The organism is Limimaricola sp. G21655-S1 (assembly GCF_027213785.1).
Taxonomy (GTDB): domain Bacteria; phylum Pseudomonadota; class Alphaproteobacteria; order Rhodobacterales; family Rhodobacteraceae; genus Limimaricola.
Map to the genome: position 1 here is coordinate 56,110 of NZ_JAPWGO010000009.1, position 55,394 is coordinate 111,503.

General features: G+C 69.5%; 55 protein-coding genes and 1 tRNA gene (1 of these 56 running past the window's edge). 26 read left to right on the forward strand and 30 right to left on the reverse strand.

The window, feature by feature from the left end:
• Both grxC and O4G76_RS10610 read right to left on the reverse strand, forming a co-directional pair.
• Positions 1–191, reverse strand: partial view of a glutaredoxin 3 gene (gene grxC, locus O4G76_RS10605; RefSeq protein ID WP_085895239.1) — the 5' portion only. Its footprint begins 79 nt before the window's first position; 191 of the gene's 270 nt are visible here — the first part of the coding sequence; it begins with the start codon at positions 189–191; its stop codon lies off the left edge, out of view.
• A gap of 36 nt (positions 192–227) precedes the next feature.
• Positions 228–938, reverse strand: coding sequence for a ComF family protein (locus O4G76_RS10610; protein WP_269397304.1), 711 nt, complete (start codon positions 936–938; stop codon positions 228–230).
• Positions 939–966: 28 nt separating this feature from the next.
• On the opposite strand from O4G76_RS10610, the gene O4G76_RS10615 reads away from it, so the two are divergent.
• Complete coding sequence (locus O4G76_RS10615) at positions 967–1,794, forward strand: methyltransferase domain-containing protein (RefSeq protein WP_269397305.1); 828 nt, start codon at positions 967–969, stop codon at positions 1,792–1,794.
• Between the two features lie 117 nt (positions 1,795–1,911).
• Complete coding sequence (gene hemH / locus O4G76_RS10620) at positions 1,912–2,961, forward strand: ferrochelatase (RefSeq protein ID WP_269397306.1); 1,050 nt, start codon at positions 1,912–1,914, stop codon at positions 2,959–2,961.
• A 54-nt stretch (positions 2,962–3,015) separates the two neighbouring features.
• Here hemH and O4G76_RS10625 read toward each other — a convergent pair whose 3' ends face one another.
• Positions 3,016–3,615, reverse strand: a complete 600-nt coding sequence (locus O4G76_RS10625; protein ID WP_269397307.1) for a L,D-transpeptidase — start codon at positions 3,613–3,615, stop codon at positions 3,016–3,018.
• Positions 3,616–3,779: 164 nt separating this feature from the next.
• Between O4G76_RS10625 and O4G76_RS10630 the strand changes: the two genes are divergently transcribed.
• Positions 3,780–4,289 (forward strand): CAP domain-containing protein, encoded by a 510-nt coding sequence (locus O4G76_RS10630; protein ID WP_269397308.1) that lies wholly within the window; start codon positions 3,780–3,782, stop codon positions 4,287–4,289.
• Between the two features lie 73 nt (positions 4,290–4,362).
• Here O4G76_RS10630 and O4G76_RS10635 read toward each other — a convergent pair whose 3' ends face one another.
• From O4G76_RS10635 to O4G76_RS10665, 7 genes are all read right to left on the reverse strand, one after another.
• Entirely contained in the window at positions 4,363–4,857 is a 495-nt protein-coding gene (locus O4G76_RS10635; RefSeq protein WP_269397309.1) for a murein L,D-transpeptidase family protein, read from the reverse strand.
• Between the two features lie 87 nt (positions 4,858–4,944).
• Positions 4,945–6,195: a class I SAM-dependent RNA methyltransferase gene (locus tag O4G76_RS10640; protein WP_269397310.1), complete on the reverse strand. Its 1,251-nt coding sequence runs from the start codon at positions 6,193–6,195 to the stop codon at positions 4,945–4,947.
• Between the two features lie 11 nt (positions 6,196–6,206).
• Positions 6,207–8,039, reverse strand: a complete 1,833-nt coding sequence (locus O4G76_RS10645; RefSeq protein ID WP_269397311.1) for an ABC transporter ATP-binding protein — start codon at positions 8,037–8,039, stop codon at positions 6,207–6,209.
• Positions 8,036–9,901, reverse strand: a complete 1,866-nt coding sequence (locus O4G76_RS10650) for an ABC transporter ATP-binding protein (RefSeq protein ID WP_269397312.1) — start codon at positions 9,899–9,901, stop codon at positions 8,036–8,038. The genes O4G76_RS10645 and O4G76_RS10650 overlap by 4 nt, the downstream gene beginning before the upstream one ends.
• A gap of 81 nt (positions 9,902–9,982) precedes the next feature.
• The gene (locus O4G76_RS10655) at positions 9,983–11,140 is read right to left on the reverse strand and encodes a CCA tRNA nucleotidyltransferase (RefSeq protein ID WP_269397313.1); all 1,158 of its coding nucleotides are present in this window, start codon (positions 11,138–11,140) and stop codon (positions 9,983–9,985) included.
• Complete coding sequence (locus O4G76_RS10660) at positions 11,137–11,745, reverse strand: CoA pyrophosphatase (protein ID WP_269397314.1); 609 nt, start codon at positions 11,743–11,745, stop codon at positions 11,137–11,139. The genes O4G76_RS10655 and O4G76_RS10660 overlap by 4 nt, the downstream gene beginning before the upstream one ends.
• On the reverse strand, positions 11,732–12,766 hold the full coding sequence (locus O4G76_RS10665) for an Hsp33 family molecular chaperone HslO (protein WP_269397315.1): 1,035 nt from the start codon (positions 12,764–12,766) through the stop codon (positions 11,732–11,734). The genes O4G76_RS10660 and O4G76_RS10665 overlap by 14 nt, the downstream gene beginning before the upstream one ends.
• Before the next feature lie 70 nt (positions 12,767–12,836).
• On the opposite strand from O4G76_RS10665, the gene O4G76_RS10670 reads away from it, so the two are divergent.
• The 3 genes from O4G76_RS10670 to msrA all read left to right on the forward strand — a co-directional run bounded on the left by O4G76_RS10670 (position 12,837) and on the right by msrA (position 15,397).
• Positions 12,837–13,304, forward strand: coding sequence for an NUDIX hydrolase (locus O4G76_RS10670; protein ID WP_269397316.1), 468 nt, complete (start codon positions 12,837–12,839; stop codon positions 13,302–13,304).
• A gap of 63 nt (positions 13,305–13,367) precedes the next feature.
• Positions 13,368–14,594 carry an argininosuccinate synthase gene (locus O4G76_RS10675; RefSeq protein ID WP_269397317.1) on the forward strand — a complete coding sequence of 409 codons (1,227 nt, stop codon included), beginning with the start codon at positions 13,368–13,370 and terminating at the stop codon, positions 14,592–14,594.
• A gap of 161 nt (positions 14,595–14,755) precedes the next feature.
• Positions 14,756–15,397 carry a peptide-methionine (S)-S-oxide reductase MsrA gene (msrA, locus tag O4G76_RS10680; protein ID WP_269397318.1) on the forward strand — a complete coding sequence of 214 codons (642 nt, stop codon included), beginning with the start codon at positions 14,756–14,758 and terminating at the stop codon, positions 15,395–15,397.
• 5 nt (positions 15,398–15,402) lie between these two features.
• Here the strand turns inward: msrA and O4G76_RS10685 are convergent, their stop codons facing one another.
• Genes O4G76_RS10685 through O4G76_RS10695 form a run of 3 tightly spaced genes read right to left on the reverse strand, consistent with a single transcriptional unit; the run spans position 15,403 to position 17,998 of the window.
• Complete coding sequence (locus tag O4G76_RS10685; RefSeq protein WP_269397411.1) at positions 15,403–15,966, reverse strand: HD family hydrolase; 564 nt, start codon at positions 15,964–15,966, stop codon at positions 15,403–15,405.
• 32 nt (positions 15,967–15,998) lie between these two features.
• Positions 15,999–17,039, reverse strand: a complete 1,041-nt coding sequence (locus tag O4G76_RS10690) for a glycosyltransferase (protein WP_269397319.1) — start codon at positions 17,037–17,039, stop codon at positions 15,999–16,001.
• Positions 17,036–17,998, reverse strand: a complete 963-nt coding sequence (locus O4G76_RS10695; RefSeq protein WP_269397320.1) for a glycosyltransferase family 8 protein — start codon at positions 17,996–17,998, stop codon at positions 17,036–17,038. The genes O4G76_RS10690 and O4G76_RS10695 overlap by 4 nt, the downstream gene beginning before the upstream one ends.
• A 136-nt stretch (positions 17,999–18,134) precedes the next feature.
• Between O4G76_RS10695 and ahcY the strand changes: the two genes are divergently transcribed.
• Positions 18,135–19,526: an adenosylhomocysteinase gene (gene ahcY, locus O4G76_RS10700; RefSeq protein ID WP_269397321.1), complete on the forward strand. Its 1,392-nt coding sequence runs from the start codon at positions 18,135–18,137 to the stop codon at positions 19,524–19,526.
• Between the two features lie 3 nt (positions 19,527–19,529).
• On the opposite strand, the gene O4G76_RS10705 is transcribed toward ahcY, so the two are convergent.
• From O4G76_RS10705 to tsaD, 6 genes are all read right to left on the reverse strand, one after another.
• Positions 19,530–20,267: a hypothetical protein gene (locus O4G76_RS10705; RefSeq protein WP_269397322.1), complete on the reverse strand. Its 738-nt coding sequence runs from the start codon at positions 20,265–20,267 to the stop codon at positions 19,530–19,532.
• Between the two features lie 239 nt (positions 20,268–20,506).
• The gene (locus O4G76_RS10710) at positions 20,507–20,902 is read right to left on the reverse strand and encodes a DUF1761 domain-containing protein (protein ID WP_269397323.1); all 396 of its coding nucleotides are present in this window, start codon (positions 20,900–20,902) and stop codon (positions 20,507–20,509) included.
• A 51-nt stretch (positions 20,903–20,953) separates the two neighbouring features.
• Positions 20,954–21,379, reverse strand: a complete 426-nt coding sequence (locus tag O4G76_RS10715) for an EVE domain-containing protein (RefSeq protein WP_269397324.1) — start codon at positions 21,377–21,379, stop codon at positions 20,954–20,956.
• A complete protein-coding gene (locus tag O4G76_RS10720) occupies positions 21,379–21,651 on the reverse strand; it encodes a YciI family protein (protein ID WP_269397325.1) in 273 nt (90 codons plus the stop codon). Before O4G76_RS10720 ends, O4G76_RS10715 begins: the two co-directional genes overlap by 1 nt.
• Positions 21,648–22,616, reverse strand: coding sequence for an NAD(P)H-dependent glycerol-3-phosphate dehydrogenase (locus tag O4G76_RS10725; RefSeq protein ID WP_269397326.1), 969 nt, complete (start codon positions 22,614–22,616; stop codon positions 21,648–21,650). The genes O4G76_RS10720 and O4G76_RS10725 overlap by 4 nt, the downstream gene beginning before the upstream one ends.
• A gap of 10 nt (positions 22,617–22,626) precedes the next feature.
• On the reverse strand, positions 22,627–23,718 hold the full coding sequence (gene tsaD, locus O4G76_RS10730) for a tRNA (adenosine(37)-N6)-threonylcarbamoyltransferase complex transferase subunit TsaD (RefSeq protein WP_269397327.1): 1,092 nt from the start codon (positions 23,716–23,718) through the stop codon (positions 22,627–22,629).
• A gap of 85 nt (positions 23,719–23,803) precedes the next feature.
• Between tsaD and O4G76_RS10735 the strand changes: the two genes are divergently transcribed.
• The 5 genes from O4G76_RS10735 (at position 23,804) to O4G76_RS10755 (ending at position 29,383) form a co-directional block, all read left to right on the forward strand.
• Complete coding sequence (locus O4G76_RS10735; RefSeq protein WP_269397328.1) at positions 23,804–24,535, forward strand: uroporphyrinogen-III synthase; 732 nt, start codon at positions 23,804–23,806, stop codon at positions 24,533–24,535.
• Between the two features lie 86 nt (positions 24,536–24,621).
• Complete coding sequence (locus O4G76_RS10740; protein WP_269397329.1) at positions 24,622–26,106, forward strand: COG4223 family protein; 1,485 nt, start codon at positions 24,622–24,624, stop codon at positions 26,104–26,106.
• A 10-nt stretch (positions 26,107–26,116) separates the two neighbouring features.
• The gene (locus O4G76_RS10745) at positions 26,117–27,706 is read left to right on the forward strand and encodes a heme biosynthesis protein HemY (RefSeq protein WP_269397330.1); all 1,590 of its coding nucleotides are present in this window, start codon (positions 26,117–26,119) and stop codon (positions 27,704–27,706) included.
• 42 nt (positions 27,707–27,748) lie between these two features.
• Positions 27,749–27,824 (forward strand) — tRNA-Thr (locus tag O4G76_RS10750).
• A 428-nt stretch (positions 27,825–28,252) separates the two neighbouring features.
• Positions 28,253–29,383 (forward strand): hypothetical protein, encoded by a 1,131-nt coding sequence (locus O4G76_RS10755; RefSeq protein WP_269397331.1) that lies wholly within the window; start codon positions 28,253–28,255, stop codon positions 29,381–29,383.
• A gap of 380 nt (positions 29,384–29,763) precedes the next feature.
• On the opposite strand, the gene O4G76_RS10760 is transcribed toward O4G76_RS10755, so the two are convergent.
• Both O4G76_RS10760 and O4G76_RS10765 read right to left on the reverse strand, forming a co-directional pair.
• Positions 29,764–30,315, reverse strand: coding sequence for an ActR/PrrA/RegA family redox response regulator transcription factor (locus O4G76_RS10760; RefSeq protein WP_085895205.1), 552 nt, complete (start codon positions 30,313–30,315; stop codon positions 29,764–29,766).
• Positions 30,316–30,367: 52 nt separating this feature from the next.
• Positions 30,368–30,994 carry an SCO family protein gene (locus tag O4G76_RS10765; RefSeq protein WP_269397332.1) on the reverse strand — a complete coding sequence of 209 codons (627 nt, stop codon included), beginning with the start codon at positions 30,992–30,994 and terminating at the stop codon, positions 30,368–30,370.
• Positions 30,995–31,085: 91 nt separating this feature from the next.
• Here O4G76_RS10765 and regB point away from each other — a divergent pair, with 91 nt between their 5' ends.
• From regB to hslU, 10 genes are all read left to right on the forward strand, one after another.
• Positions 31,086–32,459, forward strand: a complete 1,374-nt coding sequence (gene regB / locus O4G76_RS10770) for a sensor histidine kinase RegB (RefSeq protein WP_269397333.1) — start codon at positions 31,086–31,088, stop codon at positions 32,457–32,459.
• Between the two features lie 117 nt (positions 32,460–32,576).
• A complete protein-coding gene (locus O4G76_RS10775; RefSeq protein ID WP_269397334.1) occupies positions 32,577–34,181 on the forward strand; it encodes a PAS-domain containing protein in 1,605 nt (534 codons plus the stop codon).
• Between the two features lie 47 nt (positions 34,182–34,228).
• A complete protein-coding gene (gene tsaE, locus O4G76_RS10780; protein WP_269397335.1) occupies positions 34,229–34,696 on the forward strand; it encodes a tRNA (adenosine(37)-N6)-threonylcarbamoyltransferase complex ATPase subunit type 1 TsaE in 468 nt (155 codons plus the stop codon).
• Positions 34,689–35,648, forward strand: a complete 960-nt coding sequence (locus O4G76_RS10785; protein ID WP_269397336.1) for an aminoglycoside phosphotransferase family protein — start codon at positions 34,689–34,691, stop codon at positions 35,646–35,648. The genes tsaE and O4G76_RS10785 overlap by 8 nt, the downstream gene beginning before the upstream one ends.
• A complete protein-coding gene (locus O4G76_RS10790) occupies positions 35,645–36,346 on the forward strand; it encodes a nucleotidyltransferase family protein (RefSeq protein ID WP_269397337.1) in 702 nt (233 codons plus the stop codon). Before O4G76_RS10785 ends, O4G76_RS10790 begins: the two co-directional genes overlap by 4 nt.
• The gene (addB, locus tag O4G76_RS10795) at positions 36,336–39,305 is read left to right on the forward strand and encodes a double-strand break repair protein AddB (RefSeq protein WP_269397338.1); all 2,970 of its coding nucleotides are present in this window, start codon (positions 36,336–36,338) and stop codon (positions 39,303–39,305) included. Before O4G76_RS10790 ends, addB begins: the two co-directional genes overlap by 11 nt.
• Complete coding sequence (addA, locus tag O4G76_RS10800) at positions 39,302–42,673, forward strand: double-strand break repair helicase AddA (protein WP_269397339.1); 3,372 nt, start codon at positions 39,302–39,304, stop codon at positions 42,671–42,673. The genes addB and addA overlap by 4 nt, the downstream gene beginning before the upstream one ends.
• 57 nt (positions 42,674–42,730) lie before the next feature.
• Positions 42,731–43,051, forward strand: a complete 321-nt coding sequence (gene trxA, locus O4G76_RS10805; RefSeq protein WP_085895197.1) for a thioredoxin — start codon at positions 42,731–42,733, stop codon at positions 43,049–43,051.
• 177 nt (positions 43,052–43,228) lie between these two features.
• The gene (hslV, locus tag O4G76_RS10810; protein WP_269397340.1) at positions 43,229–43,786 is read left to right on the forward strand and encodes an ATP-dependent protease subunit HslV; all 558 of its coding nucleotides are present in this window, start codon (positions 43,229–43,231) and stop codon (positions 43,784–43,786) included.
• A 66-nt stretch (positions 43,787–43,852) separates the two neighbouring features.
• Complete coding sequence (hslU, locus tag O4G76_RS10815; RefSeq protein ID WP_269397341.1) at positions 43,853–45,151, forward strand: ATP-dependent protease ATPase subunit HslU; 1,299 nt, start codon at positions 43,853–43,855, stop codon at positions 45,149–45,151.
• Here hslU and O4G76_RS10820 read toward each other — a convergent pair.
• Together O4G76_RS10820 and O4G76_RS10825 are read right to left on the reverse strand one after the other, a co-directional pair.
• A complete protein-coding gene (locus O4G76_RS10820) occupies positions 45,148–45,936 on the reverse strand; it encodes a metallophosphoesterase (RefSeq protein ID WP_269397342.1) in 789 nt (262 codons plus the stop codon). The two genes, hslU and O4G76_RS10820, sit on opposite strands and share 4 nt — an antisense overlap.
• The gene (locus O4G76_RS10825; protein ID WP_269397343.1) at positions 45,933–46,871 is read right to left on the reverse strand and encodes a diacylglycerol kinase family protein; all 939 of its coding nucleotides are present in this window, start codon (positions 46,869–46,871) and stop codon (positions 45,933–45,935) included. The genes O4G76_RS10820 and O4G76_RS10825 overlap by 4 nt, the downstream gene beginning before the upstream one ends.
• A 121-nt stretch (positions 46,872–46,992) precedes the next feature.
• Between O4G76_RS10825 and O4G76_RS10830 the strand changes: the two genes are divergently transcribed.
• Entirely contained in the window at positions 46,993–48,240 is a 1,248-nt protein-coding gene (locus O4G76_RS10830) for an MFS transporter (RefSeq protein ID WP_373568029.1), read from the forward strand.
• Here the strand turns inward: O4G76_RS10830 and O4G76_RS10835 are convergent.
• From O4G76_RS10835 to O4G76_RS10845, 3 genes are read right to left on the reverse strand one after another with little or no spacing between them, the layout of a single operon-like run.
• Positions 48,237–48,851 carry a Smr/MutS family protein gene (locus O4G76_RS10835; RefSeq protein WP_373568032.1) on the reverse strand — a complete coding sequence of 205 codons (615 nt, stop codon included), beginning with the start codon at positions 48,849–48,851 and terminating at the stop codon, positions 48,237–48,239. The genes O4G76_RS10830 and O4G76_RS10835 overlap by 4 nt on opposite strands.
• A 2-nt stretch (positions 48,852–48,853) precedes the next feature.
• On the reverse strand, positions 48,854–49,885 hold the full coding sequence (locus O4G76_RS10840; RefSeq protein ID WP_269397345.1) for a murein transglycosylase A: 1,032 nt from the start codon (positions 49,883–49,885) through the stop codon (positions 48,854–48,856).
• Positions 49,882–50,541 (reverse strand): Tim44/TimA family putative adaptor protein, encoded by a 660-nt coding sequence (locus tag O4G76_RS10845; protein WP_269397346.1) that lies wholly within the window; start codon positions 50,539–50,541, stop codon positions 49,882–49,884. Before O4G76_RS10845 ends, O4G76_RS10840 begins: the two co-directional genes overlap by 4 nt.
• Before the next feature lie 141 nt (positions 50,542–50,682).
• Between O4G76_RS10845 and O4G76_RS10850 the strand changes: the two genes are divergently transcribed.
• On the forward strand, positions 50,683–51,180 hold the full coding sequence (locus O4G76_RS10850; RefSeq protein ID WP_269397347.1) for an FxsA family protein: 498 nt from the start codon (positions 50,683–50,685) through the stop codon (positions 51,178–51,180).
• Positions 51,181–51,235: 55 nt separating this feature from the next.
• The gene (secB, locus tag O4G76_RS10855; RefSeq protein WP_085895187.1) at positions 51,236–51,781 is read left to right on the forward strand and encodes a protein-export chaperone SecB; all 546 of its coding nucleotides are present in this window, start codon (positions 51,236–51,238) and stop codon (positions 51,779–51,781) included.
• A 3-nt stretch (positions 51,782–51,784) separates the two neighbouring features.
• Here secB and dnaQ read toward each other — a convergent pair whose 3' ends face one another.
• The 4 genes from dnaQ to O4G76_RS10875 are packed head-to-tail and all read right to left on the reverse strand — an operon-like array spanning position 51,785 to position 54,480.
• Positions 51,785–52,471, reverse strand: a complete 687-nt coding sequence (dnaQ, locus tag O4G76_RS10860; RefSeq protein WP_269397348.1) for a DNA polymerase III subunit epsilon — start codon at positions 52,469–52,471, stop codon at positions 51,785–51,787.
• Complete coding sequence (gene coaE, locus O4G76_RS10865; protein ID WP_269397349.1) at positions 52,464–53,057, reverse strand: dephospho-CoA kinase; 594 nt, start codon at positions 53,055–53,057, stop codon at positions 52,464–52,466. Before coaE ends, dnaQ begins: the two co-directional genes overlap by 8 nt.
• On the reverse strand, positions 53,054–53,884 hold the full coding sequence (locus O4G76_RS10870) for a shikimate dehydrogenase (protein ID WP_269397350.1): 831 nt from the start codon (positions 53,882–53,884) through the stop codon (positions 53,054–53,056). Before O4G76_RS10870 ends, coaE begins: the two co-directional genes overlap by 4 nt.
• Positions 53,881–54,480, reverse strand: coding sequence for a nucleoside triphosphate pyrophosphatase (locus O4G76_RS10875; RefSeq protein ID WP_269397351.1), 600 nt, complete (start codon positions 54,478–54,480; stop codon positions 53,881–53,883). The genes O4G76_RS10870 and O4G76_RS10875 overlap by 4 nt, the downstream gene beginning before the upstream one ends.
• A gap of 417 nt (positions 54,481–54,897) precedes the next feature.
• On the opposite strand from O4G76_RS10875, the gene hemJ reads away from it, so the two are divergent.
• Positions 54,898–55,347, forward strand: a complete 450-nt coding sequence (gene hemJ / locus O4G76_RS10880) for a protoporphyrinogen oxidase HemJ (protein WP_269397352.1) — start codon at positions 54,898–54,900, stop codon at positions 55,345–55,347.
• The last annotated feature ends 47 nt before the right edge of the window (positions 55,348–55,394 follow it).

Consider the following 55,394-nt stretch of genomic DNA (forward strand, 5'->3'; position numbering starts at 1 on the left):
CCGATGAAGATCTGCGGCACGGTACGGCCGCCATTGGCACGCTGCACCATCTCGGCGCGGCGCTCGGGCTGAGCCACCACGTTGATTTCGGTATAGCTGACGCCCTTCTGGGCCAGCAGGCGCTTGGCGGCGTGGCAGTAGCCGCAGGTGGGCGAGGTGTAGATCTCGATCTGTGGGGTCGTCTCGGCCATTCGTGTTCTCCGGAAAACAAAGAGGTTTCCCATGATCTAGGCATCCGGAGCGGCGCGGGCCAGTGCGATCACGCAGATCTCTTTCGCCCCAGCGGCGCGGGCCGCGGCGGCGCAGGCCGCGAGCGTGGCGCCGGAGGTCAGCACGTCGTCGGCGATCAGAACCTCGCGCCCCGCCAGCCGCGCGCCGCGGCGCGGATGCGGCACGATCGCCCCGTCGAGCGTCGCGCGGCGGGCACGGGCATCGCCGGACAGGCTATCGGTCGCGCGGCGCCGCCACAGCGCGTCGGGGCAATAATCGAGCCGCAATTCCCGCGCGATGCGCGCGGCCAGCAGCGCCGACTGGTTGTAGCGGCGCTGCCAGAGCCGGCCGCGATGCAGCGGCACCGGCACCACCAGCATGCCGGGCCGCGCCAGATCCACCGCCGCGCGCGCCATCCAGCGCCCCAGAGGCCGCGCCAGATCGGTGCGGTCGCCATGCTTGAGCGCCAGCGCCAGCCGCCGCCCGCCATCGCGGTAGCGCAGCACCGCCCGCCCCGCGCGCCATGGCGGCGGGGTGACAAGGCAGGAATCGCAGCGCAGCCCCGGCTCCGCCTCGCCCGGCAGCGGCCGCGCGCAAAGATCGCAGAGCGCGCCACCGAGGAACGGCGTGTCGCGCCAGCAGGCCCCGCAAAGCCCGTGATCCGCCTCGGTCATTTCGCCGCAGCCCATGCAGACCGGAGGGTAGATCGCCCTCAACACGCTTTGCATTCCGGTGCCGCCCCCCTATCTGCGGCGGATGTCACAGACCCAGCGCCCCGCCCTGTTCGATCGCCCCGCCCTCGCGCTTCGCCGCGCCCGCGCCGCGCGTGCGCCGGCCCTGTTCCTGCAGGAGGCGGTGGCCGACGACGTCGAGGATAGGATCGCCGAGGTTAACCGCAGCTTTACCGACCCGGCGGTGGTGACGCCCTGGCCCGGTCTCTGGGCGCGGCGGCTGCCGGAGGCGAAGATCGTTCCCGATGCCGAGATCCTCGATCTCGCCCCCGGTACGCATGACCTGGTGATCCACGCGCTGGCGCTGCACTGGGCCGAGGACCCGATCGGCCAGCTGATCCAATGCGCCCGGGCACTGCGCCCGGACGGGCTCCTGATCGCGACGCTGTTCGGCGGAGAGACGCTGGCGGATCTGCGCGCGGCGCTGACCGCCGCCGAGACCGCCGTCACCGGCGGGCTGTCGCCCCGGGTCGCGCCGATGGGCGAGATCCGCGATCTCGGCGCGCTGCTGCAACGCGCCGGGCTGGCGCTGCCGGTGGCCGATGGCACGCCATTCGACGTCAGCTACGAAACCCCGTTCCACCTGATGCGCGATCTGCGGGCGATGGGCGAGACCAACGCGATGGCGGGCCGCCTGTGCCGTCCCACCCGCCGCGCCGTGATGGCCGAGGCGGCGCGGCTCTATGCCGAAAGCAACATGCGCCCCGATGGCCGGGTCGGCGCGCGTTTCGAGGTGATCACCCTGACGGGCTGGGCGCCGTCGGCGGACCAGCCGCAGCCGTTGCGCCGCGGCTCGGCGACGCATAGCCTCGAAGAGGCGCTGCGGCGCGCCCGCGACGAAAGCGCCGATTGACCCGATGGCCGCGGGACCCGATCCCTGCGGCCGAACCTGCCGGCAGCTTGTCGGGACCGCATTTCCGCTACCTTGCTTTGAAAACATTCATTAACGCCGCAGCCCCGAGGACAGACGATGCTCGACGCGACCCGACCGACCCACGCCCCCGCCGATCACCCGGCGCTGCCGAAATCCCGCGTCGGCATCCTCGTCGCCAATCTCGGCACCCCTGACGGCACCGATTACCGCTCGATGCGGCGCTACCTGTCCGAGTTCCTTTCCGACCGCCGTGTCGTCGATACCAACCCGTTGATCTGGCAGCCGATCCTGCAAGGCATCATCCTGTCGAAGCGGCCGCAGAAATCCGGCGCCGCCTACCGCTCGATCTGGAACGAGGAACTGAACGAGAGCCCGCTCCGGACCATCACCCGCGCCCAGACCGACGCGCTGCGCGCCCGCTTCGAGGCGGAGCATGGCGACGCGGTGCAGGTCGAGTTCTGCATGCGCTACGGCAATCCCTCGACCAAGTCGGTGGTGCGTCGCATGGTCGAGAACGGCTGCCGCAAGATCCTGTTCTTCCCGCTCTACCCGCAATATGCCGGTGCCACTTCCGCCACCGCCAACGACGCCTTCTTCAAGGCGCTCTCCAAGGAGAAGTGGCAGCCCACCGCGCGGGTGGTGGACCCCTATTTCGACCGGCCCGACTACATCGAGGCCCTGGCCAACTCGGTGCGCCGCGCGCATCCCACGCCTGAAAGCCGCCCCGAGGTGCTGGTCTGCTCCTATCACGGCCTGCCCAAGCGCTACCTGCTGGAGGGCGACCCCTATCACTGCCAGTGCCAGAAGACGACGCGGCTGCTGCGCGACGCGCTGGGCTGGGAGGACACGCGCGTCGTGACCACCTTCCAGTCGGTCTTCGGCCGCGAGGAATGGCTCAAGCCCTACACGGTCGAGGAGGTGGCGCGGCTCGCCAAGGACGAGGGCGTGCGGAAGATCTCGGTCTGTGCCCCGGCCTTCTCGGCCGACTGCATCGAGACGCTCGAAGAGATCAACGAGGAGATCCGCGAGAGCTTCGAGCATGCGGGCGGCGAAAGCTTTACCTACATCCCCTGCCTGAACGAGCACCCCGAGCATATCGACATGCTGGAGCGGGTGATCCGCGAGAACCTCTCCGGCTGGATCTGAGACACGAAAAAGGGGGCCGTGCGGCCCCCTTCCCGCATGCGCTGCGGCGCGATTTCAGATCAGCATGACCTGCGTGCCGATCTTCGACAGCGAGAACAGCTCGGCGATGTGCTCGTTGTAGAGACCGATGCAGCCATTCGAGGACCGGCGACCGATCTTGCGCGTGTCGTGGGTGCCGTGGATGCGGTAATACTGCCAGGTCAGCCACATCGCATGGGTCCCCAGCGGGCTGTCGGGACCGGCGGGGATGTATTCGGGCCATTCGGGGTTGCGCTGGCGCATCTCGGGCGTGGGACGCCAATCCGGGCCCTCGACCTTCTTGATGATCTCGGTGCGGCCGAGGCGGGTGAGATCGGGCGTCAGCGGCACCGAGCTCGGATAGAGCCGGTAGACGCTTTCGTCCTCGCTCCAGAAATGCACGGCCCGGCTCTGGGTATCGGCGAGGATCGCGCCGTTGCGCAGGTCGGAGAAATAGGGCCGCCAGTCGAGCGAGCGGAAGCTCGAGACGTTGCGGCTCACGGAGGACGAGATGTCGCCTTCGATCTCGGTCGAGCCCGACAGGGCGAGCGCGGGGCTGGCCAGCGCGGCCGCGCCCAGCGCGGCGGTTGCGGCGATGAAGCCGCGGCGGTTCAACGCTTTGGGGTCGTTACCCATGCGAATCTCCAGACAGGGGGTGACGTCACCGGAATCTGGTAGATCGCGATCTCGTGAGGCGCAATTCACGCAAACGTCAGGGTGGCGGGGCACCGCCGATCTCGTTTGATCTGTCGCTTCAACGCCGCTAATCAGGCGCCTGTTCTCGATCTCACAGGTGACGCATGCAGCGACGCGAGCTGATTCTCGGTCTTCTCCTCACCGGCCTTTCGGCCTGCGCCGCGCCCTCGGGCCGGATCGGTCCGGACGGGCTGCCGCTGCCGCAGGTCTACCGGATCAAGCCCGAGGACGAGGCGCAGATCCCCTACCGGATGCTCGATGGCGTCAACACGCTGCGCCGGGCGCGCGGCCTGTCGCAGCTGACACTCGACGCGCAGCTCAACGCCGCCGCCGCGACGCATTCGCGCGACATGAGCGTCCAGAACCGGCCCTGGCATTTCGGCTCGGACGGCTCCTCGCCGGTCGACCGGCTGCGCCGCGTCGGCTTTTCGGGGCGGCTCGTGGGCGAGGCGATCTCCGAGACCTACGAGACCGAGCTCGAGACCCTCGCCGCCTGGATGGAGGAGCCGGCGACGCGCGACGTGATCCTCGACCCCGCGGCGACGCGGATGGGCCTTGCCTGGTTCCAAGAACCGGCGGGCAAGATCTGGTGGACCATGGTGCTCGCGGCCTGAGCCCCGCCAAGGATCACGCATGAAAAAGGGGCGCCGCGGCGCCCCTTCGCATGTCGGGGATGCCGCTGTCGGCTCAGGCCTTGACGAAGACCGGCGTATAGTCGCCGACCATCGAGTAGATCTCCTCGACCTCGTTGTTCATCACCGCGATGCAGCCGGCGGTCCAGTCCTGCTTGTTCTCGAAGGCCCGGGGCGTGCCGTGGATGAAGATCTCGCCGCCCGGGCTCTTGCCATGCGCCTCGGCGAAGGCGCGGTCGCGGTCGTTCGGATAGGAGATCCCGACCGACAGGTGATAGGCGCTGTTGGGATTGCGGCGGTCGATGATATAGGCGCCCTCCGGCGTCTTGCCGTCGCCCTCGAACTGCTTGTGGCCCACCGGCGCGAAGCCGAGCTGGAACGGATAGGCCTTCAGCGCCTTGTTGCCATGCATGAGATAGAGCCTGCGCTGCGACTTGAAGGCCATGATCGAGGTCACTTGCGGCCCGTCATAGCTCAGCACCTTGCGGCCCGAGCACGCCGCGAGAAGCGCCGGCGCGGCGAGGAGGATCTTGCGTCTGTCGATGGTCATGCTGCCCACTGTCCCGGTCTGATGCCGTTTGATTGAAATTACCGGATTCGCGAATCCGCGCCTAGGGGGCAGCTTGAGGCGACATCCTTAGCGCCGCGTGAATCGTGTCGCCAACTCCACATGCGGCGACCAGCGGAACTGATCGACCACGGTGACCGGGCCCATCTCGAACCCGTTGTCGATCAGGGTCTTCGCATCGCGCGCGAAACTCGCGGGGCTGCAGGAGACCATCGCGATCACGTCGATCCGCGCGGCGGCAAGCTGCGCCACCTGCGCCTGCGCCCCGGCCCGCGGCGGGTCGATCACGGCGGCGTCGAATCGCGCCAGCTCGTCCGGCAGAAGGGGCCTGCGGAACAGGTCACGGGTCTCCGTGGTGACCCGCTTGAGGCCGGGCACGCCGCGCCAGCCCCGGTCGAGCGCGGCCAGCATCGCCGTCTCGCCCTCGACGGCGTGGATCTCGGCCGTTTCGGCCAGCGGCAGCGAGAAGGTGCCGCAACCGGCGAAGAGATCGACGATGCGCGGCGCCCCGGCCACCGCCTCCCGCACCGCCTCGAGCAGCGCCGCCTCGCCATGGGCGGTGGCCTGAAGGAAGGCACCGGGCGGCGGCACCACCCGGGCCCGGCCCATGCGCTGCACCGGCGGCTCCAGCTCGGCCACGATCTCGTCGGCCCAGACGAGCCGCGCCAGCCCGGCCTCGCGCGCGATCTCGGGCAGCGCGATGCGCAGCTCCTCGGTCAGCGGCTTGTCGGTGTCGATATGCAGATCGGGCCCGGCCTCGCTGTCGGTCACGGTGAGCCCGGCCTCGCCCTTGCGCGAGGCCGCGAGCGCGGCGATGCGCTCCAGGGCCGGGATCAGCCCGGTCAGCTGCGGCAGCATCAGCCGGCAGCCGGGCACCTCGATCACCGTGTCGGAGGCCCGGGCATGGAAGCCCACCAGAGCGCCCTTCTTGGTGCGTCGCCCGGCCAGCCGCGCCCGGCGCCGGCTGTCGGGCGGCGAGGTGAGCACCTCGGCGATTTCGCCCTCGATCCCCTGGGCGCGCAGGGCGGTGCGCACGATCTCGGCCTTCCACGACGCCACGAAGCCATCCGAAGCATGCTGCATCGCGCAGCCGCCGCAGGATCTGAAATGCCGACAGGGCGGCGCGACGCGCTCGGGCGAGGGGGTCACGATCTTCGGGCCATCGGCGGCCAGCGTCACCACCTCGCCGGGCAGCACGCGCGGCACCAGCGTGCCATCCGCAGCCCGTCCCATGCCATGATGCGTCACCGCCTCGATCGTCACCTCCCCCCGGGGCGCGGGATCGGGCTGCGGGGTCTTCGGCGGCAGGGTCTCGGTCATGGCGTCCTCTTCTACTCGGCGGCCTCCTGCCCGAGGAACCCGCCCGATTGGCGGGCCCAGTAGCGGGCATAGACCCCGTCTTGGGAAAGCAGCGCCTCATGCGTGCCCTCCTCGACGATGCGGCCGCCCTCCATGACCACGATCCGGTCCATGCGCGCAATGGTCGAAAGCCTGTGCGCGATGGCGATCACGGTCTTGCCCTGCATCGCCTGTTCGAGCGCCGCCTGAATCTGCGCCTCGACCTCGCTATCCAGCGCCGAAGTCGCTTCGTCCAGCACGAGGATCGGCGCGTCCTTGAGCATGGCGCGGGCGATGGCGATGCGCTGGCGCTGGCCGCCCGACAGTTTCACCCCGCGCTCGCCCAGATGCGCGTCGTAGCCGCGTCGGCCCTTGAGATCGGCGAGATCGGCGATGAAGCCATGCGCCTCGGCCCGCGCCGCCGCCGTCTCGACCGCCTGCTGCGGCGCATCGGGATAGCCGTAGCGGATGTTGTCGCGGGCCGAGCGGTTGAACATCGCGGTGTCCTGCGTGACCATGCCGATCTGCCGGCGCAGGCTTTCCTGCGTCACCGCGCTGATATCCTGCCCGTCGATGCTGATGCGGCCCTGTTCCACGTCATAGAGCCGCAAGAGCGCCGCCACGAGGGTCGATTTGCCCGCCCCCGAGGCGCCGACGATGCCGATCTTCTCGCCCGGGGCGATGTGCAGGTCGATGCCGCGCAACCCGCCGGCGCCGCCGCCATAGGTGAAGCTCACGCCATCGAAATCGACGCTGCCCTCGCGCACCTCCAACTCGCGCGCGCCGTCCCGGTCGGTCAGCCCATGCGCGGGCGAGAGCGTGTGGATCGCGTCCTCGACCTCGCCGAGGTTGGAATACATGCCCATCAGCGTGAAGCTGACCCAGCCGGTCATCTGCGCCAGCCGCAGCGAGATCGCCCCCGCCGCCGCGATGTCTCCGGCGCTGGCGCCGCCATTGGCCCAGAACACCAGCGTCGCGCCGGTGACGATCACCGGCAGCACGCCGGCCAGCGCCATCAACCAGAACCGGAACCCCGCCGAAACCACGCCGAAGCCCAGCGCCCGCTCGCGATACTCGTGCATCGCGCCGAGCGCGGCGCGATCCTCGTGGTCGGAATGGCCGAACAGCTTCACGGTCTTGATGTTGGTGATGGTATCGACCACCTGCCCGGTCACCATGGCACGCGCCGAGGCGCGGGCGGTCGAACTGGCGCGGATCTTCGGCATGTAGATCCGGATCAGGGCGATGTAGCCCAGAAGCCAGAGCGTCAGCAGTCCCGCCGTCAGGCCGTCGATGGTCAGCAGCAGCAGCGCCGAGCCGACCAGCGAGGCCAGCGCGAAGAACACCGTCTGGATCGTGTCGACGGTCAGCTCGGTCGTGGCGCGGGCCGCCTGCATCTGCTTTTGCGCGATCCGGCCCGCGAAGTCGTTGTCGAAGAAGCTGACCGCCTGTCCCAACGTGTGCCGGTGCAGGCGCGACAGCACCAACGTGTAGATCGACGGTTGCAGCACCACGCTCTGCATCAGTCCCGAAAGCCCCATGACGACCGGGCGCAGCAGTACGAAGAACGCGGCGACCCCCAGCAGCAGCCCCATGTTGCCCGCGAAGAAGCCCTCCGGCTCCGCCGCCAGCGCCGCGTCGATCACCCAGCCGAGGATCAGCGCCGACAGCACCTCGAGCACGCCCGCCGACATCGACACCACGGCGCTGAGGCCGGTCACCGCGAAGCTGCCCGACAGGGCCCAGCGCAAAAACCGCCACAGCGTTGCGGGGGGCGGGCCATCGGCCGGGCGGAACGGCGCGATCAGGCGCGAGACATCGATCATTCGGCGGCCTCCGTGGATGGCTTGTCGTCGGCGTCCATGCCGAGGAAGCCACCCGACTGGCGCTTCCAGAACCGGGCATAGATGCCCCCCTGCGCCAACAGCTCCTCATGGGTGCCGTCCTCGGCGATCCGGCCCTCCTCCATCACCAGAACCCGGTCCATCCGGGCGATGGTCGAGAGCCGGTGCGCGATCGCGATCACGGTCTTGCCCTCCATCATCCGGTAGAGCGTCTCCTGGATCGCCGCCTCGACCTCGGAATCAAGCGCCGAGGTCGCCTCGTCCAGAACGAGGATCGGCGCGTCCTTGAGGATCACCCGCGCCAGCGCGATGCGTTGCCGTTGACCGCCCGAAAGCTTGACGCCGCGCTCGCCGACCTGCGCGTCGTAGCCCTGCCGTCCCTCGCCATCGACGAGATCGAGGATGAAGTCATGCGCCTCGGCCCGACGCGCGGCGGCGATCATCTCGGCCTCGGTCGCGTCGGGGCGGCCATAGAGGATGTTCTCGCGCACGCTCCGGTGCAGCAGCGCGCTGTCCTGCTGCACCATGCCGATGGCGGAGCGCAGGCTGTCCTGCGTCACCCGGGTGATGTCCTGCCCGTCGATCTCGATCCGGCCCGCCTCGGGGTCGTAGAAACGCAAGAGCAGCTTCACCAGCGTCGACTTGCCGGCGCCGGAGGCACCGACCAGCCCGATCTTCTGTCCCGCCGGGATGGTGAGATCCAGGGGCCCCACCCCGCCCGCGTCGCGGCCGTAGCGGTGGTTCAGACTCTTGAGCGCGATGTCGCCGCGGCTGATGCTCAGCTGCCCGGCGCGATCGTCGTCGGTCAGCGTGATCGGCTGGGCGATGGTGCGCATGCCCTCGGCGATGACACCGAGATTCTGGAAGAAGTTGGTCACCGCCCACATGATCCAGCCGGTCATCGCGTTGAGCCGCAGGCACAGCGCCGTGGCGGCGGCGACCACGCCGACGCTGGCCGCGCCGGAGATCCACAGATAGAGCCCCCAGCCGACCACGCCGACGATCAGCAAGCCGTTCAGCACCGACAGCGCCACGTCCATGATCGTGAACAGCCGCATCTCGCGCTGGAAGGTGGCGCGGGCCTGCTCGATCACCGATTTCGCGCCGTCCAGCTCGCGGTCGTGATGCGCGAACATCTTGACCGAATGGATGTTGGTATAGGTGTCGACGACGCGGCCCGTCACGGCGCTGCGCGCGTTGGACGAGGCCTCCGAGGCCGGTCCGATCCGCTTCACGGTCCAGCGCATCAGCGCGGCATAAAGTCCGAACCAGACCACCAGCGGCAGCAGCAGCATCGGGTCCGCCTCGCCCAGAAGCACGGCGGCGCCGACGATATAGGCGAGCGCGAAGGTGATCGCGTCGAAGATCTGGAACACCACCTCGCCGGCGGCAGGCGGCGTCTGCATGATCCGGTTGGCGATGCGGCCCGCGAAATCGTTCTCGAACCAGCCCACCGACTGGCGCAGCACGTGGCGATGCGCCCGCCAGCGCACGGTGGTGCCGAAATTGGGCAGGATCGCGTTGTTGAGAAGCAGCACATGCGCCGCCTGGAAGGCCGGGCGCAGGATCAGGATGAACCCGGCCACCAGCAGCAGCTCGACCCCGTGCCGCGCCAGTACCGTCTCGGGCGTGGCCCGGCCCAGGAGGTCCACGAGGCGGCCCATATAGGCGATCAGCCAGATCTCGACCACGGCCACCACCACCGACAGCAGGCCGGTGACCCAGAACACTCGGGCGAAGGGCCGCGCGTACTCCTTCAGGAAGGGCCAGAGCCGCGATGGCGGACGGTCGGTCTGCTCGTATTCCCCGTAGGGGTCCACGAGGTTTTCGAAGAAGCGGAACATGGGATGTCTCGAATACGTGTCACCGGCATATAAGCCGGTTCGCCTCGAAGGAAAACGTGCATGCGCGGCGGGCCGCGCAACTCAGGGAAGAAGTTCGTTCCGCCCCAGCGCGAAACCCGACGCGATCCATCGCGCCTCGATCTCGCGCAGCTTCTCGCCCAGCGCCGGGCCGTCGAAATCGGGCATCAGGTCGGCCGCCTTCACCGGCAGCGCCGCTCGCGCCCCGGCCTCGGCGGTTTCCCGTGAAACAGCCTCGATCTCGCGCCCCGACAGCGCCGCGTTGAGCGCCAGAACGTCGAGCGCGGCGCGCGCGCCGAGCCGGTAGCCCAGCTCGCCGGGGCCCCAGCCCGCCTCCTGTGCCTCGCGCAGCCGTTGCAGCGCGCCCGCCTGCGCCCGGCTGAGCCGCAGCCGCTCGGCCACCTCCTCGCCGCCCACCAGCGCCAGCCGCCGGATCGGGTCGGGGGCCAGCCTCGCCTCCTCCTCGACATGCACCAGCACCGCGAGCGGGTCCGAGGCGCCGCCGGGCAGCACCCGCATCAACACGCCCGAGATCGCCATGGAGGCGACGGCGGGGGCCGGGTCCGGCGCCGCCATCAGCTTGAGCATTTCGGCACCGACGCGCTCGCGCGACAGCCCGCCGATCCCCTCGGCCAGCTCGGCGCAGGCGGCGAGCCCGTCGGCGTCGATGCCGCCATGCGTGTCGCCATACCAGGCGTGGAAGCGAAAGAAGCGCAGGATCCTCAGGTAATCCTCGCGGATCCGGTCATGCGCGTCGCCGATGAAGCGCAGCCGCCGCGCCGCGAGATCGGCAAGCCCGCTGCCGAGCGGGTCCGCGACCGTGCCCCGCGCATCGGCATAGAGCGCGTTCATCGTGAAATCGCGCCGCGCCGCGTCCTCGGCGATATCCTCCGAATAGGCGACCGTGGCGCGGCGGCCGTCGGTCTCCACGTCGCGGCGGAAGGTCGTGACCTCGATCGGCGTGCCCTGCGCCACGACGGTGATCGTGCCGTGATCGATGCCGGTGGGCACCGGCTTCAGCCCGGCGGCGCGGGCCAGATCGACCACCCGCTCGGGGCGGGCATCGGTGGTCAGGTCGAGATCCGAGACCGGCTGCCCCAACAGGGCGTTGCGCACGCAGCCGCCGACGAACCAGGCCTGGTGGCCCGCGGCCTCCAGCATGCCGGTCACGGCGCGCGCGGGCGCGGCCTCCAGCCACTCCGCCTCGATCCGCTCGCTCATCGGTTCATCCTCTCCGCCAGGCTGCGCAGCATCCGCGCGGTGGCGCCCCAGATGTAATACGGGCCCCACGGCACCACATAGTAGTGCCGCCGCCGCCCCTGCCAACGCCGCCCCTCGATCCGGAACCGCGCCGGGTCGGTGACATGCGACAAGGGCACCGAGAACACCTCGGCCACCTCGCCCGCCTCGGGCACCGCCTCGAACCGGCCGCGCAGCAGCCCGATCACCGGCGTCACCGAGAACCCCGTCACCGTTTCATGCGGCGGCAACGTGCCCAGCACCTCGACCCGGCCCGGCGCCAGGCCGATCTCTTCCTGCGCCTCGCGCAGCGCCGCGCCGACGGGGCCGTCATCGACCGGCTCGACCTTGCCGCCCGGAAAGGCGATCTGGCCCGGGTGATGGCGCAGCCGCGCCGAGCGCTTGGTCAGGATCAGCCGCGCCTCGGCACCGTCGAGATGCACCGCCGCCAGCACACCGGCCTGCCGCAGGCTGCGCCCCTCGGGCACCGGCAGCCGCGGATCGATGTCGTAATCGGACGAGGCATCGCCCGGCCGCTCCAGCGCCCGGGCGAGCCGCGCCTCTATCGGGACCTCAGCCGCGGCCACCGGCGGCCTTGTTCTGGCCTTCGGCGGCGTCGGGCCCCTCGGTCGCCTCGAAGCCGAGCGTCTGGGGCGCGAATTCGTAATGCGCGCCGCAGAACTGGCAGTCGGCGGTGACGATGCCCGCCTCGGTGGTCATGTGGGCGATATCCTTGGCCGAGTAGATCGACAGGCTCTGGCGCACCTTTTCCTCGGAGCAGGTGCAGCCGAACTGCACCGGCTGCGCCTCGAAGACCCGCGGACCTTCCTCGTGGAACAGCCGGATCAGCAGGTCCGTCGGAGTCACGCTCGGCCCGATCAGTTCGAGCTGGTCCACCGTGTCGAGCAGCAGGTTGGCGCGGTTCCAGTTCTCGCCCTCGTCCTCGTCGAGGATGTCGGCGGCCTCGAGAAGCCCCTCCTCGCCCGAGCCGCCCTCGGCGGTTGCGGCGAAGGGCGAGGCCTTGGGCATCTTCTGCAGCATCACGCCGCCGGCGCGCCAGCTTTCGTCCCGGCCCGGTTCGGTGGATTTGCCGAAGGTGAGCGAGAACCGCGTCGGCAGCTGCTCGGACTGCGCGAAATAGGTCTCGGCGCAGGCGGCCAGCGACTCGCCGGTGATCGGCGTGATGCCCTGGTAGGGCGCCATGCCCTGCCCCTGGTCGATCAGGATCGCGAAGTAACCCTTGCCGATCAGCGAATAGGGATCGGCACCCTCCTCGAGGCGGCTCTCGTCGAAGCTGGCCCAGGCGCGGATCCGGGCCGGGGCACCCTCTTCGGTCGGGGCGTAGTAATCGGTGGCGATCAGCCGGGCCGGGCCGTCGCCGCGCACCTGGAGCGACAGCTTCCAGCGCAGCTTCACGGTCTGGCCGATCAGCGCGGTGAGCAGCGTCATCTCGGCCACCAGCGCCTCGATCTGGGCGGGGTAGTCATGCTGCTCCAGCACCCGGTCGAGCACGCCGTCGAGACGCGCGACCCGGCCCCGGATGTCGGACTGGTCGAGCTGGAAGGGCAGGACGGTGTCGTCCCAGGCAATGCGGGCGCCGAGGCTCATGGGGTTTCCTTGCGTGTCGGGGATGGGCATACCGCGACCATATAGGAAGCTTGTCGGGAGACAAAAAGGGATGATCCGGCGCTATGGCGAACAGGTGCGGCGCGGCCAGCGATACCGGCTGCGCACCGGGGTCTACGCGATCCTCGAACAGGGCGGCGCCCTGCTGCTGACCTGCAAGGAGGACGACCCCACCGATATCCAGCTGCCCGGCGGAGGTGTCGATGCGGGCGAAAGCACCTTGCAGGCGCTGCACCGCGAGGTATTCGAGGAGACCGGCTGGCGCATCGCCGCGCCGCGCCGCCTCGGCGCGTTCCGGCGCTTCGTCTTCATGCCCGATTACGACATGTGGGGCGAGAAGCTGTGTCACATCTACGCCGCCCGCCCGGTCCGGCCGCACGGCCCGCCCTCCGAGCCCGGCCACCGCGCGCTGTGGATGCCGATCGCCGATGCGGCACCGCGCCTCGGCAATGCCGGCGACCGCGCCTTCGCGCGGGCCTTCGCCGAGGCGGGCCGCGCCCGTGGCCGCGCCGCTGCCTGAGCTTGCCCCAAGGGCCGAAAGCCTTTAACGCACGCCCCTGAACGTCCCTTAGGAGAATTGCCCATGGCCGCCCAGCCCGCCCCGAAGAAGGTCGTCCTCGCCTATTCCGGCGGTCTCGACACCTCGATCATCCTGAAATGGCTGCAGACCGAATATGGCTGCGAGGTGGTGACCTTCACCGCCGATCTCGGCCAGGGCGAGGAGCTGGAGCCGGCGCGCAAGAAGGCCGAGATGATGGGCGCGACCTCGATCCATATCGAGGACCTGCGCGAAGAGTTCGTGCGCGACTTCGTCTTCCCGATGTTCCGCGCCAACGCGCTCTACGAGGGGCTCTACCTGCTCGGCACCTCGATCGCCCGGCCGCTGATCTCCAAGCGCCTCGTCGAGATCGCCGAGGCCGAGGGCGCCGACGCCGTGGCCCATGGCGCCACCGGCAAGGGCAACGACCAGGTCCGCTTCGAGCTCGCGGCCTACGCGCTCAACCCCGAGATCAAGGTGATCGCGCCGTGGCGCGAATGGGACCTGACCTCGCGCACCCGGCTGATCGAGTTCGCCGAACAGCACCAGATCCCGATCGCCAAGGACAAGCGCGGCGAGGCGCCCTTCTCGGTCGACGCCAACCTGCTGCACACCTCCTCCGAGGGAAAGGTGCTGGAAAACCCGGCCGACGAGGCGCCGGACTACGTCTACCAGCGCACCGTGAACCCCGAGGATGCCCCGAACGAGCCCGAGATCGTCGAGATCGGCTTCGAGAAGGGCGACGCGGTCTCGATCAATGGCGAGGCGATGAGCCCCGCGACGATCCTCACCAGGCTCAACGAGCTGGGCGGCAAGCACGGCGTGGGCCGGCTCGACCTCGTCGAGAACCGCTTCGTCGGGATGAAGTCGCGCGGCATCTACGAGACGCCCGGCGGCACGATCCTGCTCGAGGCGCATCGCGGCATCGAGCAGATCACGCTGGATTCCGGCGCCGGTCACCTCAAGGATTCGATCATGCCGCGCTATGCCGAGCTGATCTACAACGGCTTCTGGTTCAGCCCCGAGCGCGAGATGCTGCAGGCGCTGATCGACAAGAGCCAGGAGCACGTCACCGGCACCGTCCGGCTGAAGCTCTACAAGGGCTCGGCGCGCACCATCGCCCGCTGGTCCGATCACAGCCTCTATTCCGAGGCGCATGTGACCTTCGAGGAAGATGCCGGCGCCTATGATCAGGTCGACGCCAAGGGCTTCATCCAGCTCAACGCGCTGCGGCTGAAGCTGCTTGCCGCCCGGAATCGCCGGGTGAAGTGACCTGTCGGCGCCGGGCCCTCGGGCGCGGCGCCGGTCGACAGGGCGGGATTTGCGTATTTGAGGAACAAAGTAGCCAAGGGTCACGCCCGGATCACGCAGCATTGTCTTGCGGCATCGGCAGCCTGCGACAGCATGGAGGACGACCGGACAGGGAGTTTGCCATGCTACGCCACAGGATTTCGTGCCTTGCCGCCACCTTGGCCCTCATCGCGCCGATGGCGCAGGCGCAGGCTCCCGAGACCATCACCGTCGCGGGCGGCTGCTTCTGGTGCGTCGAGGCCGATTTCGAGAAGGTCGATGGCGTGATCGAGGCGGTGTCGGGCTTTGCGGGCGGCGACACCGCGAACCCGACCTATGAGCAGGTGACCAGCGGCGGCACCGGCCATTACGAGGTGGTCGAGATCACCTACGACCCCTCGAAGGTGCAGGCCCGGCAGCTCTACGACCTGTTCTTCCGCTCGATCGACCCGACCGATGCGGGCGGTCAGTTCTGCGACCGAGGCCCATCCTACCGCACCGCGATCTTCGCGGATGCGGGAGATCGGGCCGCCGCCGAGGCCGCCAAGCGGGCGGCCGAGCAGGCGCTGGGCCGCGAGATCGTCACGCCGATCCTCGGCGACGCGCCATTCTATCCCGCCGGCAGCTATCATCAGGACTACTACAAATCCTCCGAGCGGCTTGCCGTTTCCTCGGTCGGGCTCTTCGTGCCGAAATCCGAGGCCTACAAGCGCTACCGCGAGGGCTGCGGACGGGATTTCCGGGTGCGCGAGTTGTGGGGCGCGGATGCGCCTTTCGTGAACTAAAGACCCTAGATCAGCGCGATCAGGTCCTCGTGGCGGGCCACGAAGCCCTCGCGCGTCTCGCGCGGGGGTCTGAGCCGGATCTCGAAGCGCGCGGCGAGGTCGCGGTCGAGCCTGCCGAACAGGCGGTCGGCCTCGCGCTCCGAGAAGCCAGCGATCCGCGTGGCTTCGAGCCAAGCGGAAATCTTGTCGGCCCGCTTGATCCGTTTCTTGAGCTCGGCGGGCAGCACCGCCGGCAGGCCGAAGCGCAGGTGGATCGCCGCCGTCAGCCGCGCGTCGAGCGCCCCGTAGCCCGGCCCCACCGCCGCCTTCACCGGCGAGATCATGTCGCCGATCACGTATTCGGGCGCGTCGTGCAGGAGCGCCGCCAGCCTGTCGCGCGGGCCCGCCGCCGGGTAGCAATGCGCGAAGATCTCCTCGACCAGCAGCGAATGCTCGGCCACCGAATAGGCGAAATCGCCACGGGTCTGGCCGTTCCACCGCGCCACGAAGGCGAGCCCATGGGCGATGTCGGAAATCTCGATATCCATCGGAGTCGGGTCGAGCAGGTCGAGCCTGCGCCCCGACAGCATCCGCTGCCAGGCCCGGGGCGCACGGCCACGGCTCACGCCACCTCCGCCGCGTCGATCAGCGCCTGCATCGCCGCCTGCCCCGAGGCGCCGATCGCGAGGTGCCGCGCCTTGTGGCGCATCACCGCGACATGCGCGCGGCGGTGTAGCGCATCGAGCGGTCGCAGTCGGAACACCGGGTTGGCCTCGAACCATGCGGCGCTGCCGCGCCGGGCCTCGGGGGTGAAATCGGGTGACCATTGCGACAGCGCCGCGAACCAATCGGGGTTCACCTCGCCCACCAGCGGCTCGTCTGCCAGCATCCACGGCTTGGCGCGCCCGGTGAAATGCAGGATATGCGGGTCGAACCGCTCAAGCAGGTCCGGGTGATGCCAATCCTCGTGATGCCAGTTCCACAACGGGCTCAGCGGCACGATCTCGTCCGCGAAGACCGCGTTGAGCGCGCCCTGATCGCCAAGCCGGTGCCGCTCCAGCAGGTCGTGATGCGTCTCGACATAGCCAAACAGGCGCTCGGCCACGCGCGCCTTCAGATGCGCCTCGATGTCGATCATCTGCACGCCCGACTGCCAATAGGCGCCGTTCGTCCCGGCAAAGGCACCGAGCACCCGCTCCGCGCGCGGGCTGACCGGGTGCGGGCGCTCCAGCAGGTCGGGCCGGTAGATGAAGGAGGCGACGGCAGCCAGCGGCACGCCGCGCGGCCGCCGCTCGAACAGGCCCTGCAGGCCGGGCCGCCGCATCCAGGTATCGGTGTCCATGTAGAACAGCGCGCCATACTCGTCGCGCAGGATCTCCGGCAGCAGGTGCCGGAAGAAGGTGCCGACGGTGATCCGCGGATTGCCATGCCTGAACGGCGGGATCGCCGAGACGTCGATCCGCCGGAACCGGATCGGCCCCCGCCGCGCCACCTCGGGCACCGGGGTCAGATCCGGCGTGGCGATCACGATGTCGAAGCGACGCTCCGGCTCGGCATGGTGGATGCCCATGGCGGCGGCATAGGCATAGGCGAGATGACCCGCGTCGCAGGCGAAGATCGCGGCGTCGGGATGCTGGGCGGGGCGGGTGGCCGCATCGCTCATGCGCGCACCGTCAGATCGTCGGGAAACCGCGCGAGATAGCGCGCCATCGCCGGCGCCGCGACCAGATGCTTGAGCAGGTGCTTGCGCATCAGCCGCGCGTCATGGGCGGGTCCGGGTCCCACCGGGACAGGGGGCCGGTCGGGCCAGTGCCGCGCCAGAAAGGCGCCCATCTCGCGGGCGAAGCGGGGCGGCAGCTCGCCCTCGGCATCCTTCCACGGCTTTCGCTTGCCGATGAAATGCACCACATGCGCGGTCTGCATCGCTTCGAAGAAGCGCGACGCCCAGGTGTATTGCCAGTTCCATGCGGGCGAGAGCTCGGCCCAGTCGCCCTGCAGCACCGCGTTGTAGAGATTCTGGTCGTGCCGGATCATCCGCCCTGCCTCGGCCCGGCCCAGCGCCACGCAGCGCGCCAGCAGATCGGCCTCCAGATAGCGCGGCACGTCCATCAGGAGCACGCCCGCGTTGAAATAGCGTGCCACCGGCAGGCCCAGCACCCGGAACTGCGCCGGCCGCCGGCTCGGCGTGCGCCATTGGGTGTTGTCGCGGACCGCGCCCAGCGGGCGGCCGCCCAGATCCACCGAGAGCAACGCCGAGAAATCGCCGCCCTGCACGTGGATGTCGCTGTCGAGATAGAGGATGCGCTCGTAATCCGCGCCGAGCGCCTGTGGCAGCGCGAGGCGGAGATAGACATCCGGGCTGCGGCCGGGATCGAGCCGGAGCCCCTCGAACATGTCACCCACATCGACTTGGCAAAGCCGGATGTCGAGATGCGCGAGGCTGGCCGGGATATCGACCGGCGAGACGCCGGTGCACAGGCAGATGTCGAAATCGCGTTCGGGATGCAGCGCGGCGATGCGCGAGATCGCGAAGAGCGCATAGGGCAGATAGCCCTCGTCGCAGGCGAACACCACCGCGCGGCGGTGCCGCGCCGGCCGGTCGCTCGTGCAGGTCATTCCCATCGGCGCTCTCCCGGTACTGGCCGGTGATGCGCTAGCACGACGCGCCGACCCGCTTCAACGCCGCCGCGATTGCCAAGCCGCCGAGGGGGATGCTACGTCAAGCGAGGGACACGTCCCCTGCGCGAGGAGGCCCCGCATGGATCGCGATCACATCGTCAAGGACATCTCGCTGGCCGATTGGGGCCGCAAGGAGATCGAGATCGCGGAAACCGAGATGCCGGGGCTGATGGCGCTGCGCGCGGAATATGGCGACAGCCGGCCGCTGCAAGGCGCGCGCATCGCCGGATCGCTGCACATGACGATCCAGACCGCCGTGCTGATCGAGACCCTGATCGCGCTGGGCGCCGAGGTACGATGGGCCTCGTGCAATATCTTCTCGACACAGGACCACGCCGCCGCCGCCATCGCCCGAGCCGGCACGCCGGTCTTCGCGGTGAAGGGCGAGAGCCTCGCCGAGTACTGGGCCTATACCGACCGGATCTTCCAGTTCGACGAGGGCGCGAACCTGATCCTCGACGATGGCGGCGACGCCACGATGTACATCCTCACGGGGGCGCGGGTCGAGGCGGGCGAGACCGGGCTGATCGAGGTGCCGACCTCCGAGGAGGAAACCGCGCTGTTCGACCAGATCCGCAAACGGCTCGACCAGAGTCCCGGCTGGTTCACCCGGCAGCGCGACGCGCTGCGCGGCGTCTCCGAGGAGACCACGACCGGCGTGCACAGGCTCTACGAGCTGCACCGCGAGGGGCGGCTGCCCTTCCCGGCGATCAACGTGAACGACAGCGTCACCAAGTCGAAATTCGACAACCGCTATGGCTGCCGCGAGAGCCTCGTTGACGGCATCCGCCGCGCCACCGACACGATGATGGCCGGCAAGGTCGCGGTGGTCTGCGGCTATGGCGATGTCGGCAAGGGCTCGGCCGCGAGCCTGCGCGGCGCCGGGGCGCGGGTGAAGGTCACCGAGGCCGACCCGATCTGCGCGCTGCAGGCGGCGATGGATGGCTACGAGGTGGTGCTGCTCGAGGACGAGGTGGCGACGGCCGACATCTTCGTCACCGCTACCGGCAACCGCGACGTGATCCGCATCGAGCACATGCGCGAGATGAAGGATATGGCGATCCTCGGCAATATCGGCCATTTCGACAACGAGATTCAGGTCGCCGCGCTGCGCAACCACAAATGGACCCGGATCAAGGATCAGGTCGACATGGTCGAGATGCCCTCGGGCAACCGGATCATCCTGCTCTCCGAAGGGCGGCTCCTCAATCTCGGCAACGCCACCGGCCACCCCTCCTTCGTGATGTCGGCCAGCTTCACCAACCAGGTGCTGGCGCAGATCGAGCTCTGGACCAGGGGACAGGAGTATCGGCCCGGCGTCTTCGTGCTGCCCAAGGCGCTCGACGAGAAGGTGGCGCGGCTGCATCTGGCACGGGTCGGCGCGAAGCTGACGGAGCTCAGGCGCGAGCAGGCCGACTATATCGGCGTGCCGGTCGAGGGCCCGTTCAAGCCCGAGCATTACCGCTACTAGCGATCAGGCGAGGATCAGCAGCGCCGCGTAGAGCCCGGCCCCCAGCGCGAAGGCCCAGAGACGGCTCTCGCGCTCCTCCGGCAGCTCCTCCTTGATGACGTTGAGCACCACCGAACCGGCCAAGAAACCGAACGCCCCGGCGATCCAGCCCTGCGGAATCTCGTAGCCGAGGCTCGCCGCGAAACCGAGCAGCACCGCCGCCGCCAGCAACCAGCGCCCCTCGCGCAGGTATCTCGGGCCGTGATGAGCATAGAGCGCCCGGTCGTTGACGACGAAATGCAGCCCCAGCGCCAAGGCATAGAGCAGCATGCCGCCCAGTCCTTCCTCGCGCAGCTGCTCTTCGAGCAGGTAGCCCACGAGGAAGTTGTAGATCGCGAAGCCCGCCAGATGCAGCCAGAACGCCCCGGCCGCGGATTCCGTCGCGCGGCGGTGCCCGGCATGGCGCTGCGCCATGCGCTCCAGCGCGTAGAACACCACGAGGCCGCTCAGCGCCAGGAGGTAGATCCAGACCTCGAGCGCGCCCTCCTCGGTTTCGCCCTCGCCGGCAAGTTCACCGAACTCGGCCAATTCGGGCAGGAGATGCACGAAGACATAGGCGACCGAGACGCCCCCCGCGGTTGAGAGCCAGACGCTGCGCGGCGTGCGGTCGAGAAAGACCAGCCGGGGGCTCAGCAGATGCACCGAGGCGAAGATCAACGCCACGAGGGCGGCGCCGATCTGGTTGCCGATCGCGATCTCCATGGCGGGCCTCCTGCGTCGTATCCCCTTCCCAAACGGCAGGATATCCGGGCAGTTCCCGACAAGACGCGGGGCATTCGAACCGACTTCGCGACATCGAAACGTTGCGTCGAATCCCGCTCCGGCCTAAGCAGGTAACGTCGGCCAGGACGGCCAGACCCCAGTTTTCGCAGATCCGCCGGGTGGGAGTCCGCGGGTGAGAACGGGGGTGCTGGCGACCCCGCCGCCCCCCGTATGCCGCCTCAGAACAGCCCGAGCACCAGCCCCATCACCGCGCAGCCCAGCGCGGCATAGCCGCCATCGATCCCCGCTAGGAACCATGGCCGGTTCGAGTAACCGATGTTGAGCGTGATCCAGGGCGCGATGAACAGCGCCCCGACCGCCAGCCCGCCGAAAAAGCCGCCGATCGGAGTCGCGATCCCCGCCAGCCCGAAGCCGTAGCGCATCGTGGCCGCGATGATCAGCATCGCGATGAAGGAGACGAGATAGGGCACCGGCGAGCCGCTGTTGGCCGGCTTGCCGTCGGCGCCCACCGGGACCCCGGAGGCCGCCATCCACGGCTTGGCCAGCGCCATGTACCACACCGCGCCCAGCGCGAAGGAGGCCAGCGCCGCCAGCAGGATCGAGAGTATCGCCATACGAGGTCCCTCCGGGTTTTGTCCCAGAGTGCCGCGTTTGCCGGCCGGGCGCTATGCCTCGGCCAGAGATCCCGCGAGTTCGTGGATCACGCGCCACTCATCCTCGGTCACCGGCTGCACCGAGAGGCGCGAATTGTTCACCAGCACCATCTGCGCCAGCCGCGGCTCGGCCTTGATCTCGTCGAGGCTCACCGCCCGGCTCAGCTTGTAGAGCGCGCGGATGTCGACGCATTCCCAGCGCGGATCCTCGGTCGAGCTGTCGGGATGGATCGTGGCGCAGACTTCGACCACGCCCACCGCCTCCTTGCCGATGTTCGAATGGTAGAAGAAGCCGCGGTCGCCGATCTTCATCTCGCGCATGAAGTTGCGGGCCTGGTAGTTGCGGATCCCATCCCACTCCTCGCCGGCCTCGCCCTTGGCGACCTGCTGGTCCCAGCTCCAGACGTTCGGCTCGGATTTGAACAGCCAGTAGCGCATCAGCCGATCACCTTCTTCCAGGCGCGGATCTCGACGCTCTCGAACAGCCCGGCCCGGGCATAGGGGTCGTTCTCGGCCCAGTCCTGCGCCGCCTGCAGATCCGCGACGTCGAGGACCACCAGCGATCCGTCCATCTCGCCATTCACGTCGAGGAACGGCCCGGCCATGGTCACCACGCCGGTGGCCTCGATATACTCCAGATGCGCCTCGCGGGTGTCGCGGCGGATCTGTAGCGCGCCCGGCTTGTCGCGGGTGATCAGGGCAAAGCTCATTCTCGTTCCTCCTTGAGGGGTCTGTTGATCAGCGCGTCGAGCGCCTGCAGCGGGGTCAGCTCGCCCGCGACCATGCGCGCGGTCACGGCCGAGATCGGCATGTCGAGTCCGCGCGCCTTCGCCAGACCGGTGACGGCGCGCGCGGTCGCGGCACCCTCGACCGTGGTGGCGGCGTCGAAGCTTTCGCCCCGGCCCAGCGCGAGGCCGTAGCGGTAGTTGCGCGACAAATCCGACGAGCAGGTCAGCACCAGATCACCGAAGCCCGACAGGCCCATCAACGTCTCGGGCCGCGCGCCGAGACTGGCGGCGAGGCGCTGCATCTCGGCAAAGCCGCGGGTCATCAGCGCGGCGCGGGCGCTGTCGCCCAGACCTGCACCGATGCAGGCGCCGCAGGCGATGGCGACGACGTTCTTGAGCGCGCCGCCCAGCTCGGCGCCGGTGACGTCCGCCGTGCGGTAGAGCCTGAGGCTGGGCGTCGAGAGCGCGTGCTGCAGCGCCGCGCCGCAGGGCGCGTCGGCGCAGGCCAGCGTCAGCGCGGTGGGCAGGCCGCGCGCGATGTCGGCCGCAAAGCTCGGCCCGGTCAGAAGCGCCGGCGTGGCCGATGGCACCGCCTCGGCGATGATCGCGGTCTGACCGGTCAGGCTGTGCAGATCGATGCCCTTGGCGCAGGCCACGAGCACCTTGCCCGCGAGCGCCTCGGCATGGGCGGCGACGAAGCCGCGCGTCGCCTGCGCCGGCAGCGCGAGAAGGATCGTGTCGCAGGCGAACAGCGCCGAGAGGTCGGAGACCGGCGCGACGCCCTCGGGCAGCGTCACCTCCGGCAGCCGCGCCACCCGCCGCGCCGCGCGCATCGTCTCGACGGCCGCCGCGTCGCGGGCCCAGAGCGTCACCTCGCGCCCCGCCTGCGCCAGCGTCACCGCCAGCGCCGCGCCGAAGGCCCCCGCCCCCGCGATCCCGATCCTCATGCCGTGCTCCTCACGCCTTGGCCCCCTTGCGGCCCGAGCCGATCATCGGCGCCGCCCGCGCGTCGAGCGGCCAGCGCGGCCGCGCCGCAAGCCCGAGCCCGTCGGCCTCGCCCGCCGCGAGCCGACCCAGCCCCGCGAAGGCGATCATCGCCGCGTTGTCGGTGCACAGCGCCAGCGGCGGCGCCGAGAACGCCACGCCGCGCTCGGCACAGAGCTCCTGCAGCGCCGCGCGGATCGGGCCGTTCGCGGCGACGCCCCCCGCCACGGCAAAGGCCGGGCGCGCCGGCGCCAGCTCGAGATAGAGGTCCAGCGCCCGGCGGGTCTTTTCGCGCAGGATCTCGACCACCGCCGCCTGAAAGCCCGCGGCGAGATCGGCGCGGGCGGCGCGGGTCAACCCGCCGGCCGCCGCCATCTCGGCGTCGCGGGCCCGCAGCAGCGCGGTCTTGAGGCCCGAGAACGACATGTCGCAGCCGGGCCGGTCGAAGAGCGGACGCGGCAACGCGATCCGGGCCGGATCGCCCGCCCGTGCCTCGGCCTCGACCGCCGGGCCGCCGGGCTGCGGCAGGCCCAGAAGCCGCGCGGTCTTGTCGAAGGCCTCGCCCGGCGCGTCGTCGATCGTGCCGCCAAGCCGGCGGAACGCGTCATCGCCCTCGACCACGAGGAACTGGCAATGCCCGCCCGAGACCAGCAGCATCAGGTAGGGAAATGCGAGCCCGTCGGTAAGCCGCGGTGTCAGCGCGTGGCCCGCGAGATGGTTGACGCCGATCAGCGGCAGGCCGGTGGCGGCCGAGAGCCCCTTGGCGAGCATCACGCCCGACAGCACCCCGCCGATCAGCCCCGGCCCGGCGGTCACGGCAATGCCGTCGAGATCGGCGATGCCGATGCCGGCCTGCTCCAGCGCCGCCTCGACGCAGTGATCGAGCACCTCGGCATGGGCGCGCGCCGCGATCTCGGGCACGACGCCACCGAACGCGGCATGCAACTCGGCCTGGCCGCGCACCACCGAGGAGAGCACCCGCGCCGCGCCGTCCTCGCGTCGCACCACCGCCGCCGCGCTGTCGTCGCAGCTCGATTCGATGCCGAGGATGGTGAGTCTGGCCATGTCCGCTCCGCTTGCGCCCGCGCCCCGTGCAGCTACCATCCCCGCCTGCCTCGAACAATGCCGCGAAGGGGAGAGGATGTCCGCGATGCCAGAGCCGACCCTGCTGCTGACGCGGCCCGAACCGGCGGCGCAGCGCTTTCTGGCGGAGCTGGAGATCCGGGCCGGGCGGCACCTTCGGGCGGTGATCGCGCCGCTGATGCGGATCGACGAGATGACGCCGCCGCGTCCGGCCCGCAGCCCCGCCGCGCTGATCCTGACCTCCGAGCGCGGCGCATGGGGCGCGGCCCGCATGGGCTATGCCCGCCTGCCCGCATGGTGCGTCGGGCCGCGCACCGCCCAGGCGGCGCGGCTGGCGGGTCTCGACCCGCGCCCGGGCGGCGGCTCCGCCGAGACGCTGCTCGCCGCGATCCTGGAGGCACCGGATGAGGGGCCGCTTCTGCATCTGCGCGGCGACCACCAGCGCGGCGATCTCGCGGACCGGCTGCGCGCGGCCGGGCGCGGCTGCGACGAGGCGGTGGTCTATGCCCAGACCGCGCGTCCCCTATCCGAGGCGGGGCGGGACCTGCTGTCGGGCCGCGCCCCGGTCGTCGCCCCGGTGTTTTCGCCGCGCAGCGCCGCGCTGCTCGCCGCCTGCGCGCCCATCGCCGCGCCGCTGGCGCTGGTGGCGATCAGCGCCGCCGCAGCAAGACCGCTATCGAAGCTCGGCCCGCCGGTCACGCTGGCGGCGCGCCCCGATGCGGATGCGATGATCGACGCAACCCTTGCGGCCTATGCGACGTTCGGTTGCAGGGACCCGATGCGGGGCGGCGGCGCTTGAGGCGCCGCACGGGGCGGGCTAGGGTCTGCAAATGCTGCGGCGGCACGGATAAATCCGACGCGATCGGGGACGGAAGGGACAGGGTTTTGGCACGAAAGACGACAGGCACACCCGGCAGGCCCGCCGGTGCGAAGACAGGCGCGGCACCGCGATCCGGCGAGACCGACCGCGAGAAAAGCGCCGCCACGCCCGGCGAAGCCACCTCCGCCACGCCCGCGACTACGCCCGGCTCCAGCACCGCGCAGGGCGGCGCGACGCCCCCCAGGACCACGTCCGCCCCCGAGACCGACAAGAACTCGACGCCCGTCAAGGAGGGCGCCACGCCCAGCGCGCCGCGCCCGGCCAGCGCGGCGGTGGATCTGGGCACCACCTCGCGCCCGGCAGCTCCCACCGCCGGGGCGATGCCCGCCGTGACGCGCAGCCCGCGCGCGGCCGAGGCCGACAAGCCCACCGAAGGGACCACTGAAACGGCCGCAACGGGCGCCGAAAAGGCCTCGAAGACCGGCGATCCCGCCAGCGTCCGGACCTCGGACGCGCGCGACCCCGCCGCCGCGACGCCTGCGACGCCGCAGACCCCTGCTCCGCCGAGCCGTGCCTCGGGCTTCGGGGCCGGTCTGCTCGGCGGCCTGATCGCCGCGGCGCTGGGCCTCGGCGCGGGCTGGATCTGGCTCAACAACAGCCAGCGCGGCGAGGAATTCGAGGCGCGGTTCGCGACGATCGAGGGCGAGATTGCACCTCTTGCCGACGGGCTCGATGGCCTGCGCGCCCAAAGCGAGACCGGGCTGTCCGAGCTAGGCACCCGTCTCGACGGCGTCGAGACCGGCCTGACCGAGATGAACACCCGGATTGAGACCCTCGAAACCCGCCTCACCGAAGCCGAGGCCAGCGCCGGCCCCGACGGCACTCTGGCGCGGGAGGCGGTGGCCCGCTGGCAGGCCGAGGTCGATGCGCTGCGCGCCGATCTCGAGGCGCAGGCGCAGGAGATCGCGGGGATGGCCGAACAGGCCGCCCAGCAGGTCGCCACCGCCGGTCGCACTGCCGAACAGATCGAGGCCGAGGCCGCCGCCGTCGCCGCCCGCGCCCGGGCCCGCGCCACACTGGCCGAGATCGAGGCCGCGCTGGAAACCGGCGAGCCCTACCCGGCGCTGCTCGAGGAATTGCAGGCCACCTCGCCCACCGAAATCCCGCAGGGGCTCGTCGCCCCCGCGGCCGAGGGCGTGGCGAGCCGCTCCGAGCTGATCGAGGCCTTTCCCGAACCGGCCCGCGCCGCCCTGGCCCGGGCCCGCCGCGAGGGGCTGTCCGGCGAGGAGGGCGGCCGAGTCGCCGGTTTCTTCCGCGACACGCTGCAGCTGCGATCCACCGCGCCGGTCGAGGGCGAGACCACCGACGCCGTGCTGTCGCGGGCCGAAGCGGCGCTGCGCGACGGTCGCCTGCAGGAGGCGCTCGACGAGATCGCGGCGCTGCCCGAACCGGTCCGCGAGGCGCTGTCCGACTGGATCGTCCCGGCCCGCACCCGTGCCGAGGCGCTCGCCGCCGCCGACACCCTGTCGCAATCCCTGACCGAGAATTGAGGCGCCGCACATGCTCCTGTCCCTGATCAAGATCCTGGCCTTCGTCGCCGCCGTGGCAGGCCTCACCTGGGGCGCCGCGCGGCTCACCGACGTGACCGGCGGGGCCGAGATCGCCATGGCCGGCTACGAGGTCACGCTCGGGCCGCTGCAGCTGGTGCTGGCGATCGCATTGCTGGCGCTTCTCGGCTGGCTGCTGTTCAAGGCGCTGGGCCTGCTCCTGGCCCTGCTGCACTTCATCAATGGCGACGACACCGCGGTCAGCCGCTGGTTCTCGCGCTCGCGCGAGCGCAAGGGCTACAAGGCGCTGGGCGACGGCCTCGTCGCGCTGGCCGCGGGCGAGGGCGAGGCGGCGATGGCCAAGGGCCGCAAGGCCGAGCGCTACCTGCGCCGCCCCGAGATCACCTCGATCCTGGTGGCCCAGGGCGCCGAGCTGGTGGGCGACCGCAAGACCGCCGAGGGCGCTTATCGCGATCTGGTGAAGATCGACCGCACCCGCTTTGTCGGGGTGCGCGGGCTGATGCGGCAGCGCCTCGCCGAGGGTGACACCGACACCGCGATGAAGCTCGCCCAGAAGGCGTTCGAGCTGAAGCCGCGCCATGTCGAGACGCAGGACACGCTGCTCCGGCTGCAGGCCGAGGCGCATGACTGGTCCGGTGCCCGTGCCACGCTGGAGGCCAAGCGCCGCTCCGGCGCGCTGCCGCGCAACGTGGTCCGGCGCCGCGACGCGGTGCTGGCGCTGTCCGAGGCGCGCGACGTGATCGACGACACCGCCAGCATCGAGATGCGCGAGAAGGCGATCGAGGCGAACCGGCTGTCGCCGGACCTGATTCCCGCCGCCGTGCTCGCCGCGCGCAGCTACCTCGCCGTCGGCAACACCCGCTACGCCACCCGGGTGATCCGCAAGGCCTGGGAGGCGGAGCCGCATCCCGATCTCGCGCAGGTCTTTGCCGAGATCGCCCCCGAGGAGGATGCGCAGGCCCGGCTCAAGCGCTTCTCGGTGCTGCTCAAGGCGCGGCCCGACCACCCCGAAACCCGGATGCTCGAGGCCGAGCTGATGATCGCGGCCGAGCAGTTCAACGAGGCGCGGCGCGCGCTCGGCGATCTGGTCGAGACCGACCCCACCGCCCGCGTGCTGACGCTGATGGCGGCGATCGAGCGCGGCCGCGGCGCCGACGACGCGGTGGTGCGCGGCTGGCTGACCCGGGCGCTGACCGCGCCGCGCGGCCCGCAATGGGTCTGCGAGAACTGTCACAACGTGCACCAGCACTGGGAACCGGTCTGCTCGAACTGTCATGCCTTCGACACGCTGGGCTGGACCCGCCCGGCCGACAGCGGCACGACGCTGCCGCGCGGCACCGAAATGCTGCCGCTGATCGTCGGCGGCGGTGTCGGCCGCGCCGAACCGCCCGTTCCCGCAGTAGCCGAGGTGCGCGAGGCCGGAGCGACCGCCTCCCCCCTGCCCGCCCGCGACGCCGCCGCCTCCACGCCGCGCACGAACGGCGACGGCGAGATGGACGAGGCGGAGATCGTGGTGCCGCACGGCGACAAGACCGCTGCCCGGTCCGAGGCAGCGGAGGCCGTGACCGAAGGGCGAAAATAGCCCTTTTCCCCCCGCCGCCCGGGTGCTAAGAGGCGCCCGGGCGCCGCTGTAGCTCAGCTGGTAGAGCACGTCATTCGTAATGATGGGGTCGGGGGTTCGAGTCCCTTCAGCGGCACCACCCAAATCTCCAAAGCATTGTTTCGCCTCGGCTTTCGATCGGATCAAGCCAAGGCGTAGTACATGCCGGAGTACATTTCTGCCCCCACTGCTTCCTCAAGGATGGCATCTTCTACTTCCAGCGTCGGGTGCCGACCGAGCTGAGATGCCATTACACGTCATCGAGGATCTTATAGTTGCTTCGGGCAAGGTCGGCGCGGGTGGCGGCTGCGTGGGGCGTACGTGCGGTGCAGGACGTGAATGTCAGTCTCACGATAGACGAAGCGGATTCCACCTTCCACCCGAGACAGATCGGCGGCTGCGGCCCCACCATTCCTTGGTAAATATTTTACCGTTTGGACAAAGTCTTTGAAATGCCTGTTTCGTTGGCAAGTTGCGCCTTTATTGAGCAGCAGAGGTTTCGAGCAAGTCAAAGAGGAGGATATCCGAATGACGATCTCCACCATTGGCCAGCAGCTCGACCCGCTCTGGCAAGCCGCGCAGAATGCCGCATCCACTACCACTGCTTCGACTGACCCATCGCCTTCTGGCGGCACACAAACTTCCCCCGCGATCATCATGGATATTTCCGGAGATGCTAGCGGTGACTCTGCCAGTACGACGACCATGACGAGGGCGGAGCGAGACGCAGCGAAGGCTGCCCTGAAGGTCCAAGAAGAAGCGGCAGAGGCTCAGGCAAAGGCCGAAGAGGAAGCACTCGAAGCGGCAGCGAAAGCCGCCAAGGAGGCTGCGGAGGCCGCTGAAGACATTGCAAAGGCCGAGGCCAAAGCCGCTGAGGAAGCAGCGGAGGCGCAGGCAAAGGCCGAGGAAGAGGCACTTGAAGCAGCCGAAAAGGCAGCCAAGGAAGCCGCTGAGGAGGCAGAAGATCTGGCCAAGGCTCAGGCCAAGGCTGAGGAAGAGGCACTTGAAGCAGCCGAAAAGGCAGCCAAGGAAGCCGCTGAGGAGGCAGAAGATCTGGCCAAGGCTCAGGCCAAGGCTGAGGAAGAGGCACTTGAAGCAGCCGAAAAGGCAGCCAAGGAAGCCGCTGAGGAGGCAGAAGATCTGGCCAAGGCTCAGGCCAAGGCCGACGAGGAAGCTGCCGAGGCTGCTGCAAAGGCGGCAAAGGACGCCTCCAGGAGTGGAGGTGATCCAGTTGCCGGGCCTGCTGGCGCAACTGCCGCGCAAGGACCGGATGGCGCCAAAGAGAATGGCTTCATTGACGAAACCGGGGCTGTCGCCAGTCGCGCCTCCGAAAACTCCAGAGCCTTTGAGCGTGCTGGCCCGAAGGAGAAGGGCTGGAACAAGGTTGATGACTCCTTGACCGCGACTGTTCGTCCCGAGGAAGTCCAAGAGGCCGAAGAAGATGTGGACATCGCCGCATCGCGTGAAGCTGCCAAGCGGGTGCAAGCCAGGATGATGCAGGAGTCCGTTATCTCCCTGATCAGCAGTACCGATAAAGTGGGCATCACGCTCAAGCCTATCGAGAACGTCTCGACAGAACGAGCTGGCGGCTCCTACGCAGCGGCCACGCCAAAGCCGGACGCAGTAGAGGCCAGGCAACGCGTGTCAGTGGCAGCTTGACGTGGAAAGGGCCGGGAAACACATCGTCCCGGCCTACCTCTCCGCATCGCCCTCATAGTTCTGAGAAGCCTGAGATCGCGCACGGATCACCCGGGCGTCGATCCGAACGACCGTGCATCGACGGATGCTGAGGAGTGGGTCACGGCTACGGGGAAGGTCCTCCCGTTGAACTCGGCGCCCGAGGGAGCGAGCCGAGATCCCACATCCGCGCCGTGACCCTTGCAAGCGACCAAGCAGCACTCATCAACCCACGAAACGAGGGTACCACCCCTGCCGTTCCTGATCTAAAGTAAACGTCCGGATGCATCCGGTCTGTACGGGTTCCGACAAAGCCGGGAGCCGCCTCTCCAGACTTGTGCCGCGTGCATCCCGGGCAGGCGTCAGCGGGGGCTGCGCTTGGCCAGGATCCGCTGAAGGGTGCGGCGATGCATGCCCAGACGCCGCGCCGTCTCGCTGACATTGCGATCGCACAGCTCGTAGACCCGCTGGATGTGCTCCCAGCGCACCCGGTCGGCGCTCATCGGGTTCTCGGGCGGCGGCGGCAACGCGTCGTCGCGCGCCAGAAGCGCGTTGGTCACCTCGGTCGCATCGGCGGGCTTGGACAGGTAGTCGGTCGCGCCGATCTTCACCGCCGCCACCGCCGTGGCGATGGCGCCATAGCCGGTCAGCACCACGATCCGCGCCTCCGGGCGGCTTTCGCGCAGCACCTCGACCACGTCGAGCCCGTTGCCGTCCTCGAGCCGCAGATCGACCACCGCATAGGCCGGCGGGGTCTGCGTGGCGATGCGCCGCCCCTCCTCGACCGTGCCGGCGAGCGTCACCGTGAAGCCGCGCTTTTCCATCGCCTTGCCGAGACGTTTCAGAAAGGCCTCGTCGTCATCGACCAGCAGCAGGCTCGGGTCCGGGCCGAGATCGATCGCCTCTGCGTTCATGTCCGGGTCTCCTCTTGGACGTTCGGGGAAGCTAGCTTCGGCCCCTGCCGGGTCAATCCACCGCCTCGACGAGGCAGGCGGTGCGGCGCGCCACCTCCTCGGGGCCGTCGTCGCGCTTGAAGAACTCCACCGTGCCCGCCTCCGGCAGCACCAGATAGGTCATCGTCTGGTGGTTCATCAGGTAATAGTCGGGATCGTCGTCGGCGCGGGCGTAATAGGTCGAATAGGCCTTGGCCGCGGCGGCGATCTGCTCCTCGCTGCCCGACAGCCCGACCATCTCGGGATGCATGTTGGCGGCGTAGTCGCCCATCACCTCCGGCGTGTCGCGCGCGGGATCGACGGTGATGAAGACCGGCTGCGCCTCGATGCCGTGATCCTCGGCGAGGATGTCGACGGCGGCGGCGTTGCGGGCATTGTCGATCGGGCAGACGTCCGGGCAGGAGGTATAGCCGAAATAGACGAGGCTCGGCTCGGTGATGACATCGGCGTCCGTGACCTCGCGCCCGGCGCCGTCGAGCAGGGTGAACGGCCCGCCGAGCCGGTCGAAGCCGCCCGCGACATTGCCGGTGCGGCAGGCGGCGAGCCGGTCCGAGGGCGCGAGGATCGTGGTGGCGACCAGCGCGCCGCCGACGATGGTGGCGACGATGCCTGCGGCGGCGAGGGCGATGGGGCGCTGCATGCGAACTCCTGTGGGGCGGGCCGCCGCATTGATGGCGGCGCGGGGGCTGCCTATCAATGGTCCTCATTGACGCACAAGCCGGAGCCGCGCCTTGCCCCTTCACGATTCAGAGTTGGCGATGCTGCGCGATTTCGGCCGCCGCAACCGGGTCCGGGTCAGGACCCAGATCCTGCTGCGCTGGATCGCGCTGGCCGGGCAGACCGGCGCGGCGCTGGTCGCGGCGCTGGTCTACGGCCTCGTGTTTCCCACCGGGCTGGTGGCGATCACCATCGGCGTCGCCGGCATCGCCAACCTGCTCGCGGCCTTCCTGCTGCCTTCGGCGCGGCGTCTGAGCGAGGGTGAATCCACCGCGATGCTGGTCTTCGACATCGTCCAGCTCTCGGTGCTGCTGTGGCTCACCGGCGGCATCTCCAACCCCTTCGCGCTCCTGATGCTGGCCCCGGTCACCATCTCGGCCACGATGCTGCGACTGCCCGGCGTGCTGCTGGTGGGCGGGCTGGCGCTGGTGTCGGTGACGGTGCTCTGGCTATGGAGCATGCCGATCCTGTCGCCGCAGATGACGCCGCTTTCGCCGCCCGAGCTGCTGCGCTTCGGCTTCTGGCTGGCGCTGGCGATCGGCATCACCTTCATCGGGCTCTACGTGCGGCGGGTGACGCTCGAGCGGCAGGCGATGGGCGACGCGCTGGCCGCGACGCAGCTGGCCTTGGCGCGCGAACAGAAGCTGACCGATCTGGGCGGCGTCGTCGCGGCGGCCGCGCATGAGCTGGGCACGCCGCTGGCCACCATCACCCTGACCGCCTCCGAACTGGCCGACGATCTCTCGGACAGCCCCGAACTGGCCGAGGACGCGGCGCTGATCCGGGCCCAGGCGATCCGCTGTCGCGACATCCTGCGTTCCATGGGGCGGGCCGGCAAGGAGGACACGCATCTGCGGCAGGCACCGCTCGAAGCGGTGGTGCGCGAGGCCGCCGAGCCGCATCTGGCGCGCGGTCGCGAGGTGGTCTTCGCGGTCGGGGCCGAGCCCGGCGCCGAGGAGGATATCGAGTTCCAGCCGGTGATCCACCGCCGGCCCGAGATCGTGCACGGGTTGCGCAACCTGATCCAGAACGCCGTCGATTTCTCGGCCGGCCGGGTCGAGATCGACCTCGCCTGGACCGCCGACAGCGTCATGGTGACGATCGAGGATGACGGCCCCGGCTTTCCGCCAGGGCTGATCGAGCGGATCGGAGACCCGTTCATGCGATCGCGCCGCAGGCCCGGCTACGAGGGGATGGGGCTGGGGCTGTTCATCGCCAAGACGCTGCTGGAGCGGTCCGGCGCGCGGCTCAGCTTCGCCAATGGCGGCGACCGGCTGCGGGCCAGCGGCGTTGCGGCGGGCGGTGCCATCGTCATGGTGGCCTGGCCGCGCGCCGCGCTGGAGGCGCAGCCCGGCGCGAACGAGCCCAATCCGCATTTTCTTCCCTGAACGTTACGTCGCCAATCAAGGACGCCACGTCGCGAACGGCGCGGGCGCCGTTAAGGTTAACACCCGGTTAAGGGTTGGTTTTCACTCTGGGTCGACACTCCTTGAGGTTGCGTGTCCATGCCCTTGCCACCCTTGCTCTCGTTCCTGCTCGTCATCTGCGTCTCGACCCTGTCGGCGACGATGATCGTGGTCCTGCTCGGGCGAATGACGGCCCGGACCAAGGCCGCGCCCCCTCCCGCCCCTCGGAGCGTGTTCCTGTTCGACGGCGATTGCCTGATCGATGCCAGCGCCCCGGCGCGGCGCCTGCTCGACCGGCTCGACGGGGTCGGCACCGAACGCGACCTGCTCACCGGGCTTCTGGAACCCCGCTTTCCGGGCCTCGGCGCGCGGCTGCGAAACCTGGAGGGCGACGGCCACAGCCGGCTCGAGGCGCGCGGCGGCATCGGCCGGATCGAGATCGAGCATTGGGACGGGCTGCTGCGGCTGACCCTGTGCCCCGACGGGACCTCAGACCTGACCCGCGAGGCGGTCGACGCGATCGCCTTCGCGGCGCTTCAGGACGAGCTGGAGACCCTGCGCTGCATCGGCGAGGACGCGCCGCAGCTGATCTGGAAGCTCGACCCCGAGGGACGACTGAGCTGGGCCAACCGCGCCTATATGCAGCTTGCCGAGGCGCGGCGGCAGGCGCATGACCCGCCCTGCCCGGCCGGGGATGTCGACTGGATGCCGGGCGAGCTGTTCGAGGCGCCGGGCTTCGAGCCCGCCGGACCCGACCGCGAGCGTTGCCGCACCAGCCTGTCGCTCGGGGAGACTCGCCGCAGCTGGTTCGAGATCACCCGCATCAGGCGCGGCGCGGAACACGTGCATTTCGCGCTCGACGTGACCGAGGTCGTCGAGGCCGAGCAGGCCCGACGCAAATTCGTGCAGACCCTGACCAAGACCTTCGCGCAGCTCGCCATCGGCCTCGCCATTTTCGACCGCGACCGCAAGCTGGTGATGTTCAACCCCGCCTTCCACGACCTGACCGGCCTGCCGATCGCCTTCCTGAGCTCGCGCCCGCAGGTGCAATGCGTGCTCGACCGCCTGCGGGACCGCAACATGCTCCCCGAGCCCAAGGACTACACCAGCTGGCGCGAACAGGTCGCCGCGCTCGAGGCGCAGGCGGCGCGCGGCACCTATTGCGAGACGTGGTCGCTGCCGGGCGGCCAGACCTACCGGGTCACCGGGCGGCCGCATCCCGACGGCGCGGTGGCCTTCCTGTTCGAGAATATCAGCGCCGAGATCTCCCTGACCCGGCATTTCCGGGCCGGGCTCGATACCGCGCGGGCGGTGCTCGACACGCTGCCCGAGGCGATCGCGGTGTTCTCGGCCGGCGGCACGCGGCTGCTGCATAACGGGGGCTACGCGGCGCTGTGGGACCTGCCCGAGGGCGGTCTCGCCGAGATCGGGCTGACCGAGGAGATCGCCCGCTGGCAGGCGCTGGTCGCGCCCTCTCCGGTGCTGGGCGAGCTGCGCGATTTCGCCACCGCCTTCGGCGAGCGCGCCGAATGGTGCGACCGGCTTAGGCTCAATGACGGGCGCGGCCTGGGCTGCCGCTTCACGCCACTGCCCGGCGGCGCGACGCTGGCGAGCTTCTGGCCCGAGGCGCCCGAGGCGCCCTGCATCGCCGCCCGGGCCAATGGCGGCGCGGAGTCCGCGCTGGTCCGCGCACGCGGCGGCTGAGCGGCGTTTCGGCTTGCAGCACACGGCCCAGCGCCTAGGTTGCGGCCATGACCCTGTTGGCCGGACCGATCCCCCTTTCCGACGAATCGCACAGCCTCGCGCTGGCCCGTCGGCTCGCGCCGCATCTGCGCGCGGGCGACACGCTGCTGCTCTCGGGTCAGATCGGCGCGGGCAAGAGCTTTTTCGCCCGCGCGCTGATCCGCGCCCGCATCGGCAATCCCGACGAGGAGGTGCCCTCGCCCACCTTCACGCTGGTGCAGAGCTACGAGGCGCCCGGCGGCGAGATCTGGCATTGCGATCTCTATCGGCTCTCCGACCCGTTCGAGCTGGTCGAGCTGGGGCTCGAAGAGGCGATGGGCCGCGCGATCTGCCTGATCGAATGGCCCGACCGGATGGGCGAGATGGCCCCATCCGAGGCGCTGTCGCTTGACTTCGAGGCGCGCGCCGACGGTCATCGGCTGAGCATTCGCGGTCCCGAGAGCTGGCGCGCGCGGCTGGAGCCGGTCCTTGGCTGAAATCGACGCCTTCCTCGCCCGTCATGGCCTTGGCGGCCATGCCCGTACCCCGCTTGCGGGCGACGCCTCGTCGCGGCGCTACGAGCGGCTGCAGGACCCTATGGGCGAGAGCCTGATCCTGATGATCTGCCCAGCCGACACGCTGCCCGCGCTCGATGCCTTCCTCGCCATCGCGCGGCACCTGACGGGCCTCGGCCTCTGCGCACCGCGCATCCACGCGCTCGACCGCGCGGCGGGGCTCGCGGTGCTCGAGGATCTCGGTCCGACCCAGGTGGCGCAGTGGGCCGAGGCGCATCCCGACGACACGGCCCCCTACGAAACCGCGATCGACGTGCTGGCACGGCTGCAATCGGCGCCGCCGCCCGAGGGGCTCGCGGCGCTGACGCCCGGGATCGGGGCCGAGATGATCGCGCCCTTGGGCGAATGGTACGCGCCCGGGCTCGACCTCGCGCCGCTGCGCGCGACGCTGCAAGGCGCGCTGGAGCGGCACGCGCCGACGGCTTCGGTGCTGGCTCTCAGGGACTACCACGCCGAGAACCTGATCTGGCGCCCCGAACGTCACGGCACCGACCGGATCGGCCTGCTCGATTTTCAGGACGCGCTGCTGGCGCCGCTCGAATACGATCTGGTGTCGTTGCTGCGCGACGCGCGGCGCGACGTCTCGGACCGGCTCCGTGCCGCGATGATTGCCCGGTTCGCCGAGGCCACCGGCCGCGCGCCGGAGGCGGTCGAGGCCGCCTGCGCCGTGCTCGGACTGCAGCGCAACCTGCGCATCCTCGGCATCTTTGCCCGCCTCGCCAAGCGCGACGGCAAGACCCGCTACCTCGCGCTGATGCCCCGCGTCTGGGGCCAGATCCGCGCCGATCTCGCGCATCCGGCGCTGGCCGAGCTTCGGCCCCACGCCGCCGCCATTCCCGCCCCCCAGCATGCTCCCGAGGAGACCGCTTCATGACGACCCAAGGGACGCCCAGCGCCATCATGATCTTCGCCGCCGGGCTCGGCCGCCGCATGGGGCCGCTCACGGCCCACCGGCCCAAGCCGATGGTCGAGGTCGGGGGGCGACCGCTGATCGACCACGCGCTCGATCTGACCGCGCCGCTGATGCCGCTCAGGCGCGTCGTCAACCTGCATCACCGGGGCGAGGTGCTGCGCGAGCATCTTCAGGGCCGCGACGTGATCCTGTCGGACGAGACCGACAAGCTGCTGGAAACCGGGGGCGGCCTGAGAAAGGCGCGGCCGCTGCTCGGGCCGGGGCCGGTCTACACGCTCAATTCCGACGCGATCTGGTCCGGGCCGAACCCGCTCACTGCGCTGCGGCGCGCATGGGACCCGTCGCGCATGGAGGCGCTCTTGCTGCTGCTCCCGCGCGAGAACGCGCTGGGCCATACCGGGCAGGGCGATTTCCTCGTCGATGCCGAGGGGCGGCTGTCGCGCGGGCCGGGCCATGTCTATTCGGGCGCGCAGATCATCGTGCCGGACGGGCTCGACGCGATACCCGAAGACGCCTTTTCGCTGAACCTTCTGTGGAACGAGATCGCGGCGCGGGGCAGGCTCTTCGGCGTGGTGCATGACGGGCACTGGTGCGATGTCGGCCGCCCCGACTGCATCCCCCTGGCCGAAGAGATGCTGCAAGGTACACATGCCGTCTGAGAGCTTTCGCGACGCCGGGCCTTTCTCGGATACCGGCCCCGCCCATCTCTACGCCTTGCCCTGCGGCGTCGATTTCGCCGAAGGCCTCGTCGCGGGTCTGCGCGCGCGCTTCGGCGACAAGGGCCCCGAGGCGATGGCCCGGGTCACGGTTTACCTCAACACCAACCGGATGCGCCGCCGGGTGCGCGACATCTTCGATCAGGGCCCGGCGACGCTGCTGCCGCGGCTGCGGCTGATCACCGATCTGGCACTCGACCCGCTGGGGCCGGAGCTGCCGTTGCCGGTCAACGGGCTGCGCCGCAGGCTGGAGCTGACCCAGCTCGTGTCGCGGCTGATCGAGGCGCAGCCCGATCTGGCGCCCCGCGCCGCGCTCTACGACCTCTCCGACAGCCTCGCCGGGCTGATGGACGAGATGCAGGGCGAGGGGGTGTCGCCCGACGACATCGCCGGTCTCGACGTGACCGACCTGTCGGGCCACTGGGCCCGCTCGCTGCAATTCCTCAACATCGTCAACGTCTGGTTCGGCCCGGACGCCGCCCCGGACCGCGAGGCGCGCCAGCGCATGGTGGTGGAGCGGCTGGTCGAGAGATGGGCCGAGGCGCCCCCCACCGACCCGGTGATCGTCGCGGGCTCCACCGGATCGCGCGGCGCGACGGCGCTGCTTTTGCAGGCGGTGGCGCGGCAGGCGCAGGGCGCGGTGGTGCTGCCCGGTGTCGACATGGATCAGCCGCAGGAGGTCTGGGAGCGGCTCGACGAGGCGCTGGCCGCCGAGGACCACCCGCAGTTCCGGTTTCGCCGGATCCTGCGGATGCTCGAGATGGAGGCCGGGGATCTGCGGCTCTGGCACGACACGCCCGCCCCCTCGCCCGAACGCAACCGGCTGGTGTCGCTGTCGCTGCGTCCCGCCCCGGTCACCGACCAGTGGCGCGACGAGGGGCCGGACTTGGGCGATCTCGGCCCCGCCACCGAGGGGCTGACTTTGCTCGAAGCGCCCTCGCCCCGGATGGAGGCCGAGACCATCGCGCTGCGGATGCGCGCCGCCGTGGACGAGGGCAAGACCGTGGCGCTGGTCACCCCCGACCGGATGCTGACGCGGCAGGTCTCGGCGGCGCTCGACCGCTGGGATCTCGTGGCGGATGACAGCGCCGGCGTGCCGTTGCCGCTGACCCCGCCGGGGCGGTTCCTGCGGCTGGTGTCCGAGATCATGGGCGAGCGGCCCGGCCCCTCGGCGATCCTGTCGCTGCTCAAGCACCCGCTATGCCATTCGGGGCAGGATCGCGGCCCGCACCTCCTGCGCACCCGCGAGCTGGAGCTGGCGCTGCGCCGCGAGGGCGCGGCCTATCCCGAGGCCGCCCTGCTCAGGCGCTGGGCCGAGAAGACCGGCGAACATGACACCGGTCGCATGGGCTGGGCCGACTGGCTCTGCGAGGCGCTGGGCCTCGTGCCCGAGGCGGGCGACCGGCCGCTCGGCACGCATCTCGATTGCCACCTGAAGCTGGCCGAATGCCTCGCCTCCGGCCCCGGTGCCGAGGGCAGTGGCGGGCTCTGGGACGAGGCGGCGGGACGCGCCGCGCGGCAGGCCTGTGAGGGGCTCGCCGAACACGCCGAGGCGGCGGGCGAAATGGGCACGCGCGATTACCGCTCGCTGTTTCTAGGCGTGCTGCGCCGGGTCGAGGTGCGCAACCCCGATATCGGCCACCCGCAGGTGCTGATCCGCGGCACGCTGGAGGCGCGGGTGCAGGGCGCCGATCTCACCATCCTCGCCTCGATGAACGAGGGCTCGTGGCCCGAGGCGCCGCCCGCCGATCCGTGGCTCAATCGCAAGATGCGCGCGCAGGCCGGGCTGCTGCTGCCCGAGCGGCGGATCGGCCTCTCGGCGCATGACTACCAGCAGGCGGTGGCGGTGCGCGAGGTCTGGATCACCCGCTCGACCCGTTCATCGGATGCCGAGACCGTGCCCTCGCGCTGGATCAACCGGCTGACCAACCTGCTCGAAGGCCTGCCCGACCAGGGCGGCCGCGCGGCGCTGGCCGGGATGCGGGCGCGCGGCGCCGACTGGCTCGCCCGGGCCACGGCGCTCTCGGTGCCCGAGGCCCGGGTGCCGCCCGCGCCGCGCCCGTCGCCGCGCCCGCCGGTGGCGGCGCGGCCCGACCGGCTTTCGGTCACGACGATCCGCACCCTGATCCGCGATCCCTACACGATCTATGCCCGCCACGTGCTGCGGCTGCGCGCGCTCGACCCGCTGACGCCCAGCGCCGACGCGGCGCTGCGCGGCACGGTGCTGCACAAGGTGTTCGAGACCTTCCTGCGGGACGGCATCGCCCCCACCGACCCGGGCGCCAAGGCGCGGCTGATGGCGGTGACCGAGCAGGTGCTCGAGGCCGAGTGCCCGTGGCCCACCGTGCGCCGGCTCTGGATCGCCCGGATCGCCCGGATCGCGGACTGGTTCCTGCACAGCGAGGCCAAGCGGCAGGCGCTGGCCACGCCAAGTCATTTCGAAATCGACGGTTCGTCTGACATGGAGGATCTGGGCTTCACCCTGACCGCGCAGGCCGACCGGATCGACATCGGCGAGGACGGGCTCAGGATCTATGACTACAAGACCGGGGCGCCGCCCAGCGTGCCGCAGCAGAAGATCTTCGAAAAGCAGCTGCTTCTGGAAGCGGCGATGGCCGAGCGCGGCGGCTTCAAGAACGTGGAGGCGGGCCGCGTCGCGGGGGCGGCCTATATCGGCCTCGCCGGACGAGGCACCACCGTCGACGCGCCGCTCGACGAGATCCCGCCGGACCTCGTCTGGTCGCAGCTGCGCGATCTGATCGCGCGCTGGCAGGATCCCGGACGCGGCTATTCGGCCCGCATGGCGATGATGAGCGACAAGGACCGCAGCGATTACGACCACCTGTCGCGCTTCGGCGAGTGGGACTTTTCCGAAACGGCCCGAGGGGAGGATGTCGGATGATCCGCGACGACGCGACCGAGCGGCAGGTCCGCGCCGCCGATCCGGCCAATTCGACATGGCTCTCGGCCAATGCCGGTTCGGGCAAGACCCGCGTGCTCACCGACCGGGTGGCGCGGCTGCTTCTGGATGGCACCGACCCGCAGAACATCCTGTGCCTGACCTACACCAAGGCCGCCGCCTCCGAGATGCAGAACCGCCTGTTCAGGCGCCTGGGCGAATGGGCGATGATGGAGGACACCGCGCTGAGAGACGCGCTGGAGCGGCTCGGCACGCCGCAGGCGATCTCGCTGCGCTCGGCCCGCACGCTGTTCGCCCGCGCGATCGAGACGCCCGGGGGCTTGCGCATCCAGACGATCCACTCCTTCTGCGCGGGGCTGCTGCGTCGGTTTCCGCTCGAAGCCGGGGTGAGCCCGCAATTCACCGAGATGGAGGACCGCACCGCGCAGCTTCTGCGCGCCGAGGTGGTCGACGCCATGGCCTCCGGGCCCGAACGGGCGCTCGTGGACGCGCTGGCGCTGCAGGCGCCCGAGGGCGATTTCGACGCGCTCCTGTCGGAGATCACGGCGCGGCGCGAGACCTTCCTCGACGCCCCGGACGAGGCGGCCCTGGCGCGGTATTTCGACGTCCCCGCCGGGCTGACGCTCGAGCGGTTCTACGATGTCTGCCTGGAGCCGGATGATTTCGAGCTGCTGGGCGCGCTCAGGCTGTTGCTGCGCAAGGGCACGGTGACCGATCAGAAGGCCGCCGACAGGCTCGACGCCGTCGATCTGAAGGCCGCACCCGGCCCGGCGCTGCTCGACCTGCTGGAGAGCCTGTTCCTGTTCGGTGCCAAGGCCGCCGCCCCCTTCGGCGCCAAGATCGGCAAGTTCCCCACCAAGAAGCTGCGCGAGAGCGATCCGGCGCTGATCGAGCAACTCGACGATCTGATGGCCCGGACCGAAGAGGGCCGCACCACCCGCCTGGCGCTGATGGCGTTGGAAAAGACCCGCCATCTCGACGCCTTCGCCCGCGCCTTCGTGCCCGCCTACGAGCGGCGCAAGCTCTTGCGCGGCATGCTCGATTTCGACGATCTGATCGGCAAGGCGCGCAAGCTTCTGACCGACCCGGCGGTGGCGCAATGGGTGCTGTTCCGGCTTGATGGCGGCATCGACCACATCCTCGTGGACGAGGCGCAGGACACCAGCCCGGCGCAATGGGCGGTGATCGAGCGGCTGGCGCAGGAATTCGCCGCCGGAGAGGGCGCGCAACCCGACCGCAACCGCACGATCTTCGTCGTCGGCGACAAGAAGCAGTCGATCTATTCCTTCCAGGGGGCCGATCCCGAGGGCTTCGACCGGATGCAGCAGCATTTCGCGGAGCGGCTCGAGGCGGCGGGGGCGGGTCTGAACCGGCTCGATCTGGAGCACAGCTTCCGCTCCTCCGAGGCGGTGCTGCGGGCGGTGGACGCGACCTTCGTGGGCCCGCATCGCGAGGGGCTCGGCGTCGAGGTGCCGCACCGGGCGTTCAAATCCGCGATGCCGGGCCGCGTGGATCTGTGGCCCACGGTCGAAAAGCCCGAGACCGAGGCCGAGGAGGCCGACTGGACCGACCCGGTGGACCGACCCGGCGAGACCGCCCCCTCGGTCGAGCTGGCCCGGCGCATCGCCGAGGAGATCGTCCGCATGAAGGCCGAGGAAACGATCCCGGTCGAGCGCGGGCATTCCGGCGTCTATGATCGCCGCCCCGTCAGCGAGGGCGACGTGCTGATCCTTGTGCAGCGGCGCTCGGCGCTGTTCTCCGAGATCATCCGCGCCTGCAAGGCGGCCGGGCTCAACGTCGCCGGGGCCGACCGGCTGCGGATCGGCGGCGAGCTGGCGGTCAAGGACATCGCGGCGGTGCTGCGCTTTCTGGCGCTGCCCGAGGACGACCTGTCGCTCGCCTGCGCGCTGCGCTCGCCGCTGCTGGGCTGGAGCGAGAACGACCTCTACCGCCTCGCGCAGGGCCGTCCCGGCCATCTCTGGCCGCAGCTGCGCGACCGGCGCGAGGCGTTTCCCGAAACCATGGCCGTGCTCGACGACATGCGGCGTCAGTCCGACTACCTGCGCCCCTACGACCTGATCAACCGGCTGCTTCTGCGGCATGACGGCCGGCGCAAGCTTCTGGCCCGGCTCGGGCCCGAGGCCGAGGACGGGATCGACGCGCTGCTCAGCCAGGCGCTGTCCTACGAGCAGTCCGAGGTGCCGGGGCTCACCGGCTTCCTCGAATGGCTCGAGACCGACGATCTGGAGATCAAGCGGCAGGCGGAATCCGCGGGCGACCGGCTCAGGGTGATGTCGGTGCATGGCGCCAAGGGTCTCGAGGCGCCGATCGTGATCCTCCCCGATACCGCCAAGCGCGACGTGCGGCTGCGCGACCGGCTCTATGACGCGGGCGGAGCGCAGCTCTGGGCCGGCGCGGCGGCCGAGATGCCGCCGCCGATGCAGGAATTGCGCGAGGGGCTGATCGACGCGCAGGAGCGCGAGCGGAGGCGGCTTCTCTACGTGGCGATGACCCGGGCCGAGAGCTGGCTCATCCTCTGCGCCGCCGGCGATACCGGCGAGGCGGGCCAGAGCTGGCACGCCACGGTGGCCGAGGGTCTCGATCGGCTCGGCGCCGATGCCGCGCCGATGCCGGGCGGCGAAGGGCGGCGCTTTGCGCATCTCGACTGGGCCTGCGGCGAGCTGCTGCCGCCCCGCGCAGCCGCGACCGCCCTGCCCCCGCCCCCGGTCTATCCTGCCGTCACCATGCCCGAGGAGGCCACGCCGATCCTCAGCCCGTCGGATCTGGGCGGCGCCAAGGTGCTGCCGGGCGACAGCGACCCCGACGAAGGCGAGGTCGCAAGGGCGCGCGGCACGCTGATGCACCTCCTGCTCGAACACATGCCTGCCCTGCCCGAAACCAGCCGGGAAGCCCAGGGGCGCCGCCTGCTCGACAATGCCGAGGAGGCGGCCGAGGCCGGCGAGACCGAGAGCCTGCTCGCCAATGCGCTGGCGCTGGTCTCGGCCCCGGGGCTGGAGCCGGTCTTTTCCCCCGGCACGCTGGCCGAGGTCGCGATTACCGCCGATCTGCCGCAGCTGGGCGGGCGGCGGCTGCACGGCGCGATCGACCGGCTGCTGATCGAGGAGGACCGGGTGCTCGCCATCGATTTCAAGTCCAATCGCGTCGCGCCGAAAGGGCCCGAGGACACGCCGGAGGGCATCCTGCGGCAGATGGGCGCCTATGCGGCGATGCTGTCGCGGCTCTGGCCCGACCGGCGGGTCGAGACGGCGATCCTGTGGACCGCGACGGCGCGGCTGATGCCCCTGCCCCATGACCTCGTCATGGCGGCCTTGCGCCGGGCCGCCCATTGACGCGCCGAACGCGCGTCCTTACGTCTCTCACCCAAACCGAGACCCAAGGAGAGCCCGATGGCCACCGTTGCAGTCAATGACGCGAATTTCGACGCCGAAGTGCGCCAGTCCGATGTCCCCGTCGTGGTGGATTTTTGGGCCGAGTGGTGCGGCCCCTGCAAGACGATCGGCCCGGCCCTCGAAGAGCTGTCGGACGAGTACCAGGGCCGCGTGAAGATCGTGAAGGTCAACGTGGACGAGAACCCGAACTCCCCGGCGCAGCTCGGCGTGCGCGGCATCCCGGCGCTGTTCCTGTTCAAGGATGGCGAGATCGTCTCGAACCGCGCCGGCGCCGCCCCCAAGGCCGCGCTGAAGGGCTGGATCGACGAGTCGATCTGATCCTCCCTTCACTGGACGACCAAAGGCGCCTTCGGGCGCCTTTTTCGTCTCTGATCCGGGGCAAACTTGCCCTTCCGGCCCCCGGCCCCCATATCGGCCCGAACGGTGGCGGGCCTTTCCCTTCATCTTTCGACAAATACGCATGGCGCGCGGTTCGTCCCGCGCCCGACTGGAGGCATGATGAGCGACGACTTCCCCGGCTGGCATGGCACAACCATCATCGGCGTGCGCAAGGGTGGCAAGGTGGTGATCGCGGGCGACGGCCAGGTGAGCCTCGGCCAGACCGTGATCAAGGGCACCGCGCGCAAGGTGCGCCGCCTCGCCCCCGGCGGCTACGAGGTCATCGCCGGCTTCGCCGGGTCGACGGCCGATGCCTTCACCCTGCTGGAGCGGCTGGAGAAGAAGCTCGAGGCGACGCCGGGCCAGTTGGCGCGAGCCTCGGTCGAGCTTGCCAAGGACTGGCGCACCGACAAGTACCTGCAGAAGCTCGAGGCGATGCTGATCGTTTCGGACGGCAAGGACCTGCTGGTGATCACCGGCGCTGGCGACGTGCTCGAACCCGAACACGACGTCACCGCGATCGGCTCGGGCGGCAACTACGCGCTGGCCGCTGGCCGGGCGATGATGGAGACCGATCTCGACGCCGAGGAGGTGGCGCGGCGCGCCATGGCGATCGCCGCCGACATCTGTGTCTACACAAATGGCAAGCTCACCGTTGAAACGTTGAGCGCGTAAATTTCTTCGAAGAAATTTAACAAGATCCTTCGAAGGATCTTGGCCCCTCATCCGACGAGGAATCCCATGACCGACCTGACCCCCCGCGAGATCGTCTCCGAGCTCGACCGCTTCATCATCGGCCAAAAGGAGGCCAAGCGCGCCGTGGCCGTGGCGCTGCGCTCGCGCTGGCGGCGCAAGCAGCTCTCATCGGATCTGCGCGACGAGGTGTACCCGAAGAACATCCTGATGATCGGCCCCACCGGCGTCGGCAAGACCGAGATCTCGCGCCGCCTCGCCAAGCTCGCGCATGCGCCGTTCCTGAAGGTCGAGGCGACGAAGTTCACCGAGGTGGGCTATGTCGGCCGCGACGTAGAACAGATCATCCGCGATCTCGTGGAGGCCGCGATCTTCCAGACCCGCGAGCAGATGCGCGAGGACGTGAAATCCAAGGCGCATGAGGCCGCCGAGAACCGTGTGATCACGGCGATCGCCGGCACCGATGCCCGCGACCAGACCCGCGAGATGTTCCGCCGCAAGCTGAAGAACGGCGAACTCGACACCACGATGATCGAGATCGAGGTGACCGACAGCTCGAACCCGATGCAGGGCTTCGACGTTCCCGGTCAGCCTGGCGGCATGATGAATCTCGGCGATCTCTTCGGCAAGGCGATGGGCGGCCGCAAGGTGAAGAAGCGCGTCACCGTGGCCGAGAGCTACGAGCTGCTGATCGCCGACGAGGCCGACAAGCTTCTGGACGACGAGACGGTGACCAAGGCCGCGGTCGAGAATGTCGAGCAGAACGGCATCGTGTTCCTCGACGAGATCGACAAGGTCTGCGCCAAGGCCGATGCTCGGGGCGCCGATGTCAGCCGCGAGGGCGTGCAGCGCGACCTTCTGCCGCTGATCGAGGGTACCACGGTTTCGACCAAGCACGGCCCGATCCGCACCGACCATATCCTGTTCATCGCCTCTGGCGCGTTCCACGTGGCCAAGCCCTCGGATCTGCTGCCCGAGCTTCAGGGCCGTCTGCCGATCCGGGTCGAACTGCGCGCGCTGACCGAAGAGGATTTCGTGCGCATCCTGACCGAAACCGACAACGCGCTGACCCGGCAATACGCGGCGCTGATGGGCACCGAGGAGGTGACGGTCGAGTTCACCGAAGGTGGCATCGCGGCGCTGGCGCGGATCGCGGCCGAGGTGAACCGCTCGGTCGAGAATATCGGCGCGCGCAGGCTTTATACCGTGCTGGAGCGGGTGTTCGAGGAGTTGAGCTTCACCGCGCCCGACCGGACCGGCGAGACGATCAAGGTCGACGAGGATTTCGTCGAGGCGCATCTGGGCGAGCTGTCGCGTTCGACCGACCTGTCGCGCTACGTGCTCTAGACCTCGCGCCATACCCCTTTTCCCTTGGCGAAGCGGGCGGTCTGGATGATCTCGAAGCGGGGCCGGTCCTCGGCCCCGTAACGTTCGACCTTGATGCGGTCGGGCTCGATATGGAGCAGGTTGAAATTGTTGGTCTCCTCGCGCAGCCGCGAGGAGAGCCCGGTTCCGGCCTGCACCAGAAGCACGCCCGGTGCCGCGGTGAGAGGTGCCACCGCGGCGTTGTGCAGATGCCCCGAGAGCACCACGTCGGCGCCGCAGCGCCCGAGGCAGGCCACGGCGGCACGGGCGCCGCGCATCAGCCGCTTTTCGGTGCCCGGATCGTGTTCGAGCGGGTGATGCATCATCGCCAGATGCGTGCGCCCGTCCGGCGCGCCCGCGAAGGCGTCGCAGACACGGCGGATCGTGCGCTGGCTGATCTTGCCCGATTGCCAAGCGAAGCGGTTCACCGTGTTGACGCCGATCAGCGCCACCTCCTCGTCGATGTATTCGGGCTCCAACTCTTCGCAGATCAGGCTGCGATAGCGGTGGAACGGCTTCACGAAGCGCAGCCACGGGTTGTCGATCGGCGTGTCGTGATTGCCCGGCACGGTATAGACCGGCATTTCCAGCCGCGAGATGAAGTCGGCGGCCTGGGCGAACTGGCTTTCGCGGGCGCGCTGGGTCAGGTCGCCCGAAAAGGCCACCATGTCGGGACCGAGCCGGTTGATCGTCTCGATCAGCGGCTCGAGGAGATCCTCGCGGGTGCGGCCGAAATGCAGGTCCGAGATGTGCAGCACCCGCCTCATGCCGCCGCCTCGCCGGCGGTGTCGGGCACGATGATCCGAAAGGCATTGCGGACCATCTCGAATTCGAGCGGACCGTCCATTGCGAATTTCTCGCCGTCGCAGGCGACGAGCTGACGACGGCGCTTCACGTGAATCACCAGTCGGTCGGCACAGATCAGTTCGAAATCCTCGCCCAGCCGCATCTGCTTGACCGCCAGCCGCACCGCATCCGACAAGAGGCCCATCCGGCCTTCGTCCGGCGCCACGAAGACCGCGAAGCCGCCCCGGCGGATGCAGTCCGCGCCCTGCAGCCCGAAATGCTCAAGCTGGAACGCCGAGCGTGCGGCGAAGACCAGCGGCGTGCGAAACCGGCGGCGCTGCCCCTCGACCTCGATCTCGACCTTGAGCGGCCGGGTAAAGCGCCAGAAGGTCTTGAGCACAGACCAATGCGCCGCGATGCGCCTGCGGCCCCAGCGGCGATAGACCGTCTCGCGCTCCTTGAGGATCGCGGGATAGACCCCGATGCTGGCATTGTTCAGGAACAGCCGCCCGTTGACCGCGCCGAGATCGATGCTGCGGCTGTGCCCGGCAGCGATGACCTTCGCCGCGCCCTCGGGGTCCTCGGGGATGCCGTAGCCACGCGCGAAGAAGTTGAAGGTGCCCAAGGGGAGCACGCCCAGCGCGCAATCCGAGCCGTTGAGCGCGGAGGCCACCGCCATGATCGTGCCGTCGCCGCCCGCCGCCACCACCGTGCCATAGCCGTCGCGCACCGCGGCCCGGGCGGTTTCGGCGATGTCGCGCCCTTTGACGTGACACAGCTCGGCCTCCGGGCCCAGCACCTTCATCGCGCGGTCGATGGCCTCGGCCTCGCGGCTGTTGCGGCCGGAATGATCGTTACAGATCACACGGATGCCGGCCCGGTCCGGGGCGGGTCGGGCAGCGATCGGGTCGGACATGTCCGCGAGGCTCCTGAAAGGGTTCGGCGGATAAACGCTTGGAGTCGGGGAAGGTTTCGGGGCCTACCGACTTCCACCTCCGGACCAAGGCTGGCACCAAGGGCACGAAAGGCGGCATTCCATGACCCTGATCCGTTTCCTGCGCGACAACGCGCCCTTTCTCGCGGCCGGTGCGCTGCTCAGCTTCGGCTCCTCCTTCGGGCAGACTTTCTTCATCTCGATCTTCGCGGGCGAGATCCGCGCCGAGTTCGGTCTGAGCCACGGCGCATGGGGTGGGATCTACACGCTGGGCACCACGCTTTCGGCGCTGGTGATGATCTGGGCCGGCGGGCTGACCGACCGGTTCCGGGCGCGCCGTCTCGGCCCCGCCGCGATGACACTGCTGGCGCTGGGCTGCCTGTGCATGGCGGTGCTGCCGGGCAGTTGGGGCTGGGCGCTGGTACCGGTGATATTTCTGCTGCGCTTTGCCGGGCAGGGGATGCTGACGCATATCTCGGTCGTCGCCATGGCGCGCTGGTTCGCCGCCGGGCGCGGCAAGGCGCTGTCGATCGCCTCGATGGGCGTGGCGCTGGGGCAGGCGGTGCTGCCGGTGATCTTCGTGGCGGGGCTCGGCCTGATCGACTGGCGCCTTCTCTGGGTCGCGGCGGCGGCGCTGTCGCTCATGGCGGTACCGCTGGCGCTGCGACTGCTGCGCCGCGAGCGGACCCCGCAGAGCATCGCGCAGGACAGCCAGAGCCTTGGCATGGAGGGCCGGCACTGGACCCGTCTTGGCACGGTGCGGCACTGGCTGTTCTGGATGCTGGTACCGGCGCTGATGGGGCCGCCCGCCTGGGGCACGGCGCTGTTCTTCCAGCAGGTGCACCTCGCCGAGGTGAAGCCCTGGAGCCTCGGGCAATGGGTGGCCCTGATGCCCGTCTTCACCGGCATGACCATCGCGGGGACCTTCGCCGCGGGTGCGGCGCTGGACCGGCTCGGCACGGCGCGGCTGATGCCGTTCCTGATGCTGCCCTGGACCTTGGCCTTTCTGGTGCTGAGCCAGGCCGACGGGCTTGGTCTCGCGGCGCTGGGGCTCGCCATCGCGGGGTTCGGCGGCGGCGTGCAGGCGGTGCTGCCGGGCGCGTTCTGGGCCGAGTTCTACGGCACCCGCCATATCGGCGCGATCAAGTCGGCGGCGGCGGCCGTTATGGTGCTTGGCACCGCGATCGGGCCGGGGGTGAGCGGCGTGCTGATCGATCGCGGCATCGATTTTCCGGACCAGATGCTCGGCATCGCTGCCTATCTCGGGCTGGCGGGCCTGCTGCTCGCTATCGGCGTGCGGCGGGCGGCCCGGTTGTTGCCCATCTCGGAGCCGCTGGTACGCGCAGCCTAGCGGGCGCGGCGCAGATAGACGTAATAGGCCCCTTCGCCGCCATGGCGGATATGGGCGGGCGTGATCTGCAACACCGCCTCGCGCAGCGGTGACAGGCCGAGCCATTGCGGCACCTGATGGCGCAACACCCCGTGCCGCACCGGCATCGGAGCCTCGTAATCGCGCGCGCGCCCCTTGCCGGTGATCACCAGCACCAGCCTACGACCCATCGCCTGGCTCGACAGGATGAAGGCCACCAGCTCGGGATGCGCCTCCGACAGCGTCATGCCGTGCAGGTCGAGCCGCGCCTCGGGCTTGAGCTTGCCCCGGGTCATCCGCCCATGCGCCTTTGCATCCATCGCCACGGGGGCGGCACGCAGCCGATCGCGCAGGCCGGGCAGCAAATCGTCGGGCCGCTTCGGATCGGCCTTCTGACCGACACGGAACCGGGGCAGGGGATCGAAACGCTCGGACAAGGCGGGCTCCGGCGGGGCCGGTGCTTTCGGCGCGGATGAGGACGAAGTCTCGGCGCCGAGACTTGGCTTGCCGCGCTTGTGCATCGGCGCCGCCTGACGCGCGACACTGTCCCACAACGCCCGTTCCTCGGGCGACAGATGCCTCGGTTTGCGCACCATCAGGCCGGGTCGGCCAGCGTCTGCGGCAACATGTCCCAAGCGCGCTGGATCGGCAGCAGCACCACCATCCGGCCGGTATCGCGGGTCCGGCCCGCGCGCTTGCCCGCGAGCCGCCCGGTGCCGAAGAAGATGTCGGCGCGCTGGGCGCCCTTGATCGCCGATCCGGTGTCCTGCGCGATCATCAGCCGGCGAAACCGATCCTCGCCCTCGGTCTCGATCCAGACCGGCGCGCCGAGCGGCACGAAGGCCGGGTCCACCGCGATGCTGCGCAACGGCGTGATCGAGCGGTTCATCGCGCCAAGCGGGCCGCGCTCGGCCGGAACCTCGTTCACCTCGCGGAAGAACACGTAGGAGCGGTTGGTCCAGAGCAGTTCCTTGCCATCCACCGGGTTGCGCCGCACCCAGGACCGGATCACGTCGGCCGAGACCTGGTGCGGCTCGTAGACGCCGCGCGCCACCAGCTCCTGACCGATCGAGGAATAGGGCTGGCGGTTGGCGGCGCCATAACCCAGCCGGATCATCCGACCATTGGGCAGCCGCACCCGGCCCGACCCCTGGATCTGCAGGAAGAACAGGTCGACCGGGTCGACATAGGCGATCTCGAGGCCGCGGCCACGAAGCGCGCCGCCCTGATCGATCTCCTGCCGCGTCAGCCAAGGCCCCTCCGAGGGCAGGTCGTCGGGAACGCGGTAGACCGGCGCGACATAGCGCCCGTCGGGCACCTCCGATCCGCGCAGCTCGGGTTCGTAATAGCCGGTGAACAGCGCCTCGCGCCCGTCCTCGATCTGCACCGGCAGGAAGAACAGCTCGAAAAAGCTCTTGGCGTCCTCGGTCTCGTGACCCAGCGCGCAGAGCGCCTGCCAGTCGCGGTCGCGCAGATCGCCGCAGGTTTCGAGAAAGGTATCGAGCGCGGCGCGGTGGTCGTCGGCGGCCCAGCCCCTGAGCTGGTCGAAGCCGAGAAGCTTCGGGCTGGCTGCCGCGCCGAGTGGCAGCCCCAGGGCCAGCGCCAGTGCCGCCGCGAGCCGGGTCATTCCCCGGTTGCCACCAGTTTCCAGTTGGGATCTTCGCTGCCCATGACGCGGCCGAAGGTCCAGACGTCGCGCTGGCGCTTGATCTCGGAGGTCGAGCCCTCGACGATCTCGCCCGCGGCGTTGCGCACCACGTAGGTCAGCTCGCCGGTGAACCGCACGGCGATCTCGCCTTCGCGGCTGGCCGCGTCGAAGCTGGCCTCGCGCACCGCGATCTCGCCAAGGCCCACGAAGGTCGCCTCGACCTTGAGCCCCTCGCGCTCGCGCGCGGCGATCACCTCGGCGAAGGCCTCGTAGACGTCATCCGACAGGAACGGCCGCACGCTTTCGAGATCGCCGTTCTCGAACGCCATCAGGATCATCTCGTAGGCGCCGCGCGCGCCTTGCAGGAATTCGCTGAGATTGAAGTTCGGATCCGCCGCCTTCATCGCGTAGATCGCCTTGGCGGTGTCGCTGTTCTCGGGGACGTGATCGGTGATGTCACGATCCGGCCCGCCCTCGATCACCTCGAATTCGGGGCGGTTGCGGCGCTTCTCGGCCTGCGCCGGAAGGCTCGGCTTCTCGAAGCCCTCCCGCGTTCCCAGCACGCCGCGCAGCCGCAGGATCAGGAAGATCGCGATGCCTGCGAGCACCAGAAGCTGGATGATGGGAGAGTTCATTCGGAGCCTCTTGTCAGCACGGACCTCGTACCGGGTCCATGTCGCACCTATGTAAGCCACGCAACCGTTCAAGTCCACCGACCCACCGGCGCGGATTGCCTTTGGGTACGGGGATGACAACACAGTTTCGGGAGACCGCCCATGTGGCTCTTCATCGCCTTCCTCGCCGTGCCGTTGATCGAGATCGGCCTGTTCATCCAAGTCGGCGGGCTGATCGGCTTGTGGCCGACGCTGCTGATCGTGGTGCTGACCGCGATCGCCGGTACCGCGCTGGTGCGCGGGCAGGGCATGCAGGCGATCGCGCGGCTGAAACGCTCGATGAACGAGTTCTCCGACCCCTCGCGGCCGCTGGCGGACGGGGCGATGATCCTGTTCGCGGGCGCGCTCTTGCTGACGCCGGGCTTCTTCACCGATGCCTGCGGCTTCGCGCTGCTGGTGCCGGCGGTACGCAGCCGGGTGTTCAAGCTGCTGAAGGACAAGGTGAAGGTGGCGAGCTTCGAGATGGGCCAGCAATCGCCGCACCGGCCCTATGATCCGCGCGGGCCGCAGGCACCGCGCGACACCGTGATCGACGGCGAATTCCAGGAGCTGGGCGAGGGTCGCGCGCCGACCCATCCCTCGGGATGGACACGGCATTGAGGGGCGCCCCGGCGGCTGCTAGACAAAGGGCCAACAGTTACCGGAGGACCCAGTCATGACCGATACACCCGACGCTCCCGCCACCCCCGAGACCGAGGGGCAGGCGCCCCAGCAGCCCAAGGTGACGCAGCGCGTCGTGGCGCAGTACATCCGTGACATGTCCTTCGAGAACGCGCTGGCGCAGAAGGGCCTGACCGGCGACCTGCAGCCCGAGGTCTCGGTGCAGGTCAATCTCGACGCCCGCAAGCGCGGCGCCGAAGGCCAGTACGAGGTGATCACCAAGCTCAACATCACCTCGAAGGCCAAGGAATCCGGCGAGCCGCTGTTCCTGTTCGAGATCGAGTATGCCGGCGTGTTCCAGATCTCCGGCGTGCCGGACGAGCAGCTGCACCCCTATCTGCTGATCGAGTGCCCGCGCATCACCTTCCCCTATCTGCGCCGGATCGTCTCGGACGTGACCCGCGACGGCGGCTTCCCGCCGCTGAACCTCGAGCAGATCGACTTCCTGCAGCTCTACCGCAACGAGCTTCAGCGCCGCGCCCAGGCGCAGCAGGCCCAGAAGGCCTCCGAGGCCGAGCCGGGTCCGTCCGGCACCGCCTGAGGCCTAGCCGAACCTCTTCCAAAGCGCGTCGTCGCCCAGCTTGCCGACGAACTCGGCATGGGCGGCGGCCTCTTCCTCCGTCAGCCGCGCCGGCAACGGCACGGGACGGGGGCGCGGCCGCCAGTCGGCCTCGGCCTCGCCGGAACGGCCTTGCGCCACGTTCAGCGCGAAATCGGGCTGCCGTCCGCCGATCAGCTCCAGATAGACCTCGGCGAGAATCTCGCTGTCGAGAAGCGCGCCGTGCAGCGTGCGCGACGAATTGTCGATGCCGAAGCGGCGGCACAGCGCGTCGAGCGAGGCGGGCGAGCCGGGGAACCGCTTGCGCGCGATGGCCAGCGTGTCGAGCGCGCGATCCATCGGGATCTTCGGCATCTTCACCCATGACAGCTCGGCATTGAGGAATTTCATGTCGAAGGCGGCGTTGTGGATCACCAGCCGCGCATCGCCGATGAAATCGACGAAATCCTGCGCGATGGCGGCGAAGACCGGCTTGTCGCGCAGAAACTCGTCGCCCAGCCCGTGCACCTCGAAGGCGCCCTGCGGCATCGAGCGTTCGGGATTGATGTATTGGTGGTAGGTGCGGCCCGTGGGCATGTGGTTGAGCAGTTCGACCGCGCCGATCTCGACGATGCGATCACCCTCGGCGGGCTCGAAACCGGTGGTTTCCGTGTCGAGAACGATCTCACGCATCGCGCATCTGCCTCCTGATCCGGGCGATCACCTCGCGCACGCCCTGCCGGGCGGCCTCGAGGCTCCTTGTCTCGATCAGGTAATCGGCCTTGGCGCGTTTCTCAACATCCGGCATCTGCCGCGCGAGGATCGCCTCGAACTGTGGCCGCGTCATGCCGGGCCGGGCGAGAACGCGCGCGGCCTGGGTTTCGGCCGGGGCGCTGACCACCACCACCGCGTCCATCTCGGCCGCGCCGCCGGTCTCGTAGAGGAGCGGCACGTCGAGCACGACGATATCGGCCGATTGCGCGGCGACGAACGCCTCGCGGTCGGCCTGCACCAGCGGGTGGACGATCGCCTCGATGCGGGGCAGGGTCTCGGGATCGGCGGCGATGATCTCCTTGAGCGCGGGGCGCGAGACCGCGCCATCGATCACCGCTGCGGGAAAGGCCGCCCCGATGGGCGCCACCGCCGCGCCGCCGCGACGATAGAGCCGGTGCACCGCCGCATCCGCATCCCAGACCGGCAGGCCCTCATCGGCGAACATCCGTGCCGTGGTGGATTTGCCCATGCCGATCGAGCCGGTGAGGCCGAGCCGAAAGCTCATGCCAGCACCGCCGCCCGCGTCGCCTCCGTCACCTGCGGCGTCGCGCCGAACCAACGCTCGAAGCCCGGCACCGCCTGGTGCAGCAGCATGCCCAGACCATCGACGGTGCGGCAGCCACGGGCCCGCGCCGCGAGAAGCATCGGCGTGTCGAGCGGCGTGTAGACCAGATCGGTCACCAACGCCGAGCCGGGCAGGGCGGAGAGGTCCAGATCGAAGGGATCGGCGCCCTCCATGCCCAGCGAGGTCGTGTTCACCACGGTCGCCGCGCCGTCGAGCGCGGATGCCGCCTCGGCCCAGTCGATCACGCGAATCCTCGGGCCGAAGGCCTCGGCCAGAGCCTCGGCCCGGGCCCGGGTCCGGTTCGCGAGCCGGATCTCGGGCACGTTCGCTTCGATCAGCGCGTCCAGGACCGCCCGCGCCGCGCCGCCCGCACCGAGCACCACCGCCGGTCCCTCGGCAGACCGCCAGTCCGGCGCGCCCTGACGCAGGTTCTCGACGAAGCCGTAGCCGTCGGTGTTGTCGGCATGGATGCCGTCTTCGCGAAAGCTCAGCGTGTTGGCCGCGCCGATCCGCGCCGCGCGGGCACTGACATGATCGGCCACCTGCAGCGCCGCATGCTTGTGCGGCAAGGTCACGTTGGTACCGCGAAACCCCATGCGGGGCAGGGTGCGCACGACCTGCTCGAAATCCTCCGGTTCGACGTGCATGGGCACGTAATGCCCGGCCATGCCGAGATCCGCGAGCCAGTGCGCGAAGAGCCGCGGCGAGCGGGAATGGGCGATCGGGGCGCCGATGACGCCGGCCAGCGGAATGCGATGCGCGCTCATCGTTGCAGATCTCCCCTCAGCACCAGCCAGTTGATCAGCTCGACCAGCGGCAGGCCGAGCACGGTGAAATAATCGCCCATCACCCGCACGAAAAGGCGCACGCCCTCTTCCTCGAGCTTGTAGCCGCCCACCGAGTGGCGGATCGATTCCCAGTTGCGGTCGACGTAATCGCGCAGATACGTCTCGGAGCATTTCGCCATGTCGAGCCGAACCACGCCGACATGGCGCCATATCGGCTCACCGTCGCGGCAGACCACCGCCGCCGAAAGCAGCTGGTGGGTCCGGCCCGAAAGCCGGGTGAGCTGGTCGAGCGCCTCTTCGGGGCTTTCGGGCTTGGAATAGATCTCGCCACCGAGCGCCAGTACCTGATCGCAGCCCAGAACCAGCGCGCCGGGATTGCGGTTCGAGACCTTCAGCGCCTTCATCTCCGCCAGCTTGTCGGCCAGATCGCGCGGCGGCGCGCCTTCGACCAGCAACGCGGCCTTCAGCGCCGCCTCGTCGATGCGCGGCTTCTCGATATCGAACGGGATCGCGGCCCCTTTGAGGAGGCTGGCGCGGATCTCGGATCCGGAGGCGAGGATGAGGGTCTGGGTCATGGCAGCCTGTGGACGACTCTAGGGAGGAATCGGGATCGAATCATGAGCACGACTCGGTGGAAGGTTGTGACCCCTCCCGCGACTCGGGACAAGCGGGGTGAGTCGTCTCCGCGACTCAGCGACTTATCCACGGGGGAAGAGCATAAGCCCGGCATTGGGGATCGTTGTGGGCAAATGGTGGAGTCAAGATCGCGACTCGGGCGCTGTATATGGCAAGCTGAAAATTTAAATCATTTATCTTCAGTATTTTAGCCGATGTATCCGAGTCGTTCCGATGGCCTCGACTGCAGGCCCAGCCTGTGGACGACTCTGAGGATATGCCGTCAACGACCGCTTATCCACGGCCCTACTACCCTCTTCATCTTTTCTTTTATCCTTATTCATTTGAGAAGGAGCCGGTCTGAGAAAGGGACCGAGATGACCGACTTCGCCGCCTACGCCTATCCGTGGATAAAGACGGGACACATCCTGTCCTTCGTGGCGTGGATGGCGGGCATGTTCTACCTGCCCCGGCTCTTCGTGTACCACGCGGAGCGGGCAGAGAGCGGCTCGCAGCTCGACGAGACCTTCCAGATCATGGAGACGAAGCTCCTGAAGCTGATCATGGGGCCGGCGATGATCTCGACCTGGCTCTTCGGGCTGCTGCTGATCTCCTTCGGCGTCGTTGACTGGTCCGAGCCCTGGCCCTGGATCAAGGCGGCCGCGGTGCTGGCGATGACCGGGATGCATGGCTGGCTGTCGAAGCGGCGCAAGGAGTTCGCCGCGGGCACCAACAGCCGCAGCGGCAGGCAATACCGCATCGCCAACGAGGTGCCGACGCTGCTCTTGCTGGTGATCGTGGTGGCGGTGGTGGTGCGCCCGTTCTGAGGCATCCCGCTGCGCGGCGTTGACGTGCGACTTATCCACGCCTAAGA

Coding starts and splice junctions, on each gene's coding strand:
- O4G76_RS10645 (WP_269397311.1), bottom strand. CDS start 8,039: ATGATCGATGTCTCGCGCCTGATCGCGCCGTTCCGCCCGGCCGATGGC.
- O4G76_RS10745 (WP_269397330.1), top strand. CDS start 26,117: ATGCTCCTGTCCCTGATCAAGATCCTGGCCTTCGTCGCCGCCGTGGCA.
- O4G76_RS10670 (WP_269397316.1), top strand. CDS start 12,837: ATGATCCGGCGCTATGGCGAACAGGTGCGGCGCGGCCAGCGATACCGG.
- O4G76_RS10690 (WP_269397319.1), bottom strand. CDS start 17,039: ATGAGCGATGCGGCCACCCGCCCCGCCCAGCATCCCGACGCCGCGATC.
- O4G76_RS10845 (WP_269397346.1), bottom strand. CDS start 50,541: ATGAACTCTCCCATCATCCAGCTTCTGGTGCTCGCAGGCATCGCGATC.
- O4G76_RS10615 (WP_269397305.1), top strand. CDS start 967: ATGTCACAGACCCAGCGCCCCGCCCTGTTCGATCGCCCCGCCCTCGCG.
- O4G76_RS10710 (WP_269397323.1), bottom strand. CDS start 20,902: ATGGCGATACTCTCGATCCTGCTGGCGGCGCTGGCCTCCTTCGCGCTG.
- O4G76_RS10635 (WP_269397309.1), bottom strand. CDS start 4,857: ATGACCATCGACAGACGCAAGATCCTCCTCGCCGCGCCGGCGCTTCTC.
- dnaQ (WP_269397348.1), bottom strand. CDS start 52,471: ATGCGTGAGATCGTTCTCGACACGGAAACCACCGGTTTCGAGCCCGCC.
- O4G76_RS10720 (WP_269397325.1), bottom strand. CDS start 21,651: ATGAGCTTTGCCCTGATCACCCGCGACAAGCCGGGCGCGCTACAGATC.
- O4G76_RS10775 (WP_269397334.1), top strand. CDS start 32,577: ATGCCCTTGCCACCCTTGCTCTCGTTCCTGCTCGTCATCTGCGTCTCG.
- O4G76_RS10825 (WP_269397343.1), bottom strand. CDS start 46,871: ATGTCCGACCCGATCGCTGCCCGACCCGCCCCGGACCGGGCCGGCATC.
- O4G76_RS10875 (WP_269397351.1), bottom strand. CDS start 54,480: ATGACCCAGACCCTCATCCTCGCCTCCGGATCCGAGATCCGCGCCAGC.
- O4G76_RS10630 (WP_269397308.1), top strand. CDS start 3,780: ATGCAGCGACGCGAGCTGATTCTCGGTCTTCTCCTCACCGGCCTTTCG.
- O4G76_RS10640 (WP_269397310.1), bottom strand. CDS start 6,195: ATGACCGAGACCCTGCCGCCGAAGACCCCGCAGCCCGATCCCGCGCCC.
- O4G76_RS10625 (WP_269397307.1), bottom strand. CDS start 3,615: ATGGGTAACGACCCCAAAGCGTTGAACCGCCGCGGCTTCATCGCCGCA.
- ahcY (WP_269397321.1), top strand. CDS start 18,135: ATGGATCGCGATCACATCGTCAAGGACATCTCGCTGGCCGATTGGGGC.
- O4G76_RS10675 (WP_269397317.1), top strand. CDS start 13,368: ATGGCCGCCCAGCCCGCCCCGAAGAAGGTCGTCCTCGCCTATTCCGGC.
- O4G76_RS10870 (WP_269397350.1), bottom strand. CDS start 53,884: ATGAGCGCGCATCGCATTCCGCTGGCCGGCGTCATCGGCGCCCCGATC.
- O4G76_RS10850 (WP_269397347.1), top strand. CDS start 50,683: ATGTGGCTCTTCATCGCCTTCCTCGCCGTGCCGTTGATCGAGATCGGC.
- O4G76_RS10695 (WP_269397320.1), bottom strand. CDS start 17,998: ATGGGAATGACCTGCACGAGCGACCGGCCGGCGCGGCACCGCCGCGCG.
- hslU (WP_269397341.1), top strand. CDS start 43,853: ATGACCGACCTGACCCCCCGCGAGATCGTCTCCGAGCTCGACCGCTTC.
- tsaE (WP_269397335.1), top strand. CDS start 34,229: ATGACCCTGTTGGCCGGACCGATCCCCCTTTCCGACGAATCGCACAGC.
- O4G76_RS10610 (WP_269397304.1), bottom strand. CDS start 938: ATGCAAAGCGTGTTGAGGGCGATCTACCCTCCGGTCTGCATGGGCTGC.
- msrA (WP_269397318.1), top strand. CDS start 14,756: ATGCTACGCCACAGGATTTCGTGCCTTGCCGCCACCTTGGCCCTCATC.
- hemJ (WP_269397352.1), top strand. CDS start 54,898: ATGACCGACTTCGCCGCCTACGCCTATCCGTGGATAAAGACGGGACAC.
- O4G76_RS10830 (WP_373568029.1), top strand. CDS start 46,993: ATGACCCTGATCCGTTTCCTGCGCGACAACGCGCCCTTTCTCGCGGCC.
- secB (WP_085895187.1), top strand. CDS start 51,236: ATGACCGATACACCCGACGCTCCCGCCACCCCCGAGACCGAGGGGCAG.
- O4G76_RS10725 (WP_269397326.1), bottom strand. CDS start 22,616: ATGAGGATCGGGATCGCGGGGGCGGGGGCCTTCGGCGCGGCGCTGGCG.
- tsaD (WP_269397327.1), bottom strand. CDS start 23,718: ATGGCCAGACTCACCATCCTCGGCATCGAATCGAGCTGCGACGACAGC.
- O4G76_RS10765 (WP_269397332.1), bottom strand. CDS start 30,994: ATGCAGCGCCCCATCGCCCTCGCCGCCGCAGGCATCGTCGCCACCATC.
- O4G76_RS10715 (WP_269397324.1), bottom strand. CDS start 21,379: ATGCGCTACTGGCTGTTCAAATCCGAGCCGAACGTCTGGAGCTGGGAC.
- O4G76_RS10705 (WP_269397322.1), bottom strand. CDS start 20,267: ATGGAGATCGCGATCGGCAACCAGATCGGCGCCGCCCTCGTGGCGTTG.
- addA (WP_269397339.1), top strand. CDS start 39,302: ATGATCCGCGACGACGCGACCGAGCGGCAGGTCCGCGCCGCCGATCCG.
- O4G76_RS10790 (WP_269397337.1), top strand. CDS start 35,645: ATGACGACCCAAGGGACGCCCAGCGCCATCATGATCTTCGCCGCCGGG.
- O4G76_RS10650 (WP_269397312.1), bottom strand. CDS start 9,901: ATGTTCCGCTTCTTCGAAAACCTCGTGGACCCCTACGGGGAATACGAG.
- trxA (WP_085895197.1), top strand. CDS start 42,731: ATGGCCACCGTTGCAGTCAATGACGCGAATTTCGACGCCGAAGTGCGC.
- O4G76_RS10820 (WP_269397342.1), bottom strand. CDS start 45,936: ATGAGGCGGGTGCTGCACATCTCGGACCTGCATTTCGGCCGCACCCGC.
- addB (WP_269397338.1), top strand. CDS start 36,336: ATGCCGTCTGAGAGCTTTCGCGACGCCGGGCCTTTCTCGGATACCGGC.
- O4G76_RS10655 (WP_269397313.1), bottom strand. CDS start 11,140: ATGAGCGAGCGGATCGAGGCGGAGTGGCTGGAGGCCGCGCCCGCGCGC.
- O4G76_RS10735 (WP_269397328.1), top strand. CDS start 23,804: ATGCCAGAGCCGACCCTGCTGCTGACGCGGCCCGAACCGGCGGCGCAG.
- O4G76_RS10685 (WP_269397411.1), bottom strand. CDS start 15,966: ATGCTGTCGGGGCGCAGGCTCGACCTGCTCGACCCGACTCCGATGGAT.
- O4G76_RS10755 (WP_269397331.1), top strand. CDS start 28,253: ATGACGATCTCCACCATTGGCCAGCAGCTCGACCCGCTCTGGCAAGCC.
- O4G76_RS10840 (WP_269397345.1), bottom strand. CDS start 49,885: ATGACCCGGCTCGCGGCGGCACTGGCGCTGGCCCTGGGGCTGCCACTC.
- coaE (WP_269397349.1), bottom strand. CDS start 53,057: ATGAGCTTTCGGCTCGGCCTCACCGGCTCGATCGGCATGGGCAAATCC.
- O4G76_RS10760 (WP_085895205.1), bottom strand. CDS start 30,315: ATGAACGCAGAGGCGATCGATCTCGGCCCGGACCCGAGCCTGCTGCTG.
- hemH (WP_269397306.1), top strand. CDS start 1,912: ATGCTCGACGCGACCCGACCGACCCACGCCCCCGCCGATCACCCGGCG.
- hslV (WP_269397340.1), top strand. CDS start 43,229: ATGATGAGCGACGACTTCCCCGGCTGGCATGGCACAACCATCATCGGC.
- O4G76_RS10665 (WP_269397315.1), bottom strand. CDS start 12,766: ATGAGCCTCGGCGCCCGCATTGCCTGGGACGACACCGTCCTGCCCTTC.